Genomic DNA, 57,057 nt, shown 5'->3' with positions numbered 1-57,057 from the left:
TGGGGCGGGCGGTGCCCGCGCTGAGCGCGCCGACGAAGTCGTTGAGCATCCGCCGGGCCTCGCCACCGGGCGCGGTGACTTGGCCGATCAGCATGTGCGTTCCGGCTGCCCGCCGGGTCAGGGCGAGTTCGGCGTACAGCGCGGCCGTCCTGTCCCGGGGGGAGGCGTTCCGCTCCGCCCAGCGGCCGTGGTTGCGCACCAGTCGGGTGAAGTCTCCCTCGTCCATTCCCTTCCAGCTCCACTCGCCGGTGAACGTCAGTGCCGTGGAGGGCGGTTCGGGCAGCATGTGGGAGGGTTCGGTGTCCGCCGACGCGTCGGGCGCGCGGAACCAGAAGCGGGTGACGACACCGAAGTTGCCGCCCCCACCGCCGGTGTGGGCCCACCACAGGTCGCGGTTCGGGTCGTCCCGGTCGCGGGTCGCCACGACGGCGCGCGCCGCGCCCTCGCGGTCCACGACGACGACCTCCACCGCGTATAGGTAGTCGCTGACGAGGCCGAACAACCGGCACAGCGGGCCGTATCCGCCGCCGGGCACATGCCCGCCCGCGCCCACCTCCGGGTGGTATCCGGCGGGCAGGGTGACGCCCCAGCCGAGATACAGCTTCCGGTACACCTCGCCGAGGGTGGCCCCGGCCTCGACGACGAAGGCGCGGCGCTTCTCGTCGAAGGAGACCTCCCGCATCGGCGACATGTCGATAACGGCCTGGACCTCGCGGCTGTCCACGAAGTCCTCGAAGCAGTGCCCGCCGCTGCGTACCGCGAGGCGCGCCCTGTCGCGTACCGCGCGGCGCACAGCCCGCACCACGTCCTCGGTCGAGCCGACCAGGTAGATGTGGTCGGGTCTGCCCTCGAAGCGGTTGCTGGCGCCACGCGCGGCGAGGTGACCGTAGCGCGGGTCCTCCGGGGTGAGTCGCCGTGGGCCGTCGGGCAGCCAACCGGCTTCGCCACCACCGCCGTTCGACCCACCGGAGGTGAGCGCGGAGCCCACCGCCGCGGAGCCCGACACGAGCGCCAGCCCCGCCCCCGCGGCGGCCGAGGCACGCAGGACGGTACGGCGCGGGTGCCGCTGGTCCTGGTTCCCGGACGGGGAAGGGGTGGGCGTGGGGGACGGGGACAGGGGTTCCATGGGTGACTCCACCTTCGTCTCGGCATCGGCTGATTTCACACCGGTGACCAGCGCGTTCGACGCTAGCGACGGAAAGATCGGCGGACAGTCGTGCTGGACCGCCGAAGCGGCGGTGTACCTGCCATCACCCGGGGTGTACCTGAACCCCGTCCACGGTGTACCTGACCCCACCCCAGCTCCCGTCGTCGCCGCGTTCGGCGGGGGTCGGGCGTCGGCGGTGACGACCGCGACCGGTGGTGGCCGGTCGGTGGGAGCCAGGGAACTCGGGGGGCAACGGAGCCGTGTGTGGGGGTTGTTGAGGCTCGCGTGGGTGCGCGGGCGCTCTTGTAGCCTCGGGCGCGTGACGGGTGAAGCGGGCGTGGTCGAGCGCATCTGGCGGTATCCGATCAAGTCGACGGGGGGCGAGTCCCTCGACCGGGTGCGGGTGGAGGAGCGGGGGTTCCGTGGGGACCGCCTCTTCGCTGTCCGCGACGCCCAGGGCCGGTTCGGCTCGGGGAAGACCACGCGCCGCTTCCGCCGGATGCCGGGGTTGCTGCATCTGCGCTCCCGCTACCGGGAGGACACCGGCGAGCCCGAACTCCTCGACCCACGGGACGTGTTGGTGTCCGACCCCGACACCTACCTCCGCGCCTACCTGGAACGGGAGGACGTCCGGCTGGCCCGGGAGGGGACGGTCTCGCACTTCGACCAGCTGCCGGTGAGCGTGCTGACCACCGCCACCCTGGACTGGGTGCGTTCGGCGGCGCCGGGCGTCCCGGTGGACGAGCGGCGCTTCCGGCCGAACCTCCTGGTGCGGACGCCGCCGGACACACCGCCGTTCGTGGAGGACGAGTGGTTCGGCAGCACGGCGCGGGTCGGTGACACGGTGCGCCTCGCGTTCGTGCGAGCGAGCGAGCGGTGTGTCATGACCAACGAGGCGCAGCGCGATCTCCCGCACTCCGCACGGGTGTTGCGTGCCGTCGCGGACGCGCACGGCATGCGGCTCGACGGGCTCGCCACCGTCGCGTCCCCGGGGCGGCTCCGCGTGGGAGACCCCCTGGTCTTCACCTGAGCCACCCGCCCGGCCTGACCCAACCCGCCCGGCCCCTCGCCCGCGTGTGCGGCGGTGCCCGCCGGAGGTGGGCGCCACGGCGGGGTGCGGGAGGCTCAACGTACGTCCCGGGACGTACGGGGTGTTGCCTCCCGGGATCCTGACGGCTGTCCGCCCGCGCGCGGTCCACCCCACGCGTCGTCCGCCCGCGCGCGCCGCCGACCCGCGCCCTGCCCGGCCGCGTGCCGTCCGCCCGCGTCTGGCCCCTCGCGTAGCGCGCCGCTTCCGTTCCTCGTCCGTTCCGCAGCGCGCGGCCAGGACTCCGCGATCACTCATGGCCCGCCCACGTACACGGTCCGTGCGCACGGACCGTTGGCGCCGCGCGCTCCAGGTGGCCGGTCGCGTCGTGTCGCCGGCCGGGGCGTTCCGCGTGGGCGAGCGGTGCCGCGCGCGCCGTTCCTCCGCCGCGTGCGGCGGGGGATCGCGGGGCGGTGGCCGGTGGGACCGTGCGCTGACCCGGCAGAAGAGGAATGAAAAAGGATGAGAAAGGACGACACGGGGCGAAACGGGGCACGGGAGGGGTGGCGTGAAGAGGTTCACGGGACGCGGAGGCGACCGGCGACATCCGGACACAGATGCATGATGCAAGTTACTTCCCAGTACCCGATTGACGGGTGTTCCCCGCCTCCCTAGTGTTCCGACCAATCGAACGGCGTACCCGCTATCGGAACATCGCGGGGGCGCCCTCCTCCAGACGGAGGGAACGAAAGTGCCAAACCGTCATCTTGAGGCACTGCTCTCAGCTACCTCGCTCGGCCAACTCTCTCTGCGCAACCGGGTCTTCGTACCCGGACACACCACCAATTTCGGCCACGACAACCTGCCCACCGAGCGCCACGTCGCCTACCACGGCGAGCGGGCCCGGGGCGGGGTCGGGCTGATCATCACCGAGGGCGTCCGGGTCCACCCGACCAGCGCCGGGCGGCACATCAGCCTCGGAAGCTTCGACGACGCGTCCATACCCGCGTACGCGGCCGTCGCGGAGGAGGTGCGCGCCCACGGCGCCCGCCTCCTCGCCCAGCTGCTCCACACCGGCCGGCAGGCGAGCGGGGACGCCACCCGCACCGCCGCCTGGTCGCCGGGGACGACACCCTGGGCGACCGGCGCGCACATCCCGCACGCCATGGGCCGCCGGGACATCGACACCGTCGTGCGCGCCTTCGGCCAGGCGGCCCGGCGGATGCGGCAGGCCGGGTACGACGGGGTGGAGATCCACCTCGGGCACGGCCATCTGATCGAGCAGTTCCTGTCCCCGTTCACCAACACCCGTACCGACGCCTACGGCGGGAGCCCGGACAACCGGCTGCGGTTCGCCCGCGAGGTGCTGTCCGAGGTGCTGGCCAGCGCCCCCGACCTGCCCGTGGGTATCCGGGTCAGCGCGGACGAGTTCCTGCCCGGCGGGCTCACACCACCGGACACGCTGGAGATCGTCGACCTGCTGCGGCGCGAGTTCCCGCTGCTGTACGTGCACGTCAGCCACGCCGCCTACCACGGCAGCTACTCGCTGGGCACGCAGATGGCGGACATGAGCTTCGGGCACGCCGGGTTCCGGCACCACGCGGCCCTGTTCAAGCGGGAGTTGCCGGACCTTCCGGTCCTCGCGGTCTGCCGTCTGGACAGCCTGCCGGAGGCGGCGGCGCTCGTCGCGGACGGCGAGGCGGACCTCGTCGGCCTGGCCCGTCCGCACATCGCCGACCCGCATCTGGTGCGCCGCGCCCAGGAGGGGCGCCCGCACGACGTGCGGTCCTGCCTGGCCTGCAACCAGGGCTGTGTGGGGCGGCTGGAGGCCAGCCTGCCGATCGCCTGCGTGGTGAACCCGGAGGTCGGGGCCGAGCGGGAGTGGGCTCGGCGGCGGGTGTCGCCGCCCGGCTCCGGCGGGTCCCGGCGGGTGCTGGTCGTCGGCGGTGGACCGGCCGGTCTGGAGGCCGCGCTGGCCGCGGACCGGGCGGGCCACACGGTCACCCTGGCGGAGGCCGGGGTGGCGCTGGGCGGCCGGATCGCGGTCGCGGCCACGGTGCCGGGCCGGGAGCGGCTCGCGCTCCTGGTGGACGACCTGGTCCGGGAGCTGGGCGAGCGCGGCGTCACCGTGCGGCGGGGTGAGCGGGTCACCGCTGACGACCTGCTGCCCGGCGGGCGGCTGGACGGCTTCGACGACGTGGTGGTGGCCACCGGGGCCCGGCCCGGGAAGCGCGAACTGCCCGGCGGGCCACCGGTGTTCGACGTGCTGGAGACGGTCGCCCGGCTCGGTTCGGGGGACCCGGCGTTCGGCGGCACCGTGGTCGTCCGGGACGACCAGGGGACGTGGGCCGCGGCCTCCGTCGCCGAGAGCCTGGCGCGCGACGGCGCCCGGGTGCGCGTGGTCTCGCCCACCGCCTCGTTCGCCGCGGCGATCACCACCTACTCCCGGCTGGCGCTCACCGACCGGCTGGGGCGGCTCGGCGTGGCCGCGCACCCCATGCGGGACGTGGCGGAGGCGCGGGGCGGTGTCGGCGGCGTGGTCGTGCTCCGCGACACGCTCTCCTCCCACACCGAGGAACTGACCGGGGTCACCGCCGTGGTGGACGTGGGTCCGCCGGTGGCGGACGACGCCCTGTACCGGGCGCTCGACGCCCGGGACGACGCACCCCGGGCGCACGTCGCCGGGGACGCCAACGCCCCGCGCACCGCGCTGGAGGCCGTGTACGAGGGACGGCTCACCGGCACCTTCCTGACCGACGCCGTGCACGGCGCCGAACTCCTCGCGCAGTCCCCCTGATCCACCCGGCTTCTCACCAACCGGCCCGCAGGGCCCGATCGTTCACCGTCCGCCGCGCGTCGACGCACGCCCGGCCCGCGCCGTACCACCGCCCACCCGGCGGTCTCCCGGCACCTCGCCCGCGCCCACCGGCACCCGCGGGCGCCCCTCCCTCCACGGACCGGCACCGCGCGCCGCCGCGCCCGGTCCCCCTCCGGCCGTGGCCACGCCCGTGGCCGCGCAGACGAGACGGGCACCCCCGTGGCCCCGCCACGCGACACGGCACCCGCCCCCCTGACCACGTCAGCGGAGCGCGCCGCGGGACACGCCACGAGACCGCACACGCCGAACAGGAGACGCACATGATCGACATCGAGGACCAGCTGACCCTCGACGAACGCTCGTCGGTGGACTTCGTCCTGGGACTTCGCAAGCGCTGGTCGGACACCGTCTATCCGGCGCTCGCCGAGGAGTACGCGGCGACCGGGGAGGCCGCCGCGACCGTCGACGACGCCACGCCCCGGCTGCGGGCGCTGGAGCTGTACCCCTGGTACAGCCATCTGGAGCGGGTGCAGCAGAAGATGCTGTGGAAGACCGTGGGCGAGGCGGTCGTCAACCGCGACACGAGCCTGCGCGCGCAGCTGGCGGAGCCGGCGGACGGTGCGCGGGGGCGGCTCGTCCTCCGTCCGGACATCGAACTGCCCAGCTGGTACACGGACTTCGACATCCACATCCAGCCCGGCAGCTTCTTCTCCGACGACCTGAGCGCCTACGTCTACGAACTCGGCGCGCGGATCGTGATGCTGCGGGACAACGACGGCTACAAGTTCCACCGGCTGTTCACCGAGACCGCGCTGCCCGAACTCCCGGGCGCCACGCGGGTGGTGGACATCGGCTGCGGCTTCGGGAAGAGCACCCGCCCGCTGGCCCTGCGCTACCCCGGCGCCGAGGTCATCGGCCTCGACCTGGCGGCGCCCGGTCTGCGGCTGGCGCACGCGGAGGCCGAGGCGGAGGGCGCCGCCATCACCTACCTCCAGGCCGACGGCCGGGACACCGGTCTGGAGGACGGCTCCTGCGACGTGGTCACCGGGACGATGGTGCTGCACGAGATGCCCACCGAGGCGGTGCGCGCCACGCTCACCGAGGCGGCGCGGCTGCTGAAGCGGGGGGGCACGCTGAGCTTCCTGGAGTTCATGCCCACCGGGGACCCGTTCCGCGACGCGACGATCCACGAGCACGCCGAGCGGAACAACGAGCCCTTCTTCCGGCACCTGTTCGCGAGCGACCTGGTGGCCGCCTGCGCGGAGGCCGGGCTGACCGGGGCCGAGTGGTCGCCGTTCGACGAGCGCCGCGACGGCAGACGCCCCGACGGCTGGGGGGAGCGCCGCGAGTGGCACTTCCCCTGGGCCGTCCTGACCGCGACGAAGCCGGGGAAGTGAGCACCGTGACCCAGGAGTTCGACTACTTCCGTGACCGGGACACCGGCAAGCTGTTCGACCTGCTGCTCCAGGTGAGCACCGAACTGCACGTCACCGACCAGCGGTTGCGCGCCCTGGAGGCGCTGCTGGTACGGAACGGCACGCTGGCGCCCGGCGCGCTGGACGCGCTGGAGCCCACCGGGGAGGAGCAGCGGGTACTGGACGAGCGGCGCGAGGCCGTCCTCGCCCGGCTCGTGCGGATCATCACCGAGTCCGGACCGGCCGAGCACCCGCTGCGCGACCAGTGGGACGCGACGCTGGCGCGACGGGCGGGGTGAGCCGCCGTGCCCGGCGCGGAGCGCTCCCCCACCGAGACGGTCGACAGGTACCTCCAGCTGTGTGAGGACCGTGAACTGAACGCGGCGACACGGCTGCTGGCGCCGGAGGCGCGTCTCGTCTTCCCCGGCGGCCGGTGCTACGCGTCGCTGCGGGACATGGCCGCCGGGGAGGGCGGGGGCCGCTACCGGTGGGTGCGCAAGCGCCGGGAGCGGTACTTCGAGGGCCGCACCTCCGACGGTCTGGCCACCGTCACCTCGCTCGGCAGCCTCTACGGCGAGGACGCGTGGGGCACGCCGTTCGACGGCGTCCGCTACGTCGACGTCTTCGTCCTGCGCCAGGGGCTCATCGCCGAGCAGCACGTCTGCAACGACCTCGCCGAGTCCGGGATCGGTACCCCGGCCGGCGGCTGACAGCCGACATCCCAGCGAACCGAAGGTACGAACATGAAGCACGCTCTGAGACTCGGCGCGAGCGCCGCGGCCCTCTCCGCCATGACCGTGCTCGCCGCGTGCGGCGGCAGCGGTTCCTCCGGCGGTGGCGGGAACTCCACCATCGAACTCGCCATCGCCTCCGCCGTCACCGGGCCGAAGGAGGAGGTCGCCACCTACGCGGTCGCCCGCGAACAGGGCTTCCTCAAGGAGGAGAAGCTCAAGGTCAAGACGGTCAACACGGACGGATCGACCGCGGCCGTGCAGGCGGTGGCCTCCGGCAACGCCGACATCACCCCGTCCGACGCGGGCGCGATCCTGGCCGCCAGGGAGAAGGGCGTGCCCGTCGTCGCCGTGGGCGGGCTGGTGCAGAACTGGCCGTGGCGCATCGCGACGGGGCCGGACAGCTCGATCAAGAGCCCGGCGGACCTGAAGGGCAAGAAGATCGGGGTGATCAGCCTCGCCTCGGGGTCCGGCCCGTACGCCAAGGCGTTCGTGGAGGACGCGGGGCTCGACCCGGAGAAGGACGTCGAGCTGCTGCCCGTCGGGGTCGGCAGCCAGGCGCTGTCCGCGCTCAAGGACGGCAAGGTGGACGCGCTCGCGCTGTACACGCAGGCGTACACCACGCTGGAGCTGTCCGGGGAGAAGTTCCGGTACCTGAAGAACGGCAAGCACTTCGACAAGATCCGGTCCCTGACCTACGCGGTGCGTGAGGACACGCTCAAGAAGAACAAGGACCAGATCGCCCGGTTCCTGCGCGCCTCGTACAAGGGGATGCTCTTCTCCGCCGCCAACCCCGAGGCCGCGATGCGGAACGGCTACTCCGTCTTCCCCGGAATCCTCTCCGGCAAGAAGGCCGACAGCCGGATCAAGGACGACTCCCAGGTCCTGGACACCTGGGTGAAGACCGCCGTGCCCGCGGAGGGCGAGCCGGACTCCTTCACCGACTGGGGCGCCGTCAGCGAGGCGGAGTGGAAGGAGACCGCCCGCTACATGAAGGACGCCGAGACCATCACCGAGGACCCCGACCTCGACGCGGTCTGGGACGACAGCCTCCTCAAGGAGGCCAACGACTTCGACGCGGCGGCGGTCCTCAGCAAGGCGAAGAAGGCCACCAAGTAACCGGCGGCGACGCCAGATCAGGAAGGCATGGAGGCCCATCATGGTCATGAAGACCCTCGGTCGCCGCCGTCGGGACGTGGTCGCGGCCGCGGAATCGGAGGCGGACGCCGACCGGTGGATCGAGCTGCGGGGGCTGCACAAGGTCTACCGGCCCCGCAAGTCCGAGCCCACCCACGCCCTGTCGGACATCGACGTCGAGGTGAAGCGGGGCGAGTTCATCTCGATCGTCGGCCCCTCGGGATGTGGCAAGACGACCCTGCTGAAGATCCTCGCCGGGCTCGTGCCGCGCAGTGAGGGCACCGTCCGGATCGCGGGGCGCGAGGTGGACGGGCCGCTGCCCGAGGTCGGCATGGTCTTCCAGGCCGCCACGCTCCTGCCGTGGCTGACCATCGAGCGGAACGTGCTGGTCCCGGCGGAGCTCCAGGGCCTGGACAAGACCGCCGCCCGGAAGCGCGCCGCGGAGCTGCTGGAGATGGTCGGGCTCGACGGGTTCGAGGACAAGTACCCCCACGAGCTGAGCGGCGGTATGCAGCAGCGGGCGGGGATCTGCCGCGCCCTGGTGCACGACCCCGCGGTACTGCTCATGGACGAGCCGTTCGGCGCGCTCGACGCGATGACGCGCGAGTACATGAACCTCGAACTCCTGCGCATCTGGCGGGAGAGCGGGAAGACCGTCGTGCTCGTCACCCACTCCATTCCGGAGGCGGTGTTCCTCTCCGACCGGGTGGTGGTGCTCAGCCCCCGCCCCGGCCGGATCGCGGAGATCGCCGACATCGACATCGCCCGCCCGCGCGACCTCGGCGTCATGGCCTCGGACGAGGCCGGCGTCCATGTCGAGCGGATCCGCAAGCACTTCACCGCCCACGGCGTGATCGACTGATGAGGCCGCCCATGTCCATGACCGAACGCGAAGCGCAGAACCCACCGGACGGCTCGCCCCCGGGCGCGGGCGGCGGCCCCGCCACGGCGGGCGCGAAGGACGGCGGCCCGGCCACGCCCCCACCGCCCGCCCGACGGGCCCGCCAGCGGCGGGACGTCCGGGACCACCCCGAGTGGTTCCTGGTCCCCGGGGTGTTCGTCGTCGTCATCCTGCTGTGGCAGTTCCTGGTGCCCGCCCTCGGCGTCGACGAGTACGTGCTGCCGCAGCCCAGCCGCATCGTGGAGGAGCTGGGCACGCAGCTGTCCGACCCGATGTTCTGGACGCATCTGAAGGTGACGCTGCTGGAGTCGCTGTACGGCTTCGGGATCGGCGTCGGCACGGCGCTCGTGCTGGGCACCGTGATATCCCAGGTGCGGCTGGTCGAGAAGACGCTGATGCCGTACATCGTCGCCTTCCAGACGGTGCCGAAGGTGGCCCTGGCGCCGCTGTTCGTCGTCTGGTTCGGGTTCGGCATGACCAGCAAGGTGGTGATGGCCGCGGTCATCTGCTTCTTCCCGATGCTGGTCAACGTCATCGAGGGGCTGCGCTCCGCGGACGCCGACCGGGTGCAGATGCTGACGGTGTTCGGCGCCACCAAGCTGGACGTGTTCCGGCGGGTGCGGCTGCCCAGCGCGCTGCCGTTCATCTTCGCCGGGCTGGAGATCGGCATCGTCTTCTCCATCCTCGGCGCGGTCGTCGGCGAGTTCATCGGCGCCAAGGAGGGCCTCGGCTATCTCCTGTTGCAGACCAACTACAACTTCGACATCGCGGGGATGTTCGCGGTCCTGGTGGTCCTGTCGGTCCTCGGCCTGATCGCGCACTTCCTCATCCGGCTCGCCCAGAAGCGGTTCGCGTTCTGGGCCCAGGACAGCACGGTGATCGGCGCATGAGCGCCGCCTGGTCCGACCCGGTCCGGTTCGACGGCCGGGTGGCGCTGGTCACCGGGGCGGCCCGCGGGATCGGCGCGGCCATCGCGGAGCGGCTGGCCGCGCTGGGCGCCACGGTCGCCGCCGCCGACCTGCTGCCCGAGGACGAGTGGACGGCCGCGCTGCCCGCCGCCGGTGGGCACACCCGCCACCGGCTGGACGTCCGCTCCGCGGAGTCCTGCGAGCGGGTGGTGGCGGAGGTCCTGGCCGACCACGGACGGCTGGACCACCTGGTCAACAACGCCGGGATCGTCAGCCGGGGACCGGCCGCCACGCTCAGCGAGGAGGACTTCACCCGCGTCCTGGACGTCAACCTGACCGGCACCTTCCGGATGGCGCGGGCCGCCTACCCCGCGCTGCGCGACGCCGAGCACGCCAGCGTCGTCAACATCGGCTCCACCAACGGGCACATCGCGGTCCGCGACACCCTCGCCTACTGCGTCAGCAAGGCCGGGGTGATGCACATGGCCCGCGTACTGGCCCTGGAGTGGGCCGCCGACGGCATCCGGGTCAACGCGGTCGGACCGACCATCGTGCCGACCAGCATGACCGAGGACGTCCGCGCCGACCAGGACTACCTGGTCGACAAGATGGCCAGCATCCCGCTCGGCCGGATGGCCGGTCCGATGGACGTGGCCCTGTCCGTCGCCCATCTGCTCAGCCCCGCCGCCGCCATGACCACCGGCCAGACCGTCTTCGTCGACGGCGGCGCCGTCATCCACTAACGGTTCTCGGCCCTCACCGGAACGGGAGTACCCATGTCCGACAGCCCCAACAGACCCAACAGACGCAGCGGTTCCGCGCCCTCGTCCGCCGGCCCGTTCGACTCCGCGGCGCCCGGCGTCGACCTGGACGCCGCCCTCGCGGCCGTCGACGAGCACTTCGACACCTTCGTCGAGGAGCTCCAGGAGCTGTGCCGCATCCGCAGCCGCCGCCAGGAGGCCGACCAGATGGCCGCCACCGCCACGTTCCTCAAGGGGTCCGTGGAACGCTGGGGCGGCCAGGCGGAGATCGTCCCCTGGGAGCACTCCCACCCGTACGTCCTCGCCGAGATCGGCGGCGGCGCCCGGCGGCTGCTCCACTTCAACCACTACGACGTCGAGGTCGAGCCGACCGGGGACGACGCCGAGTGGATCAGCCCGCCGTACGCGGCGGAGATCCACGACGGGCGGCTGTACGCCCGCGGCGTCGCCGACGACAAGGGCGCCCTGCTGTCCCGGGTGCACGCGGCTGCCGTCTGGCGGCTCACCGGCCAGGAACCGCCCGTCACCAGCCGGTACATCATGGAGGGCAAGCGGTGGCTGCACAGCCCGGGCCTCGGCGGCTTCGTCGCGGGGCACGCCGACCGGCTCGCCGCCGACGCCGCGCTGTGGGAGAACTCCTGGTGCGACGGTGACGGGCGGCCGCTGCTGAAGCTCGGCGAGAAGGGCATCCTCTACCTGCGGCTCACCTCCACCACCCTCAACCGCACGCTCACCAGCCAGAACACCGTCCTGCTGCCCTCCGCCACCGCGCGGCTCACCGGAGCGCTCGGCTGCCTCGTCCACCCCGACGGCAGCTCCGCGGTGCCCGGCCTGGCCGACGGGGCGCGCGTCCCCACCGACGCCGAGCGGTCCATGCTCGAACGACTGCCCTTCGACGGGGAGTTCCTCCGCGAACGCGCCGGGGTGCGCGCCTTCACGGGCGGCCAGAGCGATACCGAGGCGGCCGTCGCCATCCGCACCGTGCCCAGCATCACCATCACCGGCATCGAGGGCGGCGACAACGCCGACGACATCACCCTCGGCATCCCCGCGACCGCCACCGCCAAGGTGGAGGTCCGCCTGGTGGCCGACCAGGACCCGGAGCAGGTGCTGTCGGCGATCGGCACACACCTGGCCGACCGCGGCTTCGCCGACGTCGCCGTCGAGGTGATGGCCACCAGCCGCCCCCATCTCACCGACCACACCGACCCGTTCGTCGGGCTCGTCGCCGAGACCGCCCGCGCCGCCTACCAGGCGGAACCCCTCATCGAGCCGTACACCCAGTGGATCGGCAACCAGGGGGTCCTGACCGGCATGCCCATCGTGGGCGTGGGCGTCTCCCGCGCGGACGCCGGGATCGACGGGCCGAACGAGCACATCCGTCTGGAGGACTACCGCATGGGCGTCAAACACGTCGTACGGATCATGGCGGCGCTGGCGGTGACCCCGTGACCCCCCGGACGGCCACCGCCACCACCCAGCCGACCCACCTCAAGGGCTCCTCCCACCGCGGCTACCTCGAACTCCCCTGGGGCCAGGTGCACTTCCGCCGCTCCGGGACGGAGGACGGGCCCGCGCTGCTGATCGTGCACCAGTCCCCGCTGTCCTCCGCGACCTACGAGCCCGCGCTGCCCGCGCTCGCCGGGCACGGGCTGCGCACCGTCGCCTACGACATCCCCGGCTTCGGGCTGTCGGACGCCCCGGACGAGGAGTGGTCCATCCCCGACCACGCCCGCGCCCTCTGGCGGATCGCCGACGAACTCGGCCTGGACCACGTGCACCTGCTGGGCCAGCACACCGGCGCCGTCATCGCGGCGGAGGCCGCCAAGCAGCGGCGCGAGCGGGTGCTGAGCCTCACCTTCCAGGGCATCCCGCTCTACAGCGACGCCGAACGCGCCGAGAAGGCCGCGGGATACGCCCCCGGCTACACCCCGGACCTCGACGGCGGCCACCTCACCACCGTCTGGGACCGCGTCCGCTGGCTCTACCCGACGATCTCCGCCGAGGCGTGCAGCCGTCAGGTCGCCGAGTACCTCAGCGTCGGCCCGGACTACGGCGTCGCCTACCGCGCCGTGTTCGCGCACCGCGTCGACACCGCCGCGCTCCACGGACTGCCGGTACTGCTGCTGCACGGCGCCGAGGACGTGCTGGACCGGATGAACGACGTGGTCACCGCCGCCTTCCCGGACGCCCCGCTGGTCCGGCTCGACGGCGGCACCGACTTCGCCGCCGCCGAACTGCCCGGGGAGTTCGCGGACGCCGTCGCCGCGCACGTCCTCGCCCACGCGACGCCCGCCCGGGCCGCGTTCACCCCCGTCTACACCGCCACCGTCGACGTGCGGGGCGGCCGCGCCGGACGCGCCCGCTCCCGCACCGGCGCCCTCGACCTGGCCCTCTCCCGCCCGGCGGACCGCGCGGCGGACGACACCGGAACCGACCCGGAGGAGCTGTTCGCCGCGGGCTACGCCGCCTGCTTCGGCGCCGCGCTGGGCGTCGCCGAACGCCGCCAGCGCGCCACCCTCGGCCCGGTGACGGTCACCGCCTCCGTCACGCTCGGCACCCGGCCCGGCGGCCGGTACGCCCTCGCCGTACGGCTCCGCGTCGACGCGCCGGACTGCCCCCAGCCCGTCCTGGAGGAACTGGTGGCCCTCACCCACACCATCTGCCCTTACTCAGGCGCCGTCCGGGGCAACATCGAGGTCGCGACGGAGGTGACCGGCGCCCCCGCCTGAGGCGGACCGGTCGCCCGCGCACGTGACCCGACCACGCTGGCCCGCCCCGCGGGCCCGCCGACCCGACCCGAGGTTCCCATGACCATCGACGTTGCCGCCGGACCGCGGAACTCCAGCCGCTCCGGGATCGCCCGCGCCCTCTCGGTCATCGACGCGATAGCCCGCGCCCCCCAGGCGCAGGGCGTCTCGGTGATCGCCCGCGAGACGGGACTGCCGAAGGCCGTGACCCACCGCATCCTGCGCGAGCTGGTGGCGGGGAACTTCCTGGCGTTCAACGAGGACACCAAGGCGTACCGGCTGGGCCCCGGGGCGCTCAGCATCGGGCTGGCCGCCATGCGGGAACTCAACATCCCCGCGCTCGCCCACCGGCACGTCGTCGCCCTGTCCGAACGCACCGGGCAGACCGCGACGTTGTCCGTCCGGCAGGGCTGGTCCCGCGTCTACGTCGACCAGGTCCTCTCCCGTCAGGAGATCCGCATGTCGGTGGCGCTCGGCACCAGCCACCCCCTGCACGCCGGGTCGTCCTCCAAGGCCATCCTCGCCGCCCTCCCCGACTCGGAGGTGGCGGACTACATCGCCCACCACCGGCTCGACAGCGTCACCGACGCCACCATCACCTCCGCCGACACCCTGCGCGAGGAGATCTCCGTCATCCGGTCCGCCGGGTACGCGGTCAGCGTCGGGGAGCGGCAGATGGAGGCGGCCAGCGTGGCCGCCGCCCTGTACGGGCCGACCGGGCAGGTCGTCGGCTCCCTGTCGGTGTGCGGCACCACGTCCATGTTCCACGAGACCAGCAGCGGGCAGCTCGGCGCGTGGGTCGCGCGGGCCGCCGCCGACGCCTCCGCCGATCTCGGGGCGGTGCGCAGCACACCCGAGCACCGAAAGGACACACCATGACCTCAGCGGCACGGCCGGGCGCCGCCCCCGGCGAGGAGGCCCCCGGCCCCCTGGCGGGCATCCGGGTCCTCGACGTCTCCACCATCCTCGCCGGGCCGCTCTGCGCCCGGATCCTCGGGGACTTCGGCGCCGACGTCCTCAAGGTCGAGCACCCCGTCGCCGGGGACGGGATGCGCGGCCACGGCGAGTCCAAGGACGGGATCCCGCTCTGGTGGAAGGAGATATCCCGCAACAAGCGCACCCTCGGGCTGAGCCTCTCCGACCCGGACGGCGCCGCGCTCCTGCTCCGCCTCGCCGAGCACGCCGACGTGCTGGTGGAGAACTTCCGGCCCGGCACCCTGGAGCGCTGGGGCCTCGCCCCGAAGGTCCTGCACGAGGTCAACCCCGGCCTGGTCATCGCCCGCATCACCGGCTTCGGGCAGGAGGGCCCCTACGCCTCCCGCGCGGGCTTCGGCACCCTCGCCGAGGCGATGAGCGGCTTCGCGCACCTCACCGGCGAACCCGACGGCCCGCCCACCCTGCCCGCGTTCGGGCTCGCGGACTCCGTCTGCGGGATCGCCGCCTCCTCCGCCGTGCTGATGGCGCTGTTCCACCGCGAACGCGACCCCGAACACCGCGGCCAGGTCATCGACATGAGCCTGCTGGAGCCCCTGATGGACGCCGTCGGGCCCGGGCCGACCGTCTACGACCAGCTCGGCGTCGTCGGGCAGCGGCACGGCAACCGCTCCACCAACAACGCGCCCCGCAACACCTACCGCACCCGCGACGGCCACTGGCTGGCGGTCTCCACCAGCGCGCAGCGCATCGCGGAACGCGTACTGCGGCTGGTCGGCCACCCGGAGGTCATCGAGGAGGAGTGGTTCGCCACCGGCGGCGGCCGGGCCGCGCACGCCGACCTCCTCGACTCCCACGTCGGCGACTGGATCGCCGCCCGCACCCGGGACACCGTCATCGAGGAGTTCACCGCCGCGGGCGCCGCCGTCGCCCCGGTCTACGACGCCCGGGACCTCGTCGAGGACCCGCACGTCCGCGCCACCGGCATGCTCACCACCGTCGACGACGCGGACTTCGGCCCGCTGCTCATGCACAACGTCATGTGGCGGATGTCCCGCACCCCCGGCGCGATCCGCTTCACCGGCCGCGCCCCGGGCGCCGACACGGACGAGGTCCTGGCCGAACTCGGCCTGGACGAGGAGCGGTTGAAGCCACTCCGGGAACGCCGGGTCGTCTCCTGAACGACCCGGCGGCGACCGGCAGCACAGCAGACAGCACCACCGAGAGGGACGGGACGCACGTGACCACCACACCATCGACCACCGGACCGGCGCGCACCACCGCACACGACCCGCTGCTGGCAGCGGTGCGCCAGGGAGTCCGCGTCTTCGACCTCGGCCGCCGCCTCTACGTCGGCATGCCCCAGTCACCCAACCACCCCGCCTACTGGCACACCCTGCCGCGCCGCCACGGCGACCGGGTGCGCGCCGACGGCGGCTCCGCCGCCAACGACATGCTCGTGATGGGCACCCACGTCGGCACGCACATCGACGCGTTCGCGCACGTCTCCCACGAGGGGAGGCTGCACGGCGGCGCCGACGCGCTGGCCGCGGGCGTGGGCGGCGTGTACCCCGAGCACGGGGCCCACACCATCGCCCCGATGGTGCGCCGCGGCGTCCTGCTGGACGTGCCCGCGGCGCTCGGCGCCGAGGTCTGCGCACCCGGCTACGAGATCACCCCCGCCGACCTGGAGGCCGCCGAACGCCGCCAGGACACCCCCGTCCAGCCCGGCGACGTCACCCTGATCCGCAGCGGCTGGGGCCGCCGGTTCGACGACCCCGACCGCGCGGCGTTCATCGGCCACGACACCGGCGTGCCCGGCGTCGGCGAGGCGGGCGCCCAGTGGCTCGCCGACCGGGGCGTGCACGCCGCCGGGGCGGACTCCATCGCCTTCGAGCACCTGGCCCCCGGCGCGGGCCACAGCAGCCTCCCCGCCCACCGGGTGCTGCTCGTCGAGGCGGGCGTCTACATCATCGAGACCCTCGACCTGGAGGAGGTCGCGGAGCACGGCGTGCACGAGTTCACCTTCGTCCTGTCGCCGCTGCCGCTGTTCGGCGCCACCGGCTCCCCCGTCCGCCCGCTCGCCGTGGTCGCCGGTCCCGGGGCGGGTGACGGCCGTGGCTGAGCACACCCTCGCCCAGCGGCTCGCGGAGTTCGCCACCGCGGCCACCCCCGGCACGCTGCCCGAGGAGGTCTCCAGCAGCGTCCGCGAACGCGTCGTGGACGTCCTCGGGCTGTGCGTCGCCGCCCACCGGCTGCCCACCTCCGCCGCGATCGTCGCGCACGTCCGCGAGCAGGGCGGCCCGCCGCGGGCCACCGTCGTCGGCGGCGGCGAGCCGGTGCCCGCGCCGCTCGCCGCCCTCGCCAACGGCGTCCTCGCGCACTCCCTCGACTACGACGACACCCACCTGCCCTCCGTGCTGCACCCCAGCGCCTCGATCGTCCCCGCCGCGCTCGCCGCGGCCGAGGCGAACGGCGCCGACGGCCGCGAGACGGTCCGGGCGATCGCGGTCGGCCTGGAGGTCTGCGTCCGCCTCGGCATGGCGGGCTACGACCGGGAGGCGGGCAACTCCACCTTCTTCGAGCACGGCCAGCACGCCACCTCCATCTGCGGGGCGCTCGGCGGGGCCGTCGCCGCCGGGCTGCTGTACGAACTGCCCACCGAGGGGCTGGTGGACGTCCTCGGCGTCGCCGCCTCCATGGCCGGAGGCGTCATCGAGGCGAACCGCACCGGCGGCACCGTCAAACGGCTGCACTGCGGACTCGCCGCACAGTCCGCCGTCACCGCCGCCCAGTTGGTGCGCCGCGGCTTCACCGGACCACCCACCGTGCTGGAGGGCCGCTTCGGCTTCTTCGAGGCGTTCCTGCACGGCGCCTACGACGCCGACGCGCTCACCGACGGCCTCGGCGAGGACTGGGCGGTCCCCGGCATCTTCTTCAAGCCCTATCCGGCCAACCACTTCACCCACACCGCCGCCGACGCCGCCATGGCGCTGCGCGAACAGGGCCTCACCCCCGAGCGGGTGGAGCGCCTGGTGCTCGGCGTACCGGGCCCGGTGATCCGCACCATCGGCCAGCCCATCGAGCGCAAACGCGCCCCCGAGACCGGCTACCAGGCGCAGTTCTCCGGCCCGTACATGGTCGCCGCCGGTCTCCTCGGCGGCGGACGCGGACTCGGCCTCGGACTGGACGACTTCACCGACGCGCTCGCCCACGACCCGGACCGCCGCGCCCTGATGGCCAAGGTGGAGGTCGTCGCCGACGAGGGCTCCACCCGCGGCTTCCCCGCCCAGTTCCCGGCGGTGCTCACCGCCGTCGACACCGACGGCCGCGAGTGGCGGCAGGAGGTGCCGCACAACCGCGGCGGCCCCCAGCGCCCCCTGTCGGCCGCCGAACTCGCCCTGAAGTTCCGCGACAACACCGCCGGACGCCTCTCCCCCGAAACCCAGGACACCGTCACCGACCGGGGCGCCCGGCTCCACGAACTCGACCGCGTACAGGACCTGCTCCACCCCCTGGCGGAGCTGAACACCGTGGCAGGAGAACCGACATGACCGCCTACGACCTCGTGCTCCGCAACGTCCGCGTCGTCACCGACGAGCAGGACGAGCCCCGCGACGCCGACGTCGCCGTCCGCGACGGCGCCATCGTCCTCGTCGCACCCGGCATCGACACCACCGGCGCCCGCGAGGTCGTCGACGGCGGCGGGAAGCTGGCCTTCCCCGGCGTCGTCGACGCCCACCAGCACTGGGGCATCTACAACCCGCTGGACCGGGACGCCACCAGCGAGAGCCGCGCCTGCGCGCAGGGCGGCGTCACCACCGCCCTCACCTACATGCGCACCGGGCAGTACTACCTCAACAAGGGCGGCCCGTACGCCGACTTCTTCCCCGAGGTGCTGGACACCACCGCGGGCCGCTCCCACGTGGACTACGCCTTCCACCTCGCCCCCATGTCCCGCGGGCACATCGACGAGATCCCCGGACTGGTCGAGGAGCACGGCGTCACCTCGTTCAAGGTGTTCATGTTCTACGGCAGCCACGGCCTGCACGGCCGCTCCGCCGACCAGAACGCCTTCCTGATGACCCCCGAGGGCGAACGGTACGACTACGCCCACTTCGAGTTCGTGATGCGTGGCATCCAGGCCGCCCGCGAACGGTTCCCCGACCTCGCCGACCAGATCTCGCTCTCCCTGCACTGCGAGACCGCCGAGATCATGACCGCCTACACCAGGATGGTGGAGGAGGCGGGCGAACTCTCCGGCCTCGCCGCCTACAGCGCCTCGCGGCCGCAGCACTCCGAGGGGCTGGCCGTCTCCATCGCCTCCTACCTGGCGCACGAGACCGGCCTGCCCACCATCAACCTCCTCCACCTGTCCTCCCGCAAGGCCGTGGACGCGGCCGTCCGGATGAGCCGGGCCTTCCCGCACATCGACTTCCGCCGCGAGGTCACCGTCGGCCACCTGCTCGCCGACATCGACACCGCGCACGGCCTCGGCGGCAAGGTCAACCCGCCGCTGCGGCCCCGCGAGGACGTGGAGGCGCTGTGGGAGTACGTCCTCGACGGCACCGTCGACTGGGTCGTCTCCGACCACGCCTGCTGCCGCGAGGAGCTGAAGTTCGGCGAACCCGCCGACGACGTCTTCCTCGCCAAGTCCGGCTTCGGCGGCGCCGAGTACCTGCTGCCCGGCCTCGTCACCGAGGGCGTCCGCCGCGGTCTGCCCCTCGGCCGGATCGCCGCCCTCACCGCGCGCAACCCCGCCGAACGGTACGGCCTGCCCACCAAGGGCCGTATCGCGCCCGGGTTCGACGCCGACATCGCCCTGGTCGACCCCGGCCACACGTGGACGGTGCGCGCCGCCGAGTCCGAGTCCACCCAGGAGTACACGCCGTTCGAGGGCTTCACCCTCACCGCCCGCGTCACCGACACCTTCCTGCGCGGCGGCCGGATCCTCGCCGACGGCAAGGTCGTCGGCGAGCCCAACGGCGGCTACCTCCACCGCCCCACCAGCCGCTGAGCCCCCGGCCAGCACCCCGCCGCCGGACCAGCGACCACCGCCGGCCGGGTCCCAGCCGCCCCACCCCGGTCCGTCCGCCGCGCCCCCGGCGACGGGCCCCCGGGGTGGGGGACGGGGGGCGGGCGGCCCGGCCGGGCTCGTCGGCAACCGGCCGGGCCGCCCGAACTCCCCACCCGCGACAGCCCGTTACCCCTCCCTCCCGGTCCACCGGTCCCCGTCCGCCGACACCTGTCCCCCGTCCGCCGTCACCCGAGGAGAGAACCGTGCGATCCGCCCTCTACGTGCCGGGGAACCGCCCGGAGATGCTGGCGAAGGCCCTCCAGCGCGGCGCCGACGCCGTCCTCCTCGACCTGGAGGACAGCGTGGCGCCCGCCGAGAAGGACGCCGCCCGCGCGGCCAGCGCGGCCTGGCTGTCCGGCCTCCCACCCGCCGGGACCACGCCGGGCCCGGAGATCTGGGTACGGATCAACCACGGTCCCCCCGGGCTGACGGACACCGCCGCCGTGGCACTGCCCGCCGTCACCGGCCTCCTCGTCCCCAAGACCGAGCACGTCGACGAACTGCACGCCGTCGCCGCCGAGTTGGCTGACGTGCCGGGCATCGCCCTCTGCCCGCTGCTGGAGTCGGCGGCGGCGCTGCTCGCCGCGCCACTCCTCGCCCACGGACCGCGCGTCACCCGGGTCCAGCTCGGCGAGGCCGACCTGCGGGCCGACACCGGCATCCAACCTGGTGAGGACGAACGGGAGTTGCTGTGGGCGCGCTCCCAGCTCGTCCTGGCCTCGGCCGCCGCCCGGCTCGCCCCGCCCCTCGGCCCCGTGAGCACCGACTTCCGCGATCTGGACGCGCTGCGGCGCTCCACCCTGGCCCTCCGGCGTCTCGGCTTCGGCGGCCGGGCCTGCGTCCACCCCGCCCAACTCGCCGTCGTCAACGAGGTCTTCACCCCCGGCGAACGCGAACTCGACCGGGCGCGGCTGCTGATCGCACGGTACGAGGGCGCGGGCTCCGGGGCCGCCGTGGACGACTCCGGCCGCATGATCGACGAGGCGGTGGTGCGCCAGGCCCGCCGCCTGCTCTCGACCGCCCCCCGCCACCCCTGACGGCCTCCGGACGCCACGCCCCGATCCCCCGACGGGTCATCCGCCCAGCCGGACGCGGTTCCCCGGCCGGACGCGGCGGCCACCCACCCCGCCGGTCCACTGCCAGCGCGCGGGGCGACGGCACCCCTGCCGGAAGGGCGCCCCACACCGCGCACAGCGCCCGGACGCGCATCGGCCGCCGAGCCAACTCGGCGGCCGATCACGGGAGTTACGGGACCCAGGATAACCCTCCGCACGGATCACCACCACGCAGGGCGACCATTCCGGCGCGCCACTCCCTCCCCCGGCCACCCCGGCGGCCGGTCCGCCATCACCCACACCCATAACCCCCCACCCGCGCCCGGCGACTCCATCCGGCCAACCCTCCAGACCAGAACCCCACCACCACACGCGGCAGCACGCCCCACGCCGTCCGCGCCCCACCCTCGTTCCGTCCCCGCCCCACCGCCCCCAACTCCCGCCCGCGCGACGCCAGAAGACAGTCCCGCACGGTCTCCCACGCCCGCGGGCCAGCACACCCGGGCGGCTCGTCAGCAATTGGCCGAATCCCCAACCCCCGGTGGTGCTCCCGCAGTTAGACAACGGGACGTACCAGGTACCAGCGACGGGACTCACGGAACCGGACCATGCGACACCACGAGCACGACGAGCACCCCGACCACCACGGGAGTGGCGAGCCCTTCCACTGCGACGGCGAGCGGCTCGGCCGTCACCCCGAACCCCGCCGGAGGCCCCGGCACGTACCGGCGATGGTGCACTGCCCGGTCTGTGGACACCACCGCCCCTCGGCCTACCCGTACATGCCATCCCCCGACGAGCGGGGCGAGTTACGCGGCACCGTCGTCCTCGCCGTGGCCGCCGCCGCGCTGCTGGTACTGACCGTCGCCCTCACCCCTCCCACCCCGCCCGCCCCCACACCCACACCCGCCTAGACCGGGCCCGCGCCCCTGGCGCACCGTCCGCCAGGGCGCGCCGTCCCGTGCGCGCACCCCACCCGCGCGTCCGCGTCCCCCGGCGCCCGGCCGGTCCCCGCCAGGCCCCACGGCCCCCACAACTCCCAACGCGGGCCTCGTGGCGAGCGGTTCGCCACTCGTGAGGGCCACGCCCGGGTGACTGGTCAGTCCTCGGGATCGACCCTGGACGACAGGAACAGCAGCACCCCGGCCGCCGCCAGGAAACCGCCCGCCACCTCCTCGTGGTCCTGGAAGTACAGGACGATCGTCGTGACGAAGCAGCCCACCCCGAGCAGTCCGCTGCCCGCCCCCACCCACCGCCGGAACCGGGTGGACGGTGCGGGAGCGTGCCCGCCCGCGGGCAGCATCCAGTACGGGAAGGGGCCCGGGCGGAACCGCCAGCCGTCCTCCCGCAGTCGGATGACCTCCGGGTGGTGGCGGGCGTAGTGCAGCCCACGCGGGGCGAGACGCCTCCCCGGCAACCACCCCTGCCGGAGCGCCAGCCAGCACAGCGCGGGGAGGCAGGCCGCCACCGCCCACACCACCGCCCACGCCCTCCCCGCCGAGGTGGTCGGCAGGATCCCGAGGAGCCTGTCCAACTGGCCGAAGGCGGCGTACGCGACGAGGGCGACCCCGGAGGCCGTCAGCGCGACCCGCTCCGCCACATGGCCGCCGTAGCAGCGCGTGCAGCGCGGCACCTCCACCACCTCGGCCTGCCACGTGGTCCGAAGCACCACGACCCAGCGGGTCATTCCGGTCTCCGCGCCCCGGTGGAACCCGATGAGGCGGTTGTACCAGGGGTCCGTCACCTCACCACCGCAGAACCAGCACTCTCGCACCGCGAGCCTCCCCCACCGACCGCCTCCGCCGAGCGCCGACCGTATCGGAGTCCACACCCCCGGTGACAGACTCCGCACCATCTCCACACCCCACGCCGAACTCCCGTACAGCCCCAACTGACGCCGCCGAGCCCGCTGTTCGCCTCCCCACCCCGAGCCGCCCCACCCCGGCGACCCCGGCTCCCCCGGTGCGCCGTCCTCGTCCCTGACGGCACCACCCCCTGAGGACCCGGCCTGCCCCCTACTCCGACCTCCTGTCGATCTCCTCCCGACGTCCTCCGACTCGGCCTGAGCGGGGCTCCGTCGGGCCCCGGGGTCCCACTCCACTCCGCGCCGGTTCACGCCGTGACGCCACCGCGAACCGCCGTTCCGCGGCACCCAACTCCCCGCTTCTGACGGTGGGTTCGCCTCCGGAGCACGCGTCGACGACGGTCGATGACGGACACCCGGCCGTGTGGTGCGCGGGCTCACGTCAGGCGGTGCGCCATCTCCAGCGCGGTCGTGATCGCCCCACCGGTGAAGAGGACGAGCAGACAGCCCCCACCCCCACCCCGGTTCTCGGAGCGCTTCCGCTCCTTCACCCGCTCGACCTCGGGCAGACCGCCCCGGTGGTAGGCGTTCCCCAGCTCCAGGCCGGCGCAGTACCCGCACTTCCACTCGCCGAACTGAGCCTCTTCCCGACCGCAGGACGGACACGTCGCCACGAGCTTCCCCCCGTCAGACCCGGCTTGTCCTCCGAGGTTAGCGGGACCGGCACGGATCCAGCAGGGGGCGGACGGGACGCGACAGCATCTCCCCGGCGTCCGCCCGCAGCCGTCAGGGCACGCCGAACTCGTCCCATACGAGGGGCCGTTGGCCCATCCCACGGCCCCTGTCGGACGCTCCCCCCACTGTCGGACGTGGCTGCGACACTCCCCGCCTCCCGCTCCCGCCACTCGCTCCGGACGAGGCGTCGAGGGGCGGCCAACCGCCCGTGACGGACCGCGACGTCCTCCTCCGCACCTCACCCGCGGTCGCGCAGGAAGGTGGGAATCTCCTCGCGGGTCGGGAAGTTCGGCAGCGGCGCTGGCCTGTCCTGAAGGAACGCCGAGATGACGGCGGCGGCCCGCTCGTTGTTGTCGTCGAGGCCGTTCCACAGGCGGTGTCCGACTCCCGGCAGGTACTGCGTGCGGCGGATGGCGGGGTCATGGGCGAGGATGGCGGTCGCCCACCGACGGACCTGGGAGGAGCACTCGGCGATCATCAGCATCGCGGGGGTCCGGGAGCGCCGCAGCTTCGGGGCGATGGAGGGGGAGTCCCGGACCGTCCGCTGGACGCGGAGGCTGGCGGCGGGGCTGAAGGAGAAGTTCCGCGCGGTGTCCTCGTCGGGGATGCGATGCGCGTCGCGCGCGCAGTAGGCGGACGCGGTGTCGCCGCCGAGGTCCGCGGCGGCGAAGGCGTTGTCGCCCTCGGCCTGCCCGATCAGTCCGGTGTCTGGGGTGAGGAACCCGAGCCGCATGAGGCCGAACGCCACGGCGTACCGGGGGACGTGCGTCGAACGCGGTCCGGACACGTCCGGGGCGAGGCCGCGCGCGGACGGTCGGCCCCTGTGTCCATCGAGGCGCGCGGTGGGGCCGTCCATCGGGCCGGGCTCGGCGATGACCGCCCGGTGCAGGCGCTCGGCGACGCGCGGCTCGGCCAGGGCCCGGGTGAGCACGGTCCCGCCCGAGGAGAATCCGAGGACGTCGACGTCTCCCTTGCCCAGGCGGTCGACGAAGGCGGCGAGGTCGCGGACCGACCGGGAGATCGAGTACTGGCTCATCGGGAGCAGTTCGCTCCGTCCACCACCGGCCTGTTCGTAGGCGTAGACGTCGTAGCCCTTGCGTGCCAGGTGCCGCAGGAACCGGTGGTCGATCACCGAGATACCGCGCACCGGTCCGCCGTTGAGGTACACGAGCGGGACGGGGTGCCGGGCGCGGGAGTTCGCGGGCGGGTAGTGGTACACCGCCACCCGGCTGCCCGTGGACAGGTTCCAGTGCTGCGTGGCCACGAAGGGGAGGGCGGGCGGGTACTGCCGGGTCGTGGGCACGGTCGGCACACAGACCGTCGCCGTCAGCGCCGCCGCGACGGCCACCGGCAGGAAGGGGACGAGCCGGGCCCACCGGGTGCGCCGTCTGCCTCGCCACAGCGCGAGAGCGACCCCGGCTCCGAGGGTCGTCGCCCACGCGACGAGCCCCGAACCCGCCCCGTCGGTAAGGGAGATCAGCGCGAGGAAGACGACGGCCAGCGTCGCGACGGCGGCCAGCCCGAGCAGTAAACGTCCGGTGAGACGGGCGAGGCGTATGACGGACGTGGACACGACGGACCTCCGGCAGTTTCAGAACGCTGTTTCAAAACGACGTTACCAGAGGAGGTACGCTGCTGGCCGTGGTCAGGCCCAGAACGAACGACGAGGCCGTCAGAGAACGGCTCGTGGAGTGCGCGACCGAGCTACTCGCCACCCGCCCACGGGAGTCGGTCACGGTCCGCGCCGTGGCCGCCGCCGCCGAGACGTCGACGACGGCGGTGTACTCGCTGTTCGGCGGCAAGGGCGGACTCATCAGCGCCGTACGCGACCGCGCCGTCGCCAGCCTGTACCAGGACCTGTCCGCGGTGCCTCCCTCCGCGGACCCCCTCGCCGACCTCTACGCCCTCGCCGTCGCCTACCGGTGCTGGGGACGCGAGCACAGCCACCTGTACACGGTGCTGTTCGGCGGTGTGCGATCCTTCGACCCGTCGGGCGAGGTCGGCACCAGCGACCCGGTCCGGCCCCTCCTCACGACGATCGATCGCGCCCTGACCGCGTCCGTCCTCGCTGGCGACGCGACGTCGATCGCCCTGGCGATCTGGGGAACCCTGCACGGGCTCGTGACGCTCGAACTGGCCGGAGCACTCGACCCCGCCACGGCCGAGGCCGCCTTCGACTCGACGATCCGCGCCGCGCTGCGCGGCTGGACGACTCCCGCGGTGTTCCGGGACCTTCGTCAAGCCGAAGGCTCCGGCTGACCGGCCGGAGCCCGGCATCCGGCCCCCTCCCCCACTCCGGCCTCCCCCACCTCGGCCGAAACAGCGGCGCGCACCCCGCACGGGACCAGCACGCATGCTCAACCCCCGCTTCGGCGCGGCAGGTTGAGACCGCATGCCCCGAGGATCGCCCGTCCCCGGAATCCCTTGGCGGACGCGGGCCCGCCGTCACTAGGCTCCCAACCCCCGGACAGCTCACGGGCGTTAGCCATGCGTGCGACGGTCCAGCCCGGTGCCGTCACTCCGACAGCCACAGGACCGCGAGGACGGGGCGCCCCACGGTCCGCGTCCCGTAGGCATGCGTGGGCGCGGGGGCATGTGGGCGCGGACGCATGTGGGCGCGGGGCCGATTGGGTGCGGGCAACTCGATTGCGAGGCGCGCACGTTGAAGCCGCGACGCAGGACGCGCCCTCCGTGAGCAGCCGGGCCACCTCGGGGCCCGGGAACAGTGAACTCGTCAAGGAGAGCAGGAAGATGACCAGCACCCCGCCCGTAAGCCCCCGCGACCAGGCTCTGACAGCCCCCACCGTCTCCTGTGTCTTCGTCTGCCACGACGGGGCGGGCCGGGTCCTGCTGGCCCGTCGCGGCCAGGGCGCCCGCGACGAGCCGGGTACCTGGGACACCGGCGCCGGTGGCCTCGAACACGGCGAGACCTTCGAGGAGGCGGTGCGCCGCGAGGTCCGCGAGGAGTACGTCGCCGAAGCCCTCACCATCGAGACGCTCGGCGTCCGCAACATCCTGCGCGGCAGCCCGGTGTCCCACTGGGTCGCGGTGGTCTTCGCGGTCCGGGTGGACCCCGCGCACGTCGCCATCGGGGAGCCCCACAAGTTCGACGCGCTCGACTGGTTCCCGCTGGACCAGCTCCCCCAGCCCCAACACTCCCAACTCACCGAGACGTTGGCGTTGGTTCGCCACCTGGGCGACGAGTGAGCGCTCGCGCGACCGCCCTTCAGTAGCCTGGTGCGGTGCTGACACGTCCGTGGATCAAGCTGCTGGCCGGTGCGCTGCTCGTGACCGCCCTCGTCCTGGTCGTCAACAACGTCTCGGCGCTCACGAACGGCGACGCCGTCCACTGCGGCGAGGACGTGATGGAACCCGGCGACCAGTGCTATCCCGCCAACAGTGGCTTCAGCCACGGTCGTGACTACGCCGAGATGCGGGACAGCGAGACACACGGCCAGGTCGTCGGCTACGCCGGGGTGGGCGTCGGTGTACTCGGCGTCGCGCTGTTCGTGGGCCACGTGATCGTCCGACGACGAGGGCCCGGCTGAACCACCCCGGCGCCGCGCGGCACACGGCGAACCGGCCGTGTGGGACAGCGAGTCCGGGGTGGCGTACGGCGAACTCGCCGTGGGGCACAGAGTGACCGCCCAACTCGCCCTGTTGCGGCGCTCATTGAGGCGGCTGCTCGACCTCACCCAGGAAGGTCAGCACCCTGTCCCAGGTCAGTTCGGCCGCGGCGGGATCGTGGTCGGGGAGTTCCCGGTCGACGTAGAAGTGGCCCGCGCCGGGATAGCGGAAGACCTCCAGCTCCACGCCCAACTCCCGTGCCTCGTGGCGGAGGTTGGCGACGCGTTCCGGCGGTGCGAACTCGTCCTGCTCCGCCGCGTGCAGCTGCGCCCGCGTGCCGGGACGAACAGCTCCGGGAAGGTCGGGCACGGCGTGCAGGAGGAGGATCCCGGCCGTCGCGGGGCGCTCCGCCCAGAGGTCAACGACCACGCCCGTGCCCATCGAGAAGCCAGCGAGCACCGTCTCGTCCGGCATCCCCTTGAGGGCCCGCCGGGCGCGCTCGATCATCGCGGTCCATCCGACGCGGTCGACCAGCCGGAACCCCTCGTCGAGCGTGGCGGCGGTCGCACCACCGAAGAGGTCCGGTGTGACCACCTCATGCCCGGCGCGGCGCAGCCGCTCGGCCGCGAGACGTTCGGCGGAGCGCAGGCCGAGGACGGAGTGGAACAGTGCGATGTGTGCCATCGGGTCATCATGTCTCACCGGCCAACGACGGTGACCAGCACGTTCGTTCACGTCCCGGATCGTTCCCGCCCAGACCCCGCCACGTCCCGGCCGCCATGCGGAAAGACGCCAACTCGCCCTACGTCAAGAGGTGTTGGCGGACGCGCGACGAAGCTCCCGTGACCGTCGGCCGTTCCCACGCTGGTTCGACGGGACCCCGACCCACCGGAGGCGGCGTCGCCCCGTCCCGTCGGGGTGTGACGGGGCGACGACCCGACAGGGAGACGGGGACGACACCGGTCCGGCGCGCGATGGGGCCGTGGTGGGCGGTGGGAGCGCGGCGTGGGGTCAGGTGTACTGCGTGATCTGGATCAGGTTGCCGCAGGTGTCGTCCAGTACGGCCGTGGTGGCCGGGCCCATGTCCGTCGGCTCCTGGGTGAACCGCACGCCCAGCTCACGCAGCCGCGCGAACTCGGCCCGCACGTCGTCGACGGCGAAGGAGGTGGCGGGGATGCCGTCCGCGACCAGCGCCGCCTTGTACGCGGCCGTAGCGGGGTGGCCCGGCTCCAGCGCCAGTTCGACGCCGTCCGGCTCCTCCGGGGAGACCACGGTGATCCACTTGTACTCGCCGAGCGGCACCTCGTACTTCTTCACGAAACCCAGGACCTCGGTGTAGAAGCGCAGGGCCGTGTCCTGGTCGTCGACGCAGACGCTGGTGAGGTCGATCCTCATGGGGCACGCTCCGGTATGTCCGGCCTGAGCCATCGGGTCACGACGCGCTCAAGCGGTTCGGTGTTCAGGTCATGGAACTTGTATCGGCCCTGGCGCCGGGTCCGCACGAGACCCGCGGCCTCCAGTACGGCGAGGTGCTGACTGATCCCCTGACGGGACAGCCCCAGGCCGTGCTTGGTGCTCAGCCGCCCGCAGATCTCGAACAGCGTCTGACCGTTCCGTTCCACCAGCTCATCGAGGATGCGCCGCCGGGTGGGGTCGGCCAGGGCCTTGAACACATCGTCAGCCACACCCTCAGCATAGGCAAGTAGCGACTTGCCTATCAACCCCGGTTTCTCCCACACATCCCATCCCGCCCCTCCTCCCATCCGGCGCCTCCCATCCGGGCCGCACCCCACCGCCCGGGACCCCTCCCTGGGAACCGGGACCCGGCCCCGCACCGCACGCGAACGGGCAAGGACCAGGGGCAAGGACCACGGGCGAGGACCGGGGCCGAGGACCACGGCCGATTTCCGCTCGATCGCCGTCATCGGCCCACGTACCGTGCGGGGATGGAACAGGTGACCGACAGACGTCGGATCGATCAGCGAGCCCTCGCGGCCATGACCGTCTCCATGCTGCTCTGGGCCTCGGCGTTCGTCTCCATACGGGTGTCGGCCGAGCACTACACCCCCGGCGCGCTGGCGTTAGGGCGGCTGTTGACGGCCTCGCTGGCGCTCGGCTGCGTCTTCCTGCTCCAGCGGGGGAAGTGGCCGGACCGCCGGGCCTGGCCCGGGATCCTGACGTCCGGCGTGATGTGGTTCGGCGTCTACATGGTCGCGCTCAACTGGGCCGAGCAGATCGTGGACGCGGGCACGGCCGCCCTCGTCGTCAACGTCGGCCCCCTCATCATTGCCCTGCTCAGCGGATGGTTCCTCAAGGAGGGCTTCCCCGCGCCCCTCCTCATCGGCATAGCCGTCTCGTTCGCGGGGGCCGGAGTGGTCGCCCTGTCGGTGTCCGGCGACGGACCGTCCTCCCTGGGCGGAGTGGCGCTCTGCCTGGTGGCCGCCCTCGGGTACGGGATCGGCGTGGTCGCGCAGAAACCCGCGCTGCGCTACGCGAGCCCGGCCCAGGTCACCACGCTCGGATGCGCCGTCGGCGCCGTCGCCTGCCTGCCGTTCGGCGGCCAGTTGGTGACGGGACTGGCGGAGGCCCCGCCGTCAGCGACGGTCAACCTCGTCTACCTGGGCCTCTTCCCCACCGCCCTCGCCTTCAGCACCTGGGCCTACGCGCTGGCCCGCACCCCTGCCGGACGGCTCGGCGCCACCACGTACGTCGTCCCCGTCTTCGTGGTCCTGATCTCCTGGGCCGCGCTCGGCGAGGTGCCGGGACCGGTGACCATGCTGGGCGGAGCCATCTGCCTTGCGGGAGTGGCCGTTTCGCGTCTCGCCGGTCTTCGCCGCACCCCGGCACCGGCACCGACCCCCGAACCAGCTGAACCGGGCGAACCGGCCGAACCAGCCGAACCAAGGACGGGGTCCGTACCGGAACCGGAACTCGTGGCGGAACCGGGTGCGGGGCCGAACGTGGCGCCTAGCACCACGCCCCCGGGCCCGGAGACCCACACCACCGCCCCCGACTGACCCCCGACTAGCGCGCGCCCCCGCGCTCGGAGGGGCGATGTGCCCTCCAACGGGGTCGCTCCGGGGCCGTCCCGTGGAGAGAAGGTGACGGTGGCGGCCCCGGAGCGGGTTGGTGTGGCGTGGGCAACGCCGGTGTGCTGGAGGTGGGTTGGGCAGTACCCCGCAGATCACGTGACACCCTCCTCGGTATCCGGTCGTCAACGGGACAGGGGTCAGGGGTCTCTTCCAGGCCCGGCGCGCGCCTCCTAGGGTGTGCGGTCAGCACTGTCAGCGGCCGTGGAGAGGAAGGGCGGATGATGGGAGATCTTCGCCGGGCTCGAAAGAACGGTCGGGTGGGGGTGACCGTTGCCTGCTGCGTGCTGACGGTGGCGGCTGTAGCTGGTTGCGGCCAGGGCCACCAGGACGAGGGCAGGGATGGCGAGTGGCCCGAAGGTACCCGTGCGTGCGGCAGTAACCCGCGAGACAACGGGAAGCCCGCACACAACGGTCGCTCCCTGCCCGACGACCAGCCCTCCATGCATTCGATCGCCCACGTGGGTGCCGCCTTCTCCGACTGGAAATCGAAGGACAAGGGCAAGCAGGCAGTACTGGACTCCGCGGCGAAGGCCGAACGCAACACCCAGATGCTGATGACCGACTCGAAAGACGAGGACGGCACGTACCGCTACGAAGAGTTGATCAAGGACTGGTATCTGGAGGGCTCGCAGGCGCACAAGTGCCGGACCGCCTATGCCAAGGGTGTCCGCGACACGGAACTGGAACTGTGGGGCCACACACGGTTCTACGCCCCGAAGGTCTCCGTATACGACGGCGGACGCAAGGCCAGGCTGGAGTACTGCGCCGACCACGACCTGATGGAAGCGCGGCACGGCACCAAGGAGTACCCCCTGGCGAAGGCCGGTACGTATCCCCGGCACCGCACCCACCTGGTCAAGGACGAGAACTGGGGAAAGGACGTGCGCCCCCCGGAGGACAAAGCGGGGCGGGAGTGGAAGACGGTGCGGGAGACGATGACACCTGACGGCTGCGACAAGCGGTAGTGCGACCGGTCAGGCGCGCTGACCGGCCGCTGACCGGCCACTGCCCAGCCGATCATGGGCGAAGCCAGCGGCTGAAATCGAGGCCACGGTGACGGTGCCGAGAACGAGGCAAACTCGTCGTATCTCGCGGCCACAGCCCGGGAGTTCCTGAGACCGTTGATCGTCCGCTCACGCTCGGTCCTCCGCGGGTACGTCGTCCTGCCGACTCGGATACCTGCCACGACGGGATCGAATTGCGGGACACCACCCACTCACCCGGCGTGACCACCAGGATCAGGGACCAGCGTCCGCTTTCCCGGCGAGACAGGTCCTCATTCGCGCGATCTCCCCGCCCCATGGACACGCCAACGCGTCGAGGGCGAGGAGGTCGCGCCATCCGCCGAACAGGACCTGGTGTCGATGGGGTGGGTTCAGGTGGGGGTGGTCGTGGTCGTCGTGGGGTGTGGTGTGCTGCTTGTGGTGGTGGGGTGGGCGGCGGTGAGGTAGGCGGTGCGGTGTCCGTTGAGGGCGTTGCGGACGGCGGTGCGGACGCGGAGGAGTTGGTGGGGTGCGAGGTAGTGGTGGAGGTCGTCGAGGGGGACGAACGCGTGGGCGCTTAACTCGTGTTGGGGGAGGGTGATGGGGGTGGTGGGGTGGAGGGTGCCGCCGTCGAAGACGAAGTTGAGTCCTTCGCGGTGGGGTGGGTTGGCGGGCATGTGGTGGACGGTGAGCAGGTCGCCGGGTTCGATGCGCTGCCCGGTCTCCTCCAGTAGTTCGCGGCGGAAGGCGTCGTGCAGGTCCTCGTCGGGTTGTGCGCAGCCGCCGGGCAGGCCCCAGGGGTGGGGGTCGCCCTTCTCCTTCCGGTAGATCTTCTCCACGAGCAGGATGTGACCCTCGGGGTTGGTGATCAGCGCGAGGGCGCCCAGGCGCCGTCCGGGCGGGTGACTGAAGTCGTACTCGGTGTGCATGAAGTGCTGGCCTCGCCTTTCGTCGTGTGTGGTGGTGCGTCGCTTCTCGTGCGCAGCGTGGCGGTGTCGTACGTCGTTGTGGGTGAACTGGCGTGTGTGTCAGTCGTGTTGGTCGGCCGTGGGGCAGCGGGTGGGTATCTGGCCGCCGGATGGTGGTGTCGTCGTCGAGGGTGGTGGTGTGGGGGTGGGTTGGCAGGCGGCGAGGGCGATGGCGAGGGTGAGCAGGCCGGTCACGCAGGTCAGCGCGACCGCGAGGATCGGCCGGTCCAGCTCCGGCGGACACCGGTAGCCATCCGGTCCATTCCGGGTGTGGTCACCATCCGGGATGTACTCACCGATCGGCGGGTCCAACGGGTCCAACGGGTCCGACGGGTCCAACGGGTCCGACGGGGCCGGTGATGGAGGTCCGGGGCCCGGCTCGGGGGATGGGTCCGGCGCCGCCTGGCGCGGAGCGGGAGGTGAGGTGGGGAGCATGCGCAGTCACTGGTCGGTGATGGGGAGTTGGGGGGGAAGTTCAGGGGGGAGTTCAGAGGTGGATCAGAGGTAGAGCTGTCGGCCGCAGGTGCCGCAGTGGGTCTTGCCCTCGCGGACGACGGTGGTGGGGTGATCGCAGCGCGTCTCCCACCGGTGGTCGCGGCGCGTCTGCCAACGGTGGTCACAGCCCCGGGCCACGGCACCTCCCGGGACACCACAGCGGCGCGCTCGGCACGTGGTGCGACACCCGTGGTTCCGCCGCCGCACGCTCCAACGCCCCATCGCTGGCGCGGAGTTGGGGCTGGGGCTGGGGTTGGGGGCTTGGCTCGTCGGCGTCCGAGGTCCGCGACGCGGGCAGGAGTCCGGCACCGATCGGGGTACGGAAGGGAGCGGTGAGTTCACGGGTGCGCGCCCGCTCCAGGTCGATCAGCTGGCGCAGACAGGGGACGCAGCCGAAGAGTTGGAGCCGCCCCCAGGGCGTCGGGACCGTTCGGAAGGCGGTCACCCGTACACCGTCCCGCCCGCAGTACAGCCCACACCGCCCCACCAGCCACACGCCACCACCAGTCGGAACAAACCCCTCCACGGGCTCCGCGCCCACCTCGGCCACATCCCTCCTCGACGCGCGCGAGACCCTCACACACCACACGTAGACAGCCACCACGCTGCCCACCGCCACCCCGTAACCCGTCATCGCCGCCCAGCCGTTCACCGACGCCCCCACAGCACTAACCATCCCGCCAACCACACCCGGGCCCACACCCGATACACACTCACCGCTCCATCCCCCGCCCCCACTCGCGATGCTCCCGCAACAGGACCGTCAACCCCCGTGCGGTGGCCATGTCACAACGCCCCAAATCGATCAACGGACGCGGATTCGGTCCCGTACACGAGAGCGGATCCAACCCCAGCGACGGCAGCATCACCCCCGCCGCCTCCAACGCATCCCGCAACTCCCGCCGCACCCGCTCCGCCTCCGGAATAGCGCCTCGATTGTTCATAGCATTATCCGTCTTCGACATTTCGTCCTCCGTGCGACGAGGTGTTCGCCCAAAACTGAAGACATGGGCGCTTGGCACGGATAGCGTTGCGTCCAGCAAGCCGTAAATGAAGGCACAACACGTTGCGTCCAGCTTTACGGGAAAGGGGAGTTGCCCTGTGGGGGCCAAACCGCGCGATCTCACCCCGGACCGCTCTGCCCGACATCTCTTCGGGGCCAAGCTCCGAATGTTCCGAGCCCGGGCCGGGATGAGTCTCGAAGGACTGTCGCATGTGGTGAACGTGAGCAAGAGCCATCTGTCCCGCATCGAGACAGCGGAGTACATGCCGCCGCCTGAGCTGCCAGCCAAGCTGGACGAGGTGTTCGGCACGGACGGCATCTTCGAGGAGCTGTACAGTCTCGCCCGCCGCGAGGTCCATCCGGACCAGTACCGACGGCGAATGGAGTTGGAGGCCCGGGCCACCGATATCAGCTTCTACGCCGGGCAGTTGGTACCCGGCCTTCTCCAGACCGAGGAGTACGCACGGGCACTGTTCCGTGCACACAACCCTCGGGCCACGGAGGACGAGATCGACCAGCTGGCCGCAGCGCGAGCCAGTCGTCAGGAATTACTCCACCGAGAGCCCAGGACCTATATCTCGGTCATTCTCGATGAGGCCGTCCTGATGCGCTCCTTCGGCGGACCGACCGTCATGCAGGAGCAGTTGAAAGTCCTGACGGAGAACGTCGACACCGGGACGACGCTTATCCAACTGCTTCCCTTCTCCCACGGCGGACACGCCCTGGCGGGTGGCTCGTTGGATCTGCTCACTCTGGAGAACGGCTCAGTAGTGGCGTACGAAGAAGGTATCTCCTCGGGACATCTTCTGGAGGACACAGAGGCTGTCATGGCCCGTGGCCGGGCATACGATCGTCTACGGGCTCACGCCCTGTCGCCGACCGACACGGCGGCGCACATCCACGGAGTCATGAGAGGACTACAGACATGAGCACCGCCCCGGACCTCTCCCGCGCGGACTGGGTCAAGTCCAGCTACAGCAACGGAAACGGCGGCTCCTGCGTCGAATGGGCCCCGAGCCTGGCCGCGCAGGGAACCGTTCCCGTCCGGGACTCCAAGATCTCCCACGGCGCGAACCTGACCTTCGCACCGGCCACTTGGACCACGTTCACCACCGCCCTCAACAGTGGCGACCTGGACGCCAGCTGATTCCCAGATCTCCCACAGGCCCCGCCGATCCTCCCAAGGAAGGCGGGGCCTGTGTCATGGGTAGCCATCCAGTGACCGAAGGAGGACACATGCCGCACAGCACCGACCATCACGTCACATGGGTCAAGTCCAGCTACAGCAACGGTGGAGGTGGCGACTGCGTTGAGTGGGCACCTGACCTGGCCACCCAGGGAACCGTTCCCGTACGCGACTCCAAGATCTCCCACGGCGCGAACCTGACCTTCGCACCGGCCACTTGGACCACGTTCACCACCGCCCTCAACAGTGGCGACCTGGACGCCAGCTGATTCCCAGATCTCCCACAGGCCCCGCCGATCCTCCCAAGGAAGGCGGGGCCTGTGTCATGGGCAGGGGCGCATCCGGACCGCTTCTGACAGCGGTCGCGTCCAGGGCACGGTTGGTGCCCTGGACGGACGCGTGTGTCATGCCGGACGGGAGCGGAGTGAGCCCAAGAGCCCGTATTCCGTGAGGTGTTGGGACCTTCGCGGCTGACGCGAGGGCGCATACCATCCTTCGCATGGCCGACCCCCTGTATCCGCTGGCGGGCGACGAAGACCTCCCCGACCTGGGGACCTACGACGCCATCGGCACGATGCTGCTGCACAACTCCCGTGCCGACGAGAGCGGCGGGTTCTTCGCCACCTGCTGGTTCATGGTCCTCCTGCCGATCGTCCCGCTCAGCCGGTACTACGTGCGGCAGACCGGGTACCGCGACGAGAGCGGGCTTCTCACCAGCCGGACGACCACCACCTACGAGATCGTCGGCAGGTCCCGGGTCCGCTGGACCGAGGTCGTCCGGACCTATCTGCTCTGCTGGCTCGTCCTGCCCGCCGTGTTCGTCGGGCCCATCCTCTTCGCCGTGCTGCGCTGGGACAGCGAGACCTCGGCACTCTACGGAACGTTCGTCTCCGTCGGGCTCTTCTTCCTGTTGTTCACCCTGTTCCTCCTCTACAGGACGTACTGGAGACCCGTCCGCGAAGTCCGCTGGGCGGATACCACGACGGGCCCGACGGACGGCCGAAACTGGCAGGAGCTGGCCTTCGCGATGCAGATGGCCGTTCTTCTGGGGCTGCTCGGCTTCTTCGTGGGGGTCGCGATCTTCTTCACCGCGCTGGCCATGGGTGAGCTTCCGACCAACAGCGACCCCGAGCCCAACCCGTACGTCGACACGCTGCTCCACCCCGCGGCCCTGCTGGCCGGGCTGCCCGTACTGACGGCCGTGGTCACGTTCGGGGTACTCGCGAGCCGTCGTCGCCGCTGAGAACGCCCGGACGAGCTGGGGCGCGCGGGACGTGCGGACGCTGTGCGATGCGTGCGGCGTGCGATGTGTGCGGGGTGCGGTGGAACGGTTCCGGTTGGTCCCACGGTGCGCGGACGATGTCCCCGTTCTTCGCTGACATACCGTCAACACAGGGCCGCCGCAGTCTTGTCGGAGCACTGCCAACTCCGTCATTCTGGGCTCTCCCGAAAGCCAGTCTCCTCTGAGAGGAACTCACTGTGCGCCTTCGATCCGCTCTCGTTCTTGCCCCGCTGACGCTCGCGCTGACCATCGGCGGCATGTCCACCGCGAGCGCCGCCCCCGAGAAGGCGGCGGAAGGCCCCATCGACGCCACCCTCAACATCACCGTGGACATCGTCGGAGTGGTGGGCTGCGCCGTCGACGCGGTCAACAACCCCACGAACCAGACCTTGCTGCTCAACTGCCTGACCGGCCGCTGACGCACACCGCGCGATGACCTGAGAGACCCCGCCGACTGGCGGGGTCTTCTCCTCAGAGACCGTGCGGGAGGCGGAGCCGTCGTTCCGCTGGACCCAGTACGCCGGGCACGGCCCCGGGCCCGAATTCCTCGGGACGCCGGAGTCCCTCTGGAGATCGGCTGTGGCACCGGCCGCGCACTGGCCTTTCTCGCACAGCAAGGGGTGAGGCCCACGGGAGTTGGCCTCACTCCTTGCTGTGCGACCAGACTTCAGACCGATGGGGTCACCTTGGAGTCCGCGGGCCGGGAGGGCTCGACGGCGATCCGTGCAGCACCCATTGACACGGTTACGCGTGCGCCCCACACTCCACACACAACTTCGCATGCGAAGCGGTGTGCGAAGGGTCGGGCCGTGTGCCCCACTCCGCTGCAACAGTGCGAACGGGAGTTTTGCCGTGCCAGCGATATCCACAGCTACACCCAAGGTCGACATCCGCGGTGCCACCGTCGAGTTCCCGGCCCGCCGTGGCCGCACCCCGGTGCGGGCCCTCTCCGATCTCGGACTCACCGTCGGTGAGGGGGAGTTCGTGGCGGTGCTGGGGCCGAGCGGCTGCGGGAAGTCCACCGCGCTCAACCTCATCGCCGGTTTCATGCGCCCCACCACCGGCAGCGTTTCCGTCAGCGGGAAGAACGTGGCGCGGCCGGGGCCGGAGCGGGGGGTGGTGTTCCAGGACGCCAACCTGCTGCCGTGGCTCACCGTGCGGCGCAACGTCACCCTGGGGCCCCGGCTGCGGAAGGAGTCCGCCACCCAGTACGAGGACCGGGTCACCGAAGTCCTGGCCGAGGTGGGCCTGGACGGGTTCGAGAACCACCTGCCGGGCGAGCTGTCCGGCGGGATGCGGCAACGCGTCGCCCTCGCCCGGGTCCTGGTCAACAGTCCCGAAGTGCTCCTGATGGACGAGCCGTTCGGCGCGCTCGACGCGCAGACCCGGATGGTGATGCAGGAACTCCTGCTGCGTATCTGGGAGAAGGAGCGCACCACCGTCCTGTTCATCACGCACGACGTGGACGAGTCGCTGCTGCTGGCCGACCGCATCTACGTGATGACGGCGCGGCCGGGCCGCCTCAAGGAGGTGGTGGACGTGGACCTTCCCCGTCCCCGTGACTACGCGCTGACCACCAGCCCGCGTTTCCAGGAACTCAAGCGGCACGTGCTGGAGCTGATCCACAGCGAGAGCGTGCGCGCCGCCGCGCAGGTCTGACCCGGCGCGACGGGCCCACACCCCGGGGTCCCACCCGCCCGCTGCCCGCTTCCGCGCCACCCGGTGTCCGGCCCAACTCGTGGGCCCCGCACCCCCGTTCATCCCGTTCGGCGACGCGTCAGCTCCCGGCCCCGGCCCACCCCGTCCGGCGCCCACGTCCCGGACGCGTCCCCGGCCCCACGCCGCGCCGCACCCCGGCCGCGCACCCCGCCCACCAGGAACGGCCGACGCGAACGGCCGACGCGAACCGTCCCCCGCCTCGCCACCGTTCCGGCCCGGCTGGCCCGCTGTCCCGTCCGCTGTCCCGCCCCTGTCCCGCCACCGTGCCCGGTCCGGTCCGCGGCCGTTTCGGGTCGCCTCGGCGGTGTTCGGTGCCCACTTCATCCCGATTCGCCAGCTCCCCTCCCTCCTCCCTCCCCTTCCTCTCTGCTAGGAGCCACGATGCGCCGGAGGTCCGTACCCACCCTCGTCATCGGCACAGCGGTCGTCACCGCTCTCGCCTCCGTACTCAGCGCCTGCGGCGAGTCCTCCTCGTCGTCCGGCGGCGGCAAGGTCGTCATCCGGGCGGGCTGGGTGCCGACCGTGCACACCACGCACTGGGCCACCACCAGCCAGTTCGTCAAGGACTCGAACATCGAGATCAAGCTGTCCCCGTTCAAGAGCAACAACGAGATGCTGGTGGCCATGCAGTCCGGCTCGCTGGACATGATGACCATGGGCTTCAACAACACCGCGACCGCTCTGGTGCGCGGACCGGTCAACTACTCCTACGTGGCGGGCGCGGCCGAGGGCGGCACGCGGCTGCTGGTGCGCAAGGGCGTCAAGGTCTCCTCCTGGAAGGACCTGCGCGGGAAGCGGGTCAGCAGCGTCCGTGGCTCCACGCAGTACCAGCAACTCGCCCTCGCCATGCGGGAGCAGGGGCTGAACCTCGACAAGGACACGAAGTTCAGCAACGTCGCGGGCGCCCCCGACATGCTGCTCGCCCTCCAGCGTGGGGACGTGGACGCCGTCAGCCTGTGGGAGCCGCAGGCCGCCGAGGCGGTGCGGAAGGGCTACGGGCACGAGGTCCCGGCTCTGCGCAAGGACCTGTACGAGGACTCCTTCCGGCTCAACACCGGCCTCGCGGCCAGCGACTCGTTCCGCAAGAAGCACCCGAAGGAGCTGCGGGCCGTCCTCCAGGGCTACGACAAGGCCCACAAGAAGATCACCTCCGACGAGGACTGGTGGCTGACCGAGTTCGGCAAGCTCGCGGTCAGCGACCGGAAGAACCTCCAGGAGGGCATCAAGAACGTCAGCCCGGAGACCTCCGTGGACAAGCGGCAGATGGTCGAGGTCGCCAAGCGGCTCCACCGGGGCGGGCAGATCTCCAAGGACGTGTCGGCCGAGATGGCGAAGACCGTCGACTACGGGCCGCTGTCGAAGGCGACCGGCAGATCACCGGCGAAGCTCGGCGACTCCTGACCCCACCACCGGCCGCCGGATGACGGCCTCCACCGGCTCACGGGCTCACGGCTCCACAGGTTCCACGGACTCCACGGACTCACGGCTCCACGGGCTCACGGGCTCACGGGCTCACGGGCTCACGGGCTCACGAACGACGACATCCCTGGCCACGGCCACGGAAGAGGAGGTGCGACGATGACCATGACGGACACCGAGCCCGTCAGCGACGACACCGACGAGGCCGGACCCCCCGGCAAGGCGCCACCCGGCGGGCTGGCGGCCCGGCGACTGCTCGGCTCGGCGGCGCTCTACGCCCTGTTCCCCGTCCTCGTCCTCGCGAGCTGGGAGTGGGTGGGCCGGGCCCAACTGCTCGGCGGCGGACTGTTCCCCCCGTTCACGGAGGTCGTCACGGCGCTGGTGGACTGGATCGCCAGCACCAGCGCCGAGGCCACCGTCTACAGCGGCACCTGGCTGGAACACGTGCTGGTCAGCACCACCCGGATCGGGGTGGGCTTCGCCATCGGCACCGTCCTCGCGGTCCTCCTCGGCATCCTGGTGGGGCACTTCGCGTCCGTCGCCAAGCTGATCGACCCGACCGTCAACGCGCTCCGCCCGATCTCGGTCACCGCGTGGATCCCGCTCGCCCTGATCATCTTCGGTATCGGGGACAAGCCCGCCTACTTCCTCACCGCGCTGGCCACCTTCTTCCCGATCTACGTCAACGCGGTCGACGGCTCGCGCTCGGCGGACGCCAAGTACACGCGGGCCGCGGAGATGCTCGGCGCCAGCAAACCGCAGGTCCTCACCCGGATCGTGCTCCCGGCCGCGCTCCCCTCGATCGTCACCGGGCTGCGGGTGGGCACCGCCATCGCCTGGACCACCGTCGTGGTCACCGAGGCGTTGGGGGCGAAGTCCGGCATCGGCTACGTCCTGCTCGACGCCTACAACCAGTTCCTGTTCCCGTACGTCATCGCCGCGATGCTCACCGTAGGGGCGCTCGGGCTCGCCTGCGACCAGCTGATCGTGCTGCTCAGCCGACGGCCGCTGCGCTGGGCCTCCAAGGAGGGACACTGATGAGCGAGCCCACCCGCGCCCCCGCCAGCCGGCCCACCGAACTCATCGAGCGGGGCAAGCCGACCTACGGCGTCGACCTCGGCGTCATCCTGCTCGACGCCGACTTCCCCCGTCCCGTCGGGGACATCGCGCACGGCCACACCCTCCCCTTCCCCGTGCACTACGAACCGACCCGCGGCGCCCCCGTGCCACACGTCGTGGAGGAGGCGGCGCACGGCCTGCTCGACCGCTTCGTCGACAGCGGACGGCGCCTGCTGGAGCGGGGAGCGCGGCTGCTCACCACCTCCTGCGGCTTCCTCGCCATCTACCAGCGGGAGCTGCCCCGGCTGCTGGACGCCCCGGTCGCCACCTCCAGCCTGCTCCAGATCCCGCTGCTACTGCGGATACTCCCGCCCGGCGGAAAGCTCTGCCTGGTCACCGTCAACTCGTCCACGCTGGACGAACGGCACTTCGACGGCGCCGGGATCGACCCGGCCGACCGTGAACGGCTGCGCGTCGTGGGTCTGGAGGACGGTGACCACTTCTACCCCGTGGTCGTCGGCCAGGACGGTCCGCTGGACGTGGCCCGGGCCGAGGACGAGGTGGTCGCCGTCTGCCGGAAGGCCCTCGCCGACGACCCGTCGATCGGCGCGTTCGTCTTCGAGTGCACCAACCTCCCGCCCTACGCGCCCGCCGTGCGGAACGCCACCGGACTGCCCGTCTGGGACGCGATCACCATGGCCCACTGGCTCCAGGCCGGAGCCGCGGGGCCACCCACCCGCTGAGCGGCACCCCGACGCCAGCCACCCCACCGGCCAGCCCCCTCCCACGGCCACCACCGGCGACCGCGCCCTGGCGGGTCCCCGATGCGGCATCCTCACCCGACAAGGAGCAGCGACAGTGAACGGCAGCCACGCCGACGGGCGCATCGTCATCGTCGGAGGTGGGGTGGTCGGCACCTCCCTCGCCTTCCACCTCACCCAACTCGGCCACCGCGAGGTGGTGTTGATCGAACGCGGCGAACTCGGCGAGGGAACCACCGCCTACGGGACGGGCGGCATACGCCAGCAGTTCACCTCCCGCGTCAACGCCCAACTCGTCCGGCGCTCCGTGGACTTCTTCAGCGAGTTCACCGAACGCACCGGCGAGCCCTTCGACTTCCGCCAGCACGGCTACCTCTTCCTGCTGGACGACGAGAACACCGCGGCGGCCTTCGCGACGGCGGTCCGCACCCAGAACGAACTCGGCGTGCCCTCCCGGCTCCTGACCCCCGAGGAGGTACCCGCGCTGGCCCCCGGTGTCCGCCTCGACGGTCTGGTGGGCGCCGCCTACTGCCCCACCGACGGCTCCGCCTCACCCACCGACGCCACCGCGGGCTTCGCCCGGGCGGCGCGCCGCCGCGGCGCCGACATCCGGCGGAACACCGAGGTCACCGGCTTCCTCCGGGACGCCGACGGAACGGTCACCGGGGTGCGCACCACCACCGAGGACGTGACGGCCTCCACCGTCGTCATCGCCACCGGCCCGCAGGCCCGCGCCCTCGGACGGCTGGCCGGGATCGAGCTGCCCGTCGCCCCGCACCGCAGGCAGGCGTTCGCCATCGCCCCGCTGCCGTGGATCGACGCCGCCCAGCCCCTCACCGTCGACGTGGGATCGGGCGCGTACGTCCATCCGGAACACGGCGGCTCCGCCGTCGTCGGCGGCAACGACCGCGAGACACCCGAGGGCACCGACACCAGCATCGACGAGAGCCGCGTCGAGCCGCTGCTCGAAGCGCTCGTGCACCGCTGGCCCGGCATGACCGAGGCCGCCGTGGTGCGGGGCTGGGCCGGACTGCGCGAGATGACGCCCGACGACCACGCCCTCGTCGGCGCCTCGGAGGTACCGGGCCTCTGGGCCGCCGTCGGCTTCTCCGGCCACGGCTTCATGCAGGCGCCCGCCGTCGGCGAGGCCCTCGCCGAACTCCTCCTCACCGGAGGCTCCCAACTCGACCTGGCACCACTGCGGTTGAGCCGTTTCGCCGAGGGCCGTCCGGTGGACGAGGGCGTCAGGTTCTGACCCGCGCCACCCGGCCGCCGCCCCGGCCCGCTCCACCGTCCATCCCGCTACCCCGCCCATCCCCGCGCCATCGGCCCGCTTGCCCGCTTGCCCTCTCGCCGTCCCCCGTCCCCCGTCCCCCCGTCCCGCCGTCTCGCCGCCTCGCGGCTCCCCGCGCCGACCGACTGGAGAACCCCACCATGACCGCAGCGACCCTGCCCCCGTCCACCCCCGCCGACGGCCCGAGGCGCGGCGCCGACCTGCTCGTGGAGTGCCTCGTCGCGGCGGGCGTCGACACCCTCTTCGGCGTCCCCGGCGACACCGGCGTGGTGTTCTACGACGCGCTGAGCCTGCGCGCCGACCGGATCCGGCACATCCTCGCCCGCGACGAGCGGCACGCCGCCAAGATGGCCGACGCCTACGCCAGGACCGGCAACCGCGTCGGCGCGGTGGAGGTCTCCAGCGGCGGCGGCACCACCTTCGCCGTCGGCGGACTCGGCGAGGCGTACGCGGCCGGTGTGCCGGTGCTGCTCATCACCTCCGACATCCACACCGCCAGCCGGGGCTCCGGCGCGCTGACCGAGATCGACCAACTCGCCCTGTTCAGCGCCGTCACCAAGTGGCGGGCCCTCGCCGAGGACGCCCGCGACATCCCGGCACTGCTCGACGAGGCGCTGCGCCAGGCCACCACCGGACGCCCCGCACCCGTCGCCCTGGTGCTCCCCGAGAACGTGCTGGACCAGCTGGTCGAACCGGCCGAGGCGCGGCTGCCCGAAGAACTGACCGCGCGGGCCACCGCACTGCCCCGCACCCGCCCGGCGGCCGAGGCGGAACGGGTGCGGGAGGCCGCGCGGGCACTGTCCACGGGGAGCGCGCCCGCCGCGCTCGTCGGCTCCGGGATCCACGTGTCGGAGGCGCACGGAACCCTGGCCGCCCTCGCCGAACGGCTGGCCATGCCGGTCGCCACCACCATCCACGGCAAGGGCGCCATCCCCGACAGCGACCCGTGGTCGGCCGGTCCGGTGGGCAACAACGGGGCCCGGGCGCACGCCAACACGCTGCTGGCCGAGGCCGACGTGGTGCTCCTGGTCGGCACCCGCGCCAACGCCACCGACACCAACAGCTGGACCGGGCCGAGCCGGAACGGCCCCACCGTCATCCAGATCGACGTCGACGCCGACCGCGCGGGCCGCAACTTCCCCGGCAGCATCCCGCTCGTCGGAGACGCCGACACCGTGCTCGCCCAGCTCCTCGACGCCGTCGACCGCGCCCCGGACGCCGTCCGCCAGATCCGCCGGGAGGAACTGCGGGCGGCCAACTCCGCCTGGGAGGCGTCGCTCGGCAGCGTGGGCGGCGAACGCGCCACGCTGCCCGACCTCCCCGACGAGCAGCTGCTGCCCTCCGACATCGTGCGGATCCTCGCGGAGGAGCTGGGCCCCGACACCCTCGTCGTCGCGGACCCGGGCACCCCGACGCCCAACACCTCGGTGTACTGGCGGACTCGGGACGCCGGGCGCACCGTCATCGTGCCGCGCGGGCACGGGCCCATGGGGTACGCCATCCCCGCCGCCGTCGGTGCCAGCCTCGCCCGCCCCGACCGCCGGGTCGTCGCCCTCACCGCGGACGGCAGCTTCGCCATGGCCTGCGGCGAGCTGGAGACCATCGCGCGGCTCGGAGTCCCGGTGCTCTACGTGCAGTTCACCAACAACAGCCTCGGCTGGATCAAGATGCTCCAGCATCTCTACACCGAGCGGCGGTACTTCGGCGTCGACCCGGGCACCATCGACGCGGTGGCGGTCGCCGAGGCATGCGGCGTGCGCGGGATCCAGGTGCGGGATCTGGGCAAACTCCGGGAAACTGTACGAGAGTTCGCCGCGTCCCCGGCCCCGCTGTACGTGGACGTCCAGGTACCGCACATGATCGACCACCTGCCCCCGGTACCCGCCTGGGAAGCCGCGCTCGCGGGCGACACCGAACGCCCCGTGTACTGACAGACGAGACCGAACGAACCCGTGCCGCCACGCCGGACGGCACACACACCAGCCCCGGGCAGGCCGCCCGGGGCGGACGGGGAAGGAGCCGCATGGCTGACACGCTCGGCCCGAAGCCCACCACGGAGACCGCCGGTGGACGCACCGAGGAGATCTACTGGCAGCTGCGCCAGGAGATCGTGCACGGCACCCTCCGCCCCAACGAGGCCTTGGTCGAGGCGGACATCGCGGAGCGGCTGAACGTCTCCCGAACGCCGGTCCGGGAGAGCATGCAGCGACTCGCCGCCGACGGCCTCATCGCGTCCCGCCGACGCCGCTGGTTCGTCCACGAGTTCAGCCCCGAGGAGGTCGCCGAGATATACGAGGCCCGGGCGGCGCTGGAGGGCTACGCCGCCCGCCTCGCCGTACAACGGGCCACCGAGGACCAGCGCGCCCGGATCCTCGCCTGCCGCGAGGACGCCACCCTCGTCGCGGACGGCCTGCCCACCCGCGACCGGGTGGAGGTCAACGAGCGTTTCCACTCCCTCGTCACCGCCGCCGCCAACAACGCCCGGCTGGCGAACCTCATCGAACGCAACCGCTCGTTCTACTTCAACTACCAGGTGGCGGCGCTCTATTCGACGGAGGACCTCGCCGAGTCCTCCCGCCAGCACAGCGATCTCATCGAGGCCGTCTGCGCCGGGGAGGCCGACCTGGCCGAACGGATCGTGCGGGAGCACATCGCGCACGCCCTCTCGGTCATCGTCAAGAAGCTGCCCTGACCACGAAACCCCTCGCGTCCGCCCGGTATCCCGCTGGTCGTACGACACCCCGGCCCACCCCTTCCAGGTCCGGACACCGTGAGGTTCGGGCGCCGCGAGGTTAGGGCGCCATGAGGACCGGACGCCTGAGGGCCAGGCGCCGTGAGGGCCGGACGGACTGACGGCGGGGGGTGAGACTCGGGCGGAGATCGGGCGACGGTCGGGCGGCGGTCGGGCGGGGCGGTCCCTCGGACGGCCTTTCTGGCCGCCCCGTCACAGGGCCGGGCCGAGGGCCCACGACGGCCGGGCCGACGGGCCGGGAGGGGCGGACGGGGACGGACGGGATCGGTGGGGACGGACGGACGACAGGGGCGGACGGGGCGGGTGAAGGGTCCTGGGACGTCCGGAATCCGCTGGTCAGAGCGGCGTGACGGGGCGCTCCAACAGGCGCTGCCGTCAGTGGGGTGGACCACTGGCGGTCCGCGCGCCGTCTGGTCCTCCCCGCCACACGCTGGGACGATGTGGCTCTTTCGCACTTCTGTACGGCCGCCGGGCCGTCCGCACGCACCGTAGAAGGAGAGCGCCACCATGAACCAGCCCGCCACCACCCGCAGACAGCTCCTCGCCACCGCCGCTGCCGCCGCCGTGATCGGCGCCGCGGGGAGCGCCCTCGGCTCCCCCGCCGTGGCGGCCGGGCACCGGAACCGGGCCAGGGCGATGCTGCGGAAGATGTCCGTGGAGGACAAGGTCGGACAGCTCTTCGTCGTCGAGGTCAACGGACAGACCTCGGACCAGGCGCACCCGAAGAACGAGGAGCTGTTCGGGGTCTCCACCCCGGAGGAGATCATCACCAAGTACCGCCCCGGCGGCGTCATTTACTTCGACGCCCGGCGCGGCAGCGACAACCTCCGAGAGCCCCGGCAGGTAGCCCGGCTCTCCAACGGCCTCCAGCGCGCCGCCCTGCGCACCGGCGCCCGCGTGCCGCTGCACGTCTCCACCGACCAGGAGGGCGGCAGCGTCGTCTACCGGATGCTGGAGCCCGCCACCCAGCTGCCCGGCAACATGGCGCTGGCGGCCGGCGCCCTCGACGCCTCCACCGACGACGTACGGCGCGCGGCCGAGATCATCGGTGCCGAACTCGCCGCCATGGGCATCAACCAGAACTACGCGCCGGTCGCCGACGTCAACGTCAACCCGGACAACCCGGTGATCGGCGTCCGTTCCTTCGGCGAGAACCCCGACCTCTGCTCCTCCCTCGTCAGCGCCGCCATCCGCGGCTACCACGACGGCGACACCGCCACCGCCGCCAAGCACTTCCCCGGCCACGGCGACACCAACGTCGACAGCCACTACGGCCTCCCCGAAATCCCGCACACCCGGGAGGAGTTGGAGGAGCTGGACCTGCCGCCGTTCCGCGCCGCCATCGCCCGCGGCGTCGACACCATCATGACCGCGCACATCGTGGTGCCCGCCCTCGACTCCTCCGGCGCGCCCGCCACCATGTCCCGGCCCATCATCACCGGGCTGCTCCGCGAAGAGCTGGGCTACGACGGGCTGATCGTCACCGACGCCCTCGACATGGCGGGCGCCTCCGAGGAGTTCCCGCCCGACGTGGCGCCCGTCCGCGCCCTCAAGGCGGGCGTCGACCAGCTGGTGCTGGCCCCCGAGATGGACACCGCGCACGCCGCCGTGCTCGCCGCCGTCCGCTCCGGGGAGATCTCCGCCGAACGGCTCAACGCCTCCGTGCTCCGCATCCTCGAACACAAGCTGCGCCGGGGCCTGTTCCCCAAGCCGTACGTGGACGAGGAGCGCGCCGCCCGGCTCGTCGGCAGCGAGGCCCACCTCAGGGACGCGGCGGCCATCACCGACCGCACCATGACCCTCGTCCGGAACGAGAACGGCACCCTCCCGCTCTCCGGCACGGAGCGGCGCGTCCTGGTCACCGGCTGGGGTGGCGACCGGCTCGACACCCTCGCGGGGCTCATCGCCAAGCGCCCCGGACAGCGGACCACCACCCTCGACACGGGCAACTCCCCCACCGAAGCCGTCATTTCGGAAGCCGTCCAGGCGGCCGGGGAGCACGACCTCGTCGTGGTGCTCAGCAACCTGGCCGACGGCGGTTCCGACAAGGGCGCGGCCCAGGCCACGCTGGTGCGCTCGCTGACGGACAGCGGCACCCCGACCGTCGCGGTGGGCGTGCGCAACCCGTACGACGTCAACCGCTTCCCGAAGGTCCCCGCCTACCTCGCGACCTTCTCCTACGGCCCGCCCACGCTGGTCTCCCTCGCCCGCGCCCTCTACGGCGACATCACCCCCGGGGGCAAGCTGCCCGTCACCATCCCCACCGCCAAGGACCCGGCGAAGGCCCTCTACCCCTACGGTCACGGCCTCACCTACTGACCGGACCCGTCCGCCCACCGGGCGGGCCGCCGGCCCCTGCCGACAGCCCGCCCGGAGGGCCACCCCTCCAACCCGCCCGGCAACTCCGCCCGGCAGTCCGCGCGGTGGCGCGACGGACCGTCGAACTCCCTCAGGCGGCTGGGCCGTTGCCGCCGTCCCCGCCGGGACCGGTACCGCCCCCACCGGTAGCGTCGCCGCCACCCTGGGAGCCTCCCTCGGAACCCCCTTCGCAACCTTCCGCGGAACCGTCCTCGGAGCCTCGCCCGGAACCGTCCTCGGAACCGTCCGGGGAGCCTCGCTCGGAGCAGGCGACGGAGTCGGACGGCGCACCGTCGTCCAGGGTGATCGTCACCCGCCCACCACCGGGCCGCACTCCCTCCAGACGCTCCGCCACCCGGCGGTAGACAGTGTCCGCGAGCGCCCAGTCCGCGTCCCACTCCGGCTCGTTGACGATCGCCTCCCGGAGGACACCGAGCAGCGCGATCAGCGAACGCCCCGACAGCGGCGCCGCGACCCGGTCGTACGGCAATTCCTCCACCCGCGCGGGCAGCCGCCAGTGCGGATGGTGAGCGGTGAGCACCACCAGGTGCTCCCAGAGTTCCCGGTGCCCGACCAGCACCACCGAGGAGATGCCCGAGGCCGCGGTCAGCAGACGCCCGTGCTCCTCCGACAACCGGGGGCCCGAGGGAACGTCGGGTTCCGTCCGCTCCCACACCAGCAGCCGCAGGGCTTCCATCCCCTCCTCCAGCGCCTCGACGGTGGCCCGCTGCTGCCGCGCCTCCGCACGCACCGCGGCCAACTCCCCGCACAGCACCGCCACGTTCTCGCTCAGTCCCGCCAACTCCCCGCGCACGCCCTCCTGTACGAGCGCGGCGACCCGCTGCACCAAGCCCTCAGCGTCCGGCGCCGCCCCCGTACGGTCCTCCGCCGTGGACGCCTCCGCGCCCTCTTCCGGGGACCGGCCCATCCGCCCCGCACACTCGCCGTGTCGCCCGTCCGCTCCGCACTCGTCGAACTCGCCGTGCTGGCTGTACTCGCCGTGCTCCGCGTGTTCGCCGCACTCCACGCGCGCACCGGTGGAAGCGCCGTTCCGGACGGTTCCGTAGCCACCCTCCGGAACGGCGACGGTCACGCGGGCGGACCCGAACGACCGCTGGGCGGCGTCCGACTCCCTCGGCGCCGCCGACTCCGGCGCCTCCGTCATCCCTGACGCCTCCGCCAACGGGCCTGACACGACGGCCTGTTGCCCATTGACGGCCGTCCCGTACGCCTCGGCGGCCGAGCCGTCCGGGTCCCTCGGACTGGCCGGGTCACTCGGGGCAGCCGGGACGAACGGGGTCTCGGTGTGCCCCGGTTCGGCGGGCCCGGCGCCAGGGCGCGGCCCGGGAGAGGCGATCAGGTCTCTCAGCTCCCGGATCTCACTCCGCATCCCTCCGGCCTCGTCCCGCAGACAGGCGACGGCCTCCCGTACCTCCGTGCCCAGCTGGTCCCTGCTGTTCACCAGCCGGTTCTTCGTCTCACGCAACTCGGTGCGCATCTTGTTCAGTTCGGCGCTCACGGTGGACTCCGTCCGCTTCCGCGCCGTCTCCCCCGTCAGCTCAAGCTTCTCCACACCCTTGCTGACGGCCTCCCGCAGCATCTCCGCGTTGTGCGTCACCGTCGTGTGCAACATGGTGATGCTCGCGGAGAGGTCCCCCTTCTTCTCCCTGCCTGCCAACCCAGCCCCTCGCGTCCGGTAGTCGATCAACAACAGTGCGTACCCTGCCCGTTGGGGCACCCCTTCCACGCACGCTCCGCGAACCTGGCCGAAACGAGCCCACCGGGAGCTACCCGGACGATCCGAACACGGATCCGAACTCGCCGCCGCAGTCCGGAAACACGCACCACACCGCGCCGTCGTCATCCGTCCCGGCGGCCGCCTCGCCCCCGTCAACTGCTCCCCACACCCACGGGAGTTCCGGCCACCCCGCCCCACGCACCACACCGCACCTCGCCATGCCAGGTCGCATCGATCCGCACCGGGGCGCGACAGGTCGCATCCGGTCGCATCGGACAGCCGGACCCCGGCACCCGGTCGGGGCCCCGTGCGCGGGTCCCGGGGTGCGTGCCGGGCCGCCCCCCCGGGTGAGTGCAGGGCGCACGGAATCTGTTGTGCGCGGTCTTCCCAAGACCCTTACCACTCGGTAAGAACCGTAGGTAACAGTCGCTGCCCCGGCAGCTGTCCGGGAAGGAGAGCACCCCATGGCACGCGAGAGACGAGCAGCCCCACACTCCCCACCCACCCGCCGGACGAGGCGGTCGACCGGCCCGATCGCGGCGACAGCCGCGCTCCTGCTGGGAGTTGGCCTGCTCACCGGACCCGCCGCCGCCGCGCCCGCACCGGCCTCGGACAAGGCGGCGGCCACCCCCTCGGCCACTCCGCTCACCCCCGAGCTGGAACGCCTCCGCGCCGAGGAAGCGCGGAAACTCTACGGAGACCCCGGCGAACGACCGCTGGAGGAGCGGAAGACCTCCCTGATCTCCCTCGGCGACAGCCAGATCTCCGGCGAGGGCGTCGGAAACTACGAACCGGGCACCGACGGCCCCGACAACTGGTGCCACCGCTCCCCCGACGTGGCGGTGCACCGCACCGGCATCGACGCCGACGTCACGTACAACGTCGCCTGCTCCGGCGCCAGTTCGAAGAACATCCGGATCGGCGGCGAGAAACAGTACGCCGACGAACTGGTGCAGAGCGACAGCCTCGCCATCACCGCCCGCAACACCCGCCTCAAGCAGATCACCCTCGTCGTCGGCGCCAACGACGACCTCCAGTTCGGCCCCGTCATGACCGACTGCGTCGTGCGCTGGCTGACCCTCCAGGGCCCCTGCCAGAAGAAGTACGAGGAGGGCTGGCAGGACCGCGTGGACGGACTCGTCCCGAAGGTCGAAGCCACCGTCAACGACCTCAAGACCGTGATGCGGGACGCCGGTTACGCCGAGGACGACTACCAGCTCGTACTCATGAGCTACCCCAGCCCCATCGGCCCCGACTTCCGCGACAACCCCGACTTCCCCGGCAAGCTCGTCTGCGGCGGCACCGGATACGACAGCGACACCGCCTGGGGCCGCGACCACGCCGTCCCCGCGTTCCAGAAGGGCCTCCGCACCGCGGCTCAGAACTCCGGCGCCACCTACCTCGACGCCTCCCGCCTCTTCCACGGCCACGAGGTGTGCACCGAGGACACCCGAGCACGCGGCCTGCACCTGGAGTTGGACAACCCCGTCCCGCCCGACGAGAACACCGCCCGGCAGTCCTTCCACCCCAACAAGCGCGGCCACGGCGCCTACGCCGAATGCCTCACCCAGATCTACCAGGCCCACGGCGACGGCGTCCGCGAGGCGTCCTGCGCCGACCAGCCGGGCACCGGCAAACCCCGCGTCCACCCCACCGCCTGGGACGACGAGTTCACCCCGCTCCGCAACGCGGCCACCGGCGAATGCCTCGACGCCCGCGAAGGCTCCTCCCGCAACGGCACCGCCGTCGGCGGCTGGAAGTGCGCCGACCCCGGCCCCGACGGACAGGCCGGACAGCGCAACCAGGGCTGGTGGCTGGACGGTTCCAACGGCTCACTCGTCTCCGAACTCAGCCAGGACCGCTGCCTCGACATCCCCAAGGGCGACATCACCGAGGGCGCCGAACCGACCCTCTACAAGTGCTCCGGCGCCGACAACCAGCGCTTCGAGCACCGCGCCGACCAGACCATCCGCCCCACCACCAACCCCGACCTCTGCCTCACCCTCACCACCCCCGAATCCCCCCTCACCCTCGCCCCCTGCACCTCCACCCCCACCCAACACTTCACCACCTAACCCCAGTTGACCCACCGAAGCCGGGCCGGTGACGCCCACCACGACCGCCACCGGCCCGGCCAGCGGCACAACAGGTCACCATCACGCCGCCACACGGACACCCTCGCGACATGAGGCGAGGCAGCCGCCCCGTCGCACGGGACACGAACCACCGGGTCCCGACGACTACGCCTCGACCGTGACGTGGGCGAGGAAGTGCGTCCAGCCCAGCCGACCAACCCTCACCTCAGGACGACCGACGTCTTTGGAGTCCCCGACGGCCACCCCGCGATGGACCCGTGCGACTTCCAGGCAGGTGTTGTTGAGCCGGTCGCAGTACGAGCTTCGACGCCAACCACCGCGAGACGGCATACCCATAGCCACTTTCTCCTCCTGAGCGAGCGATCCGACACAAGAGCGGACAGAGAGCACCACCAACCAGACCACCAGCCCCCCAAGAACGCCACAGGGCACCGCGCAGACCATCCCCCGCGCGGGGAGCAGGTCAGCACCGAATCGGGGTCCCCGCACGCAAGGGTCCATCCCCGCGTGCACGGGGAGCAGGTGCTGGGTCCGCCCCTTGCCGATCTTCATCAGGGTCCATCCCCGCGTGCGCGGGGAGCAGCACTGTTCGCGGGGTCCATCTCTCGGGGTACGGGGTCCATCCCCGCGTGCGCGGGGAGCAGCCAGTGGCGGTCGCCCGGGTTCCGGGACCGCGCGGGTCCATCCCCGCGTGCGCGGGGAGCAGTATGACTGGTTGGAGGAGCGTTGCGGATATTGGGGTCCATCCCCGCGTGCGCGGGGAGCAGTGGAAGGTGGGCTTTCGGCCGCAGGCCGAGTCAGGTCCATCCCCGCGTGCGCGGGGAGCAGCAGTGCTTCCGCTGGTAGGCGAGCATCGCGACGGGTCCATCCCCGCGTGCGCGGGGAGCAGGTGGGAGAAGGCACCAGCCAGGAAGCGGGTGAGGGTCCATCCCCGCGTGTGCGGGGAGCAGGCCAACACCCTCGCGAACACGGATGACTCCGTGGGTCCATCCCCGCGTGCGCGGGGAGCAGAGCTCGGGGAAGTCGACCTGCGGCAGCATCCCGGGTCCATCCCCGCGTGCGCGGGGAGCAGCATGCTCTGCCAACTGCTGGCGCGGGCGCCGCGGGTCCATCCCCGCGTGCGCGGGGAGCAGGGACGCTTTCAACGGATCGCGCGCTTCACGGCGGGTCCATCCCCGCGTGCGCGGGGAGCAGATCAAGGCGCTGTCGGCCCTCGCGGTCCGCAAGGGTCCATCCCCGCGTGCGCGGGGAGCAGGCCGCTGCCGCCACCTCGACGCAAGGGAGGGGGGGGTCCATCCCCGCGTGCGCGGGGAGCAGCCTCTCGCTCTGCTGGGTGATGCCCTGGATGCGGGTCCATCCCCGCGTGCGCGGGGAGCAGACCTCGTCGATGGTGACGAGGGTCAGGGGCATGGGTCCATCCCCGCGTGCGCGGGGAGCAGCGGCCCGCCGACGGCGGCGGGGAGCCGGGATCGGGTCCATCCCCGCGTGCGCGGGGAGCAGGGGATCGCCGCAAGGACAGGCCGCGCCCACCAGGGTCCATCCCCGCGTGCGCGGGGAGCAGTGGCCGTAGCCCATGCCCTTGAGCTGCCAGTCGGGTCCATCCCCGCGTGCGCGGGGAGCAGAACCGGACCTCGCTTCGGGGGATGGTGATGGCGGGTCCATCCCCGCGTGCGCGGGGAGCAGGACGCGCTCTACGAGGTCGATCCACAGGCGTGGGGTCCATCCCCGCGTGCGCGGGGAGCAGGACGCGCTCTACGAGGTCGATCCACAGGCGTGGGGTCCATCCCCGCGTGCGCGGGGAGCAGCCCGCAGCGCGCCGCCTCCACCAGCCCTTTCAAGGGTCCATCCCCGCGTGCGCGGGGAGCAGACCATGGCGGCGCCGTTGTCGGGCCGGTCCCGGGGTCCATCCCCGCGTGCGCGGGGAGCAGTTGAGTTCTCAAACACCTAGCGCTCTCTTCAGGGGTCCATCCCCGCGTGCGCGGGGAGCAGACGCTGCCGCCCCACTCGATTTCAGCGGTGACGGGTCCATCCCCGCGTGCGCGGGGAGCAGGCGGCGGATTCGCTGCGCAAGCAGGCTGACGCGGGTCCATCCCCGCGTGCGCGGGGAGCAGAGGAGCTGCCCGGTGGGCACGTCGGTGCCGTCGGGTCCACCCCCGCGTGCGCGGGGAGCAGCGGTCCGCTCCTGGGAGCAAGGGAGGAACGCCGGGTCCACCCCCGCGTGCGCGGGGAGCAGCCGACGTTGTGCTTGGGGAGGGTGTCGGTGTCGGGTCCACCCCCGCGTGCGCGGGGAGCAGGTGCCGCCACCAGCCCGAGCCCCGCCGTCCCCGGGTCCACCCCCGCGTGCGCGGGGAGCAGTGGAGTTGAGCTGGGGGTTTGTCACGTGGTGGGGCGCTGGGGTTCCACTTTTGGGGAATCGATCATTTTTGACATCCTTCGCAATGAGGTCATCAGTGTGACGTCCGGGTCGTGGGGGTCGCAGAGGGGCCCCGGACCGTGAATGGGAGTGTGGGCGTGGAGTGGGTGGTCATCTTCGGCCGTAGCGGCGGCGTTTGGCGGCCTTGCTCCAGCCGGAGCGCGGCGAGGTCGCTGAACTCTGCGTCGATGCTGTGGCGTTGGGGCGGTGGATGAGTGTGAGCCCGTCGTGGTCGGTGGGTTTCCAGGAGTGGTCGTGGGTTTCGAAGGCGTAGCCCTGTTCGGTGTTGGTCTGGTAGGCGAGCAGGGCTCGACCCTGGCCGGTGTACTCCCGTACTTCCGCCCAGAGTTCGTGCCGTACCCGAGTGGAGGGTGAACCGAGGAAGACGCCGGGAGAGATCTCCAGCAGCCAGCGGGTGAGGAATCCCCGTAGCCCGGCGGGGCAGTTGGTGAGGACGATGACGGTCACCAGACGATCTCCTCGCCGTAGTTTCGGCCGCTCGCGAGGCGCACGTCGCCGTCGGACTGGAGGGCGGCCTGGTCGTCGTGTTCCGGGTGGCCGCCAGGATGAGGCGATCCCTTGCCGCCGCGTGTGGCGTAGGGCGCGAGAAGGCCCTGGATGTCGCGAACACAACGCCCCAGGAGATCCGTCGTGTTGATGCGGTCACGGAGGGCGCGGCGGGTGCGGCTGGCCACCTCCTCCTCGCCTTCGGCCGCGGCGTCGAAGGCGGCGGGGATTCCGATATCGGTCTTGTACAGGTCCGCGACGTCCATGACGAAGGAGCGTTCGTGTCCGGCGTGGACGAAGCCGAGTCCGGGGGAACAGCCGAGGGCGATGACGACGGCATGGGCGATCCCGTACATGCACTGCGCGGCGGCGGTGACGGCCTGGTTGGGGGCGTCTCCGGCGGAGAAGTCGTCACGGTTGAACTCCCTTGTGCGCCAGGGGACTCCGGTACGCGAGGACTCTTCGCGGTAACACCTCCGGAGCCGGTCGCCCTCCTTGCCCATCAGCTCCTTGCGGGTGAACTGGGCAACGTCGAGGTCAGGGAAGCGGAGGGCGTACATGGCCCGGGCTACGTCCAGGCGGGAGCGACGGTTGGCCCAGGCGGTCGCCTGCGCTTCGACGAGGGCTGAGGAACGGGTCAGGGCTCGGCCACCCGCGTAGTAGCGCACGCCGTGTTCGCCCACCCAGACGACGCCCGCACCGGAGTCGCCCAACAGGGACATGGCCTGGTGGGTGACGCGGGTTCCGGGGCCGAGGAGCAGGGTGCCGATGGTGGCCGAGGGGATGTGCCGGACGCCCTCGGTGTCCTCGGCGGTGATCGCGTTGTCCTGGCGGTGCACCACGCACCGTTCGAGGTAGACGAAAGACATCCGGTCCTGGACGCGGGTGAGTTGGCGTGGGGAGGAGGCTCCTCGGGAGCCGAGACCACTCATGGTCACCTCACCGGAGCGAGGGTCATGAGGCCACAGCCGTATGCCTTGGCCTTGCCGAGTCCGTGGGTGAGGGTGCGCCGGAGGAGTTCGGGGTCGGTGATCCGCAGCCGTCCGTCGAAGGTGACGCGGGTGATGCGGACGTCCTCCGCGCGTTGCTCCCGGGGTTGTCTGCGGAAGCGCAGGGGGCGGTAGTCGCGGACGGCGAGTTGGTGCTCGTCACCCTCCTGGGCCAACTGCCGTTCGGGGGGCTTCGGTAGCACCTCGAAGCCCGCACTCTGCTGCCGCTCAAGCAGCCACGTCGTCTGGTGTTTCGGGGTGCGGTGGGCGAGGCGCTTGGTGCGTGCGCCTTCCGGCTGGCCAGGGAGACGGACGTGGTGCACGGGGTTGGCGGTGAGCCGGAAGCCCCAGACGTCGCCCTGGTTGAGGCCGCCGAGGAACGCCCCGTAGTCGTAGGTGTCCCAGCCGGGGACGTCCGAGGCGGGCCAACCTGCCTGCTCCACAAGGTGGGTGAGGTCGGGGCGGTCGGGGCTGACGATGAACAGTGAGGTCTGGTGGGATGCGTCGTGGTCGAGTCGCCACAGCACACGGGGGCCCGCCCCGTCCCGCCCCGGTGGGCGCGGGAAGGACATGCTGACCGCGCCGTGCAGCAGATGCGGGGAGCCGAACAGCCTCCGGGCGTCGGCTCGCGCGATGTTGGCGCGGAAGCGGGTCAGGTACATCAGTCGGTCCTCGGCGTGAGCGGGCGGAGGTGGGGGGTGGGGTCATGGGGTACGGGGTCCGCCGCCCCGGCCCGTCCGGGGACGGGTACGTCGAGGGTGCGGATGGGACGTGGCGCGTATCGCCGGTGCGTGGGCGAGAAGCTGACGGGCAGGTCGTGGGCGGTGACGTCGGGACGCTCGGCGGGTGGGCAGTCCAGGAGGAGTTCCAGGGTGTCGGGAGTGCCCACGACGGCCCGCCGCGTTCTGGTGGCGTCCCGAAAGCCCTCGCGGTACCAGGGCGCGGCCTGCCACTCCGCCTGGCGCAGCGCCCCTTCCAGCCTGGTGTCGATCGGTGGGCCCATGGTGAGGGGCCGGGACGGCGGGCAGGAGCGTCGACCGAGGAAGGGCAGGAACACCGGGTCGTGTAGAGCCTCGTACAGCGCCTGGATCAGGGGGAGTTCGCCTCTGACGCCCGCGACGAACACCGCGTCGGCCAGGTAGTAGCGCTCGGAGATCGGCATGGCCTTGCCGGTGTCCAGGTGCCGCGCGGTCTGGAAGTCCCGTACGCGAGTGCCTGGTTGGTCGACGCGGACCCCGAACTCCAGTCGGGCCAGGTCCGTGAGGTCGTGCTCACGGTCCCGACCCTGTGCGGCCGCGAGTAGACCGAGCACTCCGCTCTTGGTGGGCACCTGCTGGGTGGCGCGGCGGGCGAAGCGGGAGGCGGAGCCCCAGGACTGGAGGGGTCCGGAGAGCCGCAGGAGCAGCACGCTCATCGCGTTTGCTCCACAGCGGTGTTGGTGCCCGCCGCCAGCCGTTCCGTCATCGTCGAGCCGACCGCTGTCAGCAGCTCGTCCAGGGGGAGCTGGGTACCGAGGGCGGAGAGTGCGGAGGTTTCGTCTCCGAAACGCAGGACCCAGCTGTGTTCGGCGTCCGCGAGGCCGAGTTGGTGTTCGAGGTCCGAGGCGTGCTTGGCGAGGCGTTCGCAACTGTTCTGCATGTAGCCGCCGTTCTCGCCCCGGGGCACGGGCTCCTCGAAGGCGCCGACGAAACTGACGGGGCGGCGCGAGCGGAGTTTCACCACCGCGGCGGCCGGAACGGTCTGGTGGGCGAATGAGTTGGACTTCCCGTTGGGCAGCGACAGAAGGAAGTTCTCCAGGAAGGCGACGACCGCACGCTGAGTCGGTTCCTCGGCGCCCTTGTTCTTGAGGCCGCCCAGGTTCTGCCGGAGCTGGTTCACATCCAGGGCCGCGTAGCGGTACAGGGTGGCGGAGTTGAAGTCGACGGTGCCGATCATTCCCGCTCCGGACTCCTCGGCTGCCTTGCTGCGGTCGTCCACGGCGGTGAAGTAGTCAGACTCGATCTCGCTGCCGTGGACGCCGAGGGCGTGGGCCACCTGTACGGCGGCGTCCACCGTGAGGTCGGCGGAGTCCGCGACCATCCGGCCGAACAACGCGATGTCCACGGAGTGTCGCGTGTCGACGGCCTCCTTGACGCGCGAACGGTTCTCCTTCGTCTTAAGGAACTTCTTCAGGGCCT

Annotated in this window: 56 protein-coding genes, 1 pseudogene and 1 CRISPR repeat array (2 of these 58 cut by a window edge); of the genes and pseudogenes, 38 read left to right on the top strand and 19 right to left on the bottom strand. The window is 72.1% G+C overall.

The window, feature by feature from the left end; all coding sequences use genetic code 11:
* Positions 1-1,126, bottom strand: the 5' portion of a protein-coding gene (locus E0L36_RS04645; RefSeq protein WP_180927547.1) for an FAD-binding oxidoreductase. It extends 572 nt beyond the left edge of the window; 1,126 of the gene's 1,698 nt are visible here — the first part of the coding sequence; its start codon is at positions 1,124-1,126; the stop codon falls past the left edge of the window.
* Between the two features lie 340 nt (positions 1,127-1,466).
* Here E0L36_RS04645 and E0L36_RS04640 point away from each other — a divergent pair, with 340 nt between their 5' ends.
* The 18 genes from E0L36_RS04640 (at position 1,467) to E0L36_RS04555 (ending at position 21,574) form a co-directional block, all read left to right on the top strand.
* Positions 1,467-2,177: an MOSC domain-containing protein gene (locus E0L36_RS04640; protein ID WP_308416630.1), complete on the top strand. Its 711-nt coding sequence runs from the start codon at positions 1,467-1,469 to the stop codon at positions 2,175-2,177.
* Positions 2,178-2,925: 748 nt separating this feature from the next.
* Entirely contained in the window at positions 2,926-4,971 is a 2,046-nt protein-coding gene (locus tag E0L36_RS04635) for an FAD-dependent oxidoreductase (protein ID WP_180927545.1), read from the top strand.
* Positions 4,972-5,312: 341 nt separating this feature from the next.
* On the top strand, positions 5,313-6,389 hold the full coding sequence (locus E0L36_RS04630; protein ID WP_180927544.1) for a class I SAM-dependent methyltransferase: 1,077 nt from the start codon (positions 5,313-5,315) through the stop codon (positions 6,387-6,389).
* The gene (locus E0L36_RS04625) at positions 6,386-6,706 is read left to right on the top strand and encodes a hypothetical protein (RefSeq protein ID WP_308416629.1); all 321 of its coding nucleotides are present in this window, start codon (positions 6,386-6,388) and stop codon (positions 6,704-6,706) included. Before E0L36_RS04630 ends, E0L36_RS04625 begins: the two co-directional genes overlap by 4 nt.
* Before the next feature lie 6 nt (positions 6,707-6,712).
* A complete protein-coding gene (locus E0L36_RS04620) occupies positions 6,713-7,117 on the top strand; it encodes a nuclear transport factor 2 family protein (RefSeq protein ID WP_180927543.1) in 405 nt (134 codons plus the stop codon).
* 33 nt (positions 7,118-7,150) lie between these two features.
* Positions 7,151-8,257, top strand: a complete 1,107-nt coding sequence (locus tag E0L36_RS04615; RefSeq protein ID WP_180927542.1) for an ABC transporter substrate-binding protein — start codon at positions 7,151-7,153, stop codon at positions 8,255-8,257.
* A gap of 46 nt (positions 8,258-8,303) precedes the next feature.
* The gene (locus tag E0L36_RS04610) at positions 8,304-9,137 is read left to right on the top strand and encodes an ABC transporter ATP-binding protein (protein WP_258016034.1); all 834 of its coding nucleotides are present in this window, start codon (positions 8,304-8,306) and stop codon (positions 9,135-9,137) included.
* 11 nt (positions 9,138-9,148) lie between these two features.
* Positions 9,149-10,066 (top strand): ABC transporter permease, encoded by a 918-nt coding sequence (locus E0L36_RS04605; RefSeq protein WP_258015897.1) that lies wholly within the window; start codon positions 9,149-9,151, stop codon positions 10,064-10,066.
* Positions 10,063-10,827, top strand: coding sequence for an SDR family NAD(P)-dependent oxidoreductase (locus E0L36_RS04600; protein WP_180927540.1), 765 nt, complete (start codon positions 10,063-10,065; stop codon positions 10,825-10,827). Before E0L36_RS04605 ends, E0L36_RS04600 begins: the two co-directional genes overlap by 4 nt.
* A 33-nt stretch (positions 10,828-10,860) precedes the next feature.
* Complete coding sequence (locus tag E0L36_RS04595; RefSeq protein ID WP_180927539.1) at positions 10,861-12,297, top strand: M20/M25/M40 family metallo-hydrolase; 1,437 nt, start codon at positions 10,861-10,863, stop codon at positions 12,295-12,297.
* The gene (locus E0L36_RS26905; protein WP_219636098.1) at positions 12,294-13,577 is read left to right on the top strand and encodes an Ohr family peroxiredoxin; all 1,284 of its coding nucleotides are present in this window, start codon (positions 12,294-12,296) and stop codon (positions 13,575-13,577) included. The genes E0L36_RS04595 and E0L36_RS26905 overlap by 4 nt, the downstream gene beginning before the upstream one ends.
* 78 nt (positions 13,578-13,655) lie before the next feature.
* Entirely contained in the window at positions 13,656-14,474 is an 819-nt protein-coding gene (locus E0L36_RS04585; RefSeq protein ID WP_180927538.1) for an IclR family transcriptional regulator, read from the top strand.
* On the top strand, positions 14,471-15,709 hold the full coding sequence (locus E0L36_RS04580) for a CaiB/BaiF CoA-transferase family protein (RefSeq protein WP_180927537.1): 1,239 nt from the start codon (positions 14,471-14,473) through the stop codon (positions 15,707-15,709). The genes E0L36_RS04585 and E0L36_RS04580 overlap by 4 nt, the downstream gene beginning before the upstream one ends.
* Before the next feature lie 59 nt (positions 15,710-15,768).
* The gene (locus E0L36_RS04575; protein ID WP_308416628.1) at positions 15,769-16,653 is read left to right on the top strand and encodes a cyclase family protein; all 885 of its coding nucleotides are present in this window, start codon (positions 15,769-15,771) and stop codon (positions 16,651-16,653) included.
* A complete protein-coding gene (locus E0L36_RS04570; RefSeq protein WP_180927536.1) occupies positions 16,646-18,082 on the top strand; it encodes an MmgE/PrpD family protein in 1,437 nt (478 codons plus the stop codon). Before E0L36_RS04575 ends, E0L36_RS04570 begins: the two co-directional genes overlap by 8 nt.
* A complete protein-coding gene (locus E0L36_RS04565) occupies positions 18,079-19,545 on the top strand; it encodes a dihydroorotase family protein (RefSeq protein ID WP_180927535.1) in 1,467 nt (488 codons plus the stop codon). Before E0L36_RS04570 ends, E0L36_RS04565 begins: the two co-directional genes overlap by 4 nt.
* 263 nt (positions 19,546-19,808) lie before the next feature.
* On the top strand, positions 19,809-20,642 hold the full coding sequence (locus E0L36_RS04560) for a CoA ester lyase (RefSeq protein ID WP_180927534.1): 834 nt from the start codon (positions 19,809-19,811) through the stop codon (positions 20,640-20,642).
* 626 nt (positions 20,643-21,268) lie between these two features.
* Entirely contained in the window at positions 21,269-21,574 is a 306-nt protein-coding gene (locus E0L36_RS04555; protein ID WP_180927533.1) for a hypothetical protein, read from the top strand.
* A 185-nt stretch (positions 21,575-21,759) separates the two neighbouring features.
* Here E0L36_RS04555 and E0L36_RS04550 read toward each other — a convergent pair whose 3' ends face one another.
* The 3 genes from E0L36_RS04550 to E0L36_RS04540 all read right to left on the bottom strand — a co-directional run bounded on the left by E0L36_RS04550 (position 21,760) and on the right by E0L36_RS04540 (position 24,772).
* Complete coding sequence (locus tag E0L36_RS04550; RefSeq protein WP_180927532.1) at positions 21,760-22,434, bottom strand: hypothetical protein; 675 nt, start codon at positions 22,432-22,434, stop codon at positions 21,760-21,762.
* 467 nt (positions 22,435-22,901) lie between these two features.
* Entirely contained in the window at positions 22,902-23,138 is a 237-nt protein-coding gene (locus tag E0L36_RS04545) for a hypothetical protein (RefSeq protein WP_180927531.1), read from the bottom strand.
* 299 nt (positions 23,139-23,437) lie between these two features.
* Positions 23,438-24,772: an alpha/beta fold hydrolase gene (locus E0L36_RS04540; protein ID WP_180927530.1), complete on the bottom strand. Its 1,335-nt coding sequence runs from the start codon at positions 24,770-24,772 to the stop codon at positions 23,438-23,440.
* Positions 24,773-24,840: 68 nt separating this feature from the next.
* On the opposite strand from E0L36_RS04540, the gene E0L36_RS04535 reads away from it, so the two are divergent.
* The 3 genes from E0L36_RS04535 to E0L36_RS04525 all read left to right on the top strand — a co-directional run bounded on the left by E0L36_RS04535 (position 24,841) and on the right by E0L36_RS04525 (position 26,747).
* On the top strand, positions 24,841-25,458 hold the full coding sequence (locus E0L36_RS04535) for a TetR/AcrR family transcriptional regulator (protein ID WP_180927529.1): 618 nt from the start codon (positions 24,841-24,843) through the stop codon (positions 25,456-25,458).
* 432 nt (positions 25,459-25,890) lie between these two features.
* Positions 25,891-26,406, top strand: a complete 516-nt coding sequence (locus E0L36_RS04530; protein WP_308416627.1) for an NUDIX hydrolase — start codon at positions 25,891-25,893, stop codon at positions 26,404-26,406.
* A gap of 35 nt (positions 26,407-26,441) precedes the next feature.
* Positions 26,442-26,747: a hypothetical protein gene (locus E0L36_RS04525; RefSeq protein WP_180927528.1), complete on the top strand. Its 306-nt coding sequence runs from the start codon at positions 26,442-26,444 to the stop codon at positions 26,745-26,747.
* A gap of 121 nt (positions 26,748-26,868) precedes the next feature.
* On the opposite strand, the gene E0L36_RS04520 is transcribed toward E0L36_RS04525, so the two are convergent.
* From E0L36_RS04520 to E0L36_RS04510, 3 genes are all read right to left on the bottom strand, one after another.
* Complete coding sequence (locus E0L36_RS04520; protein ID WP_180927527.1) at positions 26,869-27,450, bottom strand: dienelactone hydrolase family protein; 582 nt, start codon at positions 27,448-27,450, stop codon at positions 26,869-26,871.
* A gap of 327 nt (positions 27,451-27,777) precedes the next feature.
* Entirely contained in the window at positions 27,778-28,161 is a 384-nt protein-coding gene (locus E0L36_RS04515) for a VOC family protein (RefSeq protein WP_180927526.1), read from the bottom strand.
* Complete coding sequence (locus E0L36_RS04510; RefSeq protein WP_180927525.1) at positions 28,158-28,451, bottom strand: helix-turn-helix transcriptional regulator; 294 nt, start codon at positions 28,449-28,451, stop codon at positions 28,158-28,160. Before E0L36_RS04510 ends, E0L36_RS04515 begins: the two co-directional genes overlap by 4 nt.
* Before the next feature lie 261 nt (positions 28,452-28,712).
* Between E0L36_RS04510 and E0L36_RS04505 the strand changes: the two genes are divergently transcribed.
* Together E0L36_RS04505 and E0L36_RS04500 are read left to right on the top strand one after the other, a co-directional pair.
* On the top strand, positions 28,713-29,783 hold the full coding sequence (locus tag E0L36_RS04505) for a DMT family transporter (RefSeq protein WP_180927524.1): 1,071 nt from the start codon (positions 28,713-28,715) through the stop codon (positions 29,781-29,783).
* A gap of 515 nt (positions 29,784-30,298) precedes the next feature.
* Positions 30,299-30,823 (top strand): hypothetical protein, encoded by a 525-nt coding sequence (locus E0L36_RS04500; RefSeq protein WP_180927523.1) that lies wholly within the window; start codon positions 30,299-30,301, stop codon positions 30,821-30,823.
* Between the two features lie 410 nt (positions 30,824-31,233).
* Here the strand turns inward: E0L36_RS04500 and E0L36_RS04495 are convergent, their stop codons facing one another.
* From E0L36_RS04495 to E0L36_RS04480, 5 genes are all read right to left on the bottom strand, one after another.
* Positions 31,234-31,770, bottom strand: coding sequence for an NUDIX domain-containing protein (locus E0L36_RS04495; protein ID WP_180927522.1), 537 nt, complete (start codon positions 31,768-31,770; stop codon positions 31,234-31,236).
* Positions 31,771-31,869: 99 nt separating this feature from the next.
* On the bottom strand, positions 31,870-32,121 hold the full coding sequence (locus E0L36_RS04490; RefSeq protein WP_180927521.1) for a hypothetical protein: 252 nt from the start codon (positions 32,119-32,121) through the stop codon (positions 31,870-31,872).
* 186 nt (positions 32,122-32,307) lie between these two features.
* Complete coding sequence (locus tag E0L36_RS27420; RefSeq protein ID WP_258015894.1) at positions 32,308-32,442, bottom strand: hypothetical protein; 135 nt, start codon at positions 32,440-32,442, stop codon at positions 32,308-32,310.
* Positions 32,426-32,749, bottom strand: a complete 324-nt coding sequence (locus E0L36_RS04485; protein ID WP_180927520.1) for a hypothetical protein — start codon at positions 32,747-32,749, stop codon at positions 32,426-32,428. The genes E0L36_RS27420 and E0L36_RS04485 overlap by 17 nt, the downstream gene beginning before the upstream one ends.
* Before the next feature lie 268 nt (positions 32,750-33,017).
* The gene (locus E0L36_RS04480; RefSeq protein WP_180927519.1) at positions 33,018-33,248 is read right to left on the bottom strand and encodes a hypothetical protein; all 231 of its coding nucleotides are present in this window, start codon (positions 33,246-33,248) and stop codon (positions 33,018-33,020) included.
* 157 nt (positions 33,249-33,405) lie between these two features.
* Here E0L36_RS04480 and E0L36_RS04475 point away from each other — a divergent pair, with 157 nt between their 5' ends.
* The 14 genes and pseudogenes from E0L36_RS04475 (at position 33,406) to E0L36_RS04415 (ending at position 47,098) form a co-directional block, all read left to right on the top strand.
* On the top strand, positions 33,406-34,236 hold the full coding sequence (locus E0L36_RS04475) for a helix-turn-helix transcriptional regulator (protein ID WP_180927518.1): 831 nt from the start codon (positions 33,406-33,408) through the stop codon (positions 34,234-34,236).
* On the top strand, positions 34,233-34,454 hold the full coding sequence (locus E0L36_RS04470; RefSeq protein ID WP_180927517.1) for a DUF397 domain-containing protein: 222 nt from the start codon (positions 34,233-34,235) through the stop codon (positions 34,452-34,454). Before E0L36_RS04475 ends, E0L36_RS04470 begins: the two co-directional genes overlap by 4 nt.
* An 89-nt stretch (positions 34,455-34,543) precedes the next feature.
* Complete coding sequence (locus E0L36_RS04465; RefSeq protein ID WP_180927516.1) at positions 34,544-34,762, top strand: DUF397 domain-containing protein; 219 nt, start codon at positions 34,544-34,546, stop codon at positions 34,760-34,762.
* 230 nt (positions 34,763-34,992) lie between these two features.
* Complete coding sequence (locus tag E0L36_RS04460) at positions 34,993-35,736, top strand: hypothetical protein (protein ID WP_180927515.1); 744 nt, start codon at positions 34,993-34,995, stop codon at positions 35,734-35,736.
* Positions 35,737-35,972: 236 nt separating this feature from the next.
* Positions 35,973-36,194, top strand: a complete 222-nt coding sequence (locus E0L36_RS04455; RefSeq protein WP_180927514.1) for a hypothetical protein — start codon at positions 35,973-35,975, stop codon at positions 36,192-36,194.
* A 61-nt stretch (positions 36,195-36,255) separates the two neighbouring features.
* Positions 36,256-36,469: pseudogene (locus tag E0L36_RS27415) on the top strand (SAM-dependent methyltransferase); the annotation flags it as partial.
* 158 nt (positions 36,470-36,627) lie between these two features.
* Positions 36,628-37,434, top strand: coding sequence for an ABC transporter ATP-binding protein (locus tag E0L36_RS04450; RefSeq protein WP_308416626.1), 807 nt, complete (start codon positions 36,628-36,630; stop codon positions 37,432-37,434).
* A 441-nt stretch (positions 37,435-37,875) separates the two neighbouring features.
* Positions 37,876-38,895 (top strand): ABC transporter substrate-binding protein, encoded by a 1,020-nt coding sequence (locus E0L36_RS04445; RefSeq protein WP_180927512.1) that lies wholly within the window; start codon positions 37,876-37,878, stop codon positions 38,893-38,895.
* A 177-nt stretch (positions 38,896-39,072) separates the two neighbouring features.
* The gene (locus E0L36_RS04440) at positions 39,073-39,951 is read left to right on the top strand and encodes an ABC transporter permease (RefSeq protein WP_180927511.1); all 879 of its coding nucleotides are present in this window, start codon (positions 39,073-39,075) and stop codon (positions 39,949-39,951) included.
* The gene (locus E0L36_RS04435) at positions 39,951-40,715 is read left to right on the top strand and encodes an aspartate/glutamate racemase family protein (protein ID WP_180927510.1); all 765 of its coding nucleotides are present in this window, start codon (positions 39,951-39,953) and stop codon (positions 40,713-40,715) included. Before E0L36_RS04440 ends, E0L36_RS04435 begins: the two co-directional genes overlap by 1 nt.
* Positions 40,716-40,830: 115 nt before the next feature.
* Positions 40,831-41,988 carry an FAD-binding oxidoreductase gene (locus tag E0L36_RS04430; protein ID WP_180927509.1) on the top strand — a complete coding sequence of 386 codons (1,158 nt, stop codon included), beginning with the start codon at positions 40,831-40,833 and terminating at the stop codon, positions 41,986-41,988.
* 179 nt (positions 41,989-42,167) lie between these two features.
* Positions 42,168-43,958, top strand: a complete 1,791-nt coding sequence (locus E0L36_RS04425) for a thiamine pyrophosphate-binding protein (RefSeq protein ID WP_180927508.1) — start codon at positions 42,168-42,170, stop codon at positions 43,956-43,958.
* Positions 43,959-44,050: 92 nt separating this feature from the next.
* The gene (locus tag E0L36_RS04420) at positions 44,051-44,719 is read left to right on the top strand and encodes a GntR family transcriptional regulator (RefSeq protein WP_180927507.1); all 669 of its coding nucleotides are present in this window, start codon (positions 44,051-44,053) and stop codon (positions 44,717-44,719) included.
* Between the two features lie 567 nt (positions 44,720-45,286).
* Positions 45,287-47,098 carry a glycoside hydrolase family 3 protein gene (locus E0L36_RS04415; protein WP_180927506.1) on the top strand — a complete coding sequence of 604 codons (1,812 nt, stop codon included), beginning with the start codon at positions 45,287-45,289 and terminating at the stop codon, positions 47,096-47,098.
* A 130-nt stretch (positions 47,099-47,228) separates the two neighbouring features.
* Here E0L36_RS04415 and E0L36_RS04410 read toward each other — a convergent pair whose 3' ends face one another.
* Positions 47,229-48,815, bottom strand: coding sequence for a hypothetical protein (locus E0L36_RS04410; RefSeq protein WP_180927505.1), 1,587 nt, complete (start codon positions 48,813-48,815; stop codon positions 47,229-47,231).
* A 524-nt stretch (positions 48,816-49,339) separates the two neighbouring features.
* Here E0L36_RS04410 and E0L36_RS04405 point away from each other — a divergent pair.
* The gene (locus tag E0L36_RS04405; RefSeq protein WP_180927504.1) at positions 49,340-50,950 is read left to right on the top strand and encodes a ricin-type beta-trefoil lectin domain protein; all 1,611 of its coding nucleotides are present in this window, start codon (positions 49,340-49,342) and stop codon (positions 50,948-50,950) included.
* Between the two features lie 165 nt (positions 50,951-51,115).
* Here E0L36_RS04405 and E0L36_RS04400 read toward each other — a convergent pair whose 3' ends face one another.
* From E0L36_RS04400 to cas7e, 6 genes are all read right to left on the bottom strand, one after another.
* On the bottom strand, positions 51,116-51,307 hold the full coding sequence (locus E0L36_RS04400; protein ID WP_258015893.1) for a DUF397 domain-containing protein: 192 nt from the start codon (positions 51,305-51,307) through the stop codon (positions 51,116-51,118).
* A gap of 97 nt (positions 51,308-51,404) precedes the next feature.
* A CRISPR array of direct repeats spans positions 51,405-53,326; the repeat unit is 29 nt; unit sequence GGGTCCATCCCCGCGTGCGCGGGGAGCAG.
* 169 nt (positions 53,327-53,495) lie between these two features.
* Positions 53,496-53,852, bottom strand: coding sequence for a type I-E CRISPR-associated endoribonuclease Cas2e (gene cas2e, locus E0L36_RS04395; protein ID WP_180927503.1), 357 nt, complete (start codon positions 53,850-53,852; stop codon positions 53,496-53,498).
* Positions 53,849-54,823: a type I-E CRISPR-associated endonuclease Cas1e gene (cas1e, locus tag E0L36_RS04390; protein ID WP_180927502.1), complete on the bottom strand. Its 975-nt coding sequence runs from the start codon at positions 54,821-54,823 to the stop codon at positions 53,849-53,851. The genes cas2e and cas1e overlap by 4 nt, the downstream gene beginning before the upstream one ends.
* Positions 54,824-54,825: 2 nt before the next feature.
* A complete protein-coding gene (gene cas6e / locus E0L36_RS04385; protein ID WP_180927501.1) occupies positions 54,826-55,542 on the bottom strand; it encodes a type I-E CRISPR-associated protein Cas6/Cse3/CasE in 717 nt (238 codons plus the stop codon).
* On the bottom strand, positions 55,542-56,294 hold the full coding sequence (gene cas5e / locus E0L36_RS04380; protein WP_180927500.1) for a type I-E CRISPR-associated protein Cas5/CasD: 753 nt from the start codon (positions 56,292-56,294) through the stop codon (positions 55,542-55,544). Before cas5e ends, cas6e begins: the two co-directional genes overlap by 1 nt.
* On the bottom strand, positions 56,291-57,057 hold the 3' portion of the coding sequence (gene cas7e / locus E0L36_RS04375) for a type I-E CRISPR-associated protein Cas7/Cse4/CasC (RefSeq protein ID WP_180927499.1). It continues 475 nt past the right edge of the window; only the last 767 of its 1,242 coding nucleotides appear in the window; its start codon lies off the right edge, out of view — the gene reads right to left on this strand; its stop codon occupies positions 56,291-56,293. Before cas7e ends, cas5e begins: the two co-directional genes overlap by 4 nt.

This window comes from Streptomyces sp. AJS327, from assembly GCF_013450295.1.
Taxonomy (GTDB): Bacteria; Actinomycetota; Actinomycetes; order Streptomycetales; family Streptomycetaceae; genus Streptomyces.
This window is presented reverse-complemented; position numbering and strand designations above follow the sequence as displayed.

What these genes read in the sequence shown, in the direction of transcription:
- E0L36_RS04400 (WP_258015893.1), bottom strand. Translation starts at nt 51,307, where the DNA reads ATGGGTATGCCGTCTCGCGGTGGTTGGCGTCGAAGCTCGTACTGCGAC.
- E0L36_RS04630 (WP_180927544.1), top strand. Translation starts at nt 5,313, where the DNA reads ATGATCGACATCGAGGACCAGCTGACCCTCGACGAACGCTCGTCGGTG.
- cas1e (WP_180927502.1), bottom strand. Translation starts at nt 54,823, where the DNA reads ATGAGTGGTCTCGGCTCCCGAGGAGCCTCCTCCCCACGCCAACTCACC.
- E0L36_RS04415 (WP_180927506.1), top strand. Translation starts at nt 45,287, where the DNA reads ATGAACCAGCCCGCCACCACCCGCAGACAGCTCCTCGCCACCGCCGCT.
- cas6e (WP_180927501.1), bottom strand. Translation starts at nt 55,542, where the DNA reads ATGTACCTGACCCGCTTCCGCGCCAACATCGCGCGAGCCGACGCCCGG.
- E0L36_RS04595 (WP_180927539.1), top strand. Translation starts at nt 10,861, where the DNA reads ATGTCCGACAGCCCCAACAGACCCAACAGACGCAGCGGTTCCGCGCCC.
- E0L36_RS04500 (WP_180927523.1), top strand. Translation starts at nt 30,299, where the DNA reads ATGCATTCGATCGCCCACGTGGGTGCCGCCTTCTCCGACTGGAAATCG.
- E0L36_RS04480 (WP_180927519.1), bottom strand. Translation starts at nt 33,248, where the DNA reads ATGAACAATCGAGGCGCTATTCCGGAGGCGGAGCGGGTGCGGCGGGAG.
- cas5e (WP_180927500.1), bottom strand. Translation starts at nt 56,294, where the DNA reads ATGAGCGTGCTGCTCCTGCGGCTCTCCGGACCCCTCCAGTCCTGGGGC.
- E0L36_RS04585 (WP_180927538.1), top strand. Translation starts at nt 13,656, where the DNA reads ATGACCATCGACGTTGCCGCCGGACCGCGGAACTCCAGCCGCTCCGGG.
- E0L36_RS04460 (WP_180927515.1), top strand. Translation starts at nt 34,993, where the DNA reads ATGGCCGACCCCCTGTATCCGCTGGCGGGCGACGAAGACCTCCCCGAC.
- E0L36_RS04520 (WP_180927527.1), bottom strand. Translation starts at nt 27,450, where the DNA reads ATGGCACACATCGCACTGTTCCACTCCGTCCTCGGCCTGCGCTCCGCC.
- E0L36_RS04565 (WP_180927535.1), top strand. Translation starts at nt 18,079, where the DNA reads ATGACCGCCTACGACCTCGTGCTCCGCAACGTCCGCGTCGTCACCGAC.
- E0L36_RS04440 (WP_180927511.1), top strand. Translation starts at nt 39,073, where the DNA reads ATGACCATGACGGACACCGAGCCCGTCAGCGACGACACCGACGAGGCC.
- E0L36_RS04515 (WP_180927526.1), bottom strand. Translation starts at nt 28,161, where the DNA reads ATGAGGATCGACCTCACCAGCGTCTGCGTCGACGACCAGGACACGGCC.
- E0L36_RS04580 (WP_180927537.1), top strand. Translation starts at nt 14,471, where the DNA reads ATGACCTCAGCGGCACGGCCGGGCGCCGCCCCCGGCGAGGAGGCCCCC.
- E0L36_RS04615 (WP_180927542.1), top strand. Translation starts at nt 7,151, where the DNA reads ATGAAGCACGCTCTGAGACTCGGCGCGAGCGCCGCGGCCCTCTCCGCC.
- E0L36_RS04425 (WP_180927508.1), top strand. Translation starts at nt 42,168, where the DNA reads ATGACCGCAGCGACCCTGCCCCCGTCCACCCCCGCCGACGGCCCGAGG.
- E0L36_RS04435 (WP_180927510.1), top strand. Translation starts at nt 39,951, where the DNA reads ATGAGCGAGCCCACCCGCGCCCCCGCCAGCCGGCCCACCGAACTCATC.
- E0L36_RS04555 (WP_180927533.1), top strand. Translation starts at nt 21,269, where the DNA reads ATGCGACACCACGAGCACGACGAGCACCCCGACCACCACGGGAGTGGC.
- E0L36_RS04445 (WP_180927512.1), top strand. Translation starts at nt 37,876, where the DNA reads ATGCGCCGGAGGTCCGTACCCACCCTCGTCATCGGCACAGCGGTCGTC.
- E0L36_RS04420 (WP_180927507.1), top strand. Translation starts at nt 44,051, where the DNA reads ATGGCTGACACGCTCGGCCCGAAGCCCACCACGGAGACCGCCGGTGGA.
- E0L36_RS04405 (WP_180927504.1), top strand. Translation starts at nt 49,340, where the DNA reads ATGGCACGCGAGAGACGAGCAGCCCCACACTCCCCACCCACCCGCCGG.
- E0L36_RS04505 (WP_180927524.1), top strand. Translation starts at nt 28,713, where the DNA reads ATGGAACAGGTGACCGACAGACGTCGGATCGATCAGCGAGCCCTCGCG.
- E0L36_RS04495 (WP_180927522.1), bottom strand. Translation starts at nt 31,770, where the DNA reads ATGCACACCGAGTACGACTTCAGTCACCCGCCCGGACGGCGCCTGGGC.
- E0L36_RS04465 (WP_180927516.1), top strand. Translation starts at nt 34,544, where the DNA reads ATGCCGCACAGCACCGACCATCACGTCACATGGGTCAAGTCCAGCTAC.
- E0L36_RS04610 (WP_258016034.1), top strand. Translation starts at nt 8,304, where the DNA reads ATGAAGACCCTCGGTCGCCGCCGTCGGGACGTGGTCGCGGCCGCGGAA.
- E0L36_RS04470 (WP_180927517.1), top strand. Translation starts at nt 34,233, where the DNA reads ATGAGCACCGCCCCGGACCTCTCCCGCGCGGACTGGGTCAAGTCCAGC.
- E0L36_RS04605 (WP_258015897.1), top strand. Translation starts at nt 9,149, where the DNA reads ATGTCCATGACCGAACGCGAAGCGCAGAACCCACCGGACGGCTCGCCC.
- E0L36_RS04600 (WP_180927540.1), top strand. Translation starts at nt 10,063, where the DNA reads ATGAGCGCCGCCTGGTCCGACCCGGTCCGGTTCGACGGCCGGGTGGCG.